Genomic DNA, 56,522 nt, shown 5'->3' with positions numbered 1-56,522 from the left:
AAGAGCCAGGATACTGGACAGGCCGCCGTAGACCCAATCCGCCCGGTGGGGGCGGAATTCCCGCGGCCTGGGGGGCGGGACGGGACCTAGCGGCCCTGCTCGTACTGGCGGAGCTGATCGAGGTCGATCATGCTCGTGTCGAACAGGCTGGTCTCGTCGAGCGCGGCGCCCGACTGCTGCTGCTGATGGTGCTGCGGCGGCTGCTGGGGCTGCGGAGGCACGTAGCCCGCGTTCGGGTCGTAGCCCTGGGCCTGGGCCTGCTGCTGCCAGGCGTAGGCGTCCTGCTGATAGCCGCCCTGCATGGCGTACGGGTCCTGCTGCTGCGGCACGTACGCCTGCTGCTCCTGCTGCGGTACGTAAGCCTGCTGCTGGTAGCCGTACGCGTCCTGCTGCTGATATCCCGCCGTGGCGGCGTAGTACGCGGCGTCGGCGGCCGCCTGATCGGGCTGGGCCACGGGCTGGGCGACCGCCGCCTGGGACTGGGCGAGGTCCGCCAGATAGTCGTCGTCGGTGGTCCGCAGGGCCATTCCGGCCTCGTCCTGGGCCGCCATATGGGCCCCGAGCTCATCGGCGGGCCGCGCCCCGAGCAGCTTCTGGCGGCCCCGGCCGACCGCCTCCAGGGTCTTGGAGAGGACCGCCGAGACGGCCCCCAGCTTGGTGTCCACGTATTCGTCGGCGCGCTGCCGCAGGGTCGCCGGGTCGGCGCTGCGCTCCGGGCCCTCGTCGGGCTGCTCGAAGCCGTCCTCGGCGCCGGGCGCGCGGCCGAGCAGCTTCTCCCGGCCGCGGCCCACCGAGCCGATGGTCTTGGTGAGCACGACCTCGAAGTTGGCCAGCTTGCTGTCCACGTAGTCGTCGGCCTCGGCCCGGATCTCCTCGGCCTCCCGGCGGGCCTCGGTGAGGATCCGGTCGGCCTCCTCCTGGGACTTCCGCACCATCTCCGTGTCCGAGATCAGCGAGGCGCCCTGGGCGTGCGCGGACTCGATGATCCGCCCGGCCTCCTGGCGGGCCTCCGCCACCATCTGGTCCCGGCCGCCGATCAGCTCCTGGGCGTGGGCCAGGGAGTCCGGGAGTGCCGCACGCACCTCTTCGAGCATGGCGAGCAGCTCGGCGCGGTTGATCACGCACGAGGCCGACATGGGCATGGACCGGGCGCCGCCGACGGTATCGACGATCTCGTCGAGCTTCTTCTGCACGTCCACTGTGGGTGCTCGCAGACTGTCTGGATGCGGATGGGAACGGAGAACGAACGGCACGACTGTACGGCGAGCGGACCGCTCCCGGACAGCCGCTGACGTCCCGTCAGCCGCTACTTCCGGCCGAGCCGCTCGGAGAGCGATTCCAGCACCACCGGAGGCACCAGGTGGGAGACGTCGCCGCCCCAGGCCGCGACCTCCTTGACCAGGCTGGAGGAGAGGAAGCTGTACGTGGGGTTGGTGGGCACGAACAGCGTCTCCACGCCGGAGAGGCCGTTGTTCATCTGGGCCATCTGCAGCTCGTAGTCGAAGTCGCTGACGGCTCGCAGCCCCTTGACGATCGCGGGGATGTCCCGCTGCTTGCAGAAGTCGACCAGAAGTCCATGGAACGCCTCTACCTTGACGTTCCCGTACTCCTCGGTGGTCTGGCGGAGGAAATCGATCCGCTCGTCCACCGTGAACAGGCCCTGCTTCGACTTGTTGATCATCACGGCGACGTGCACGACGTCATAGAGCTTGGAGGCACGGCCGATGATGTCGAGGTGTCCATTGGTGACGGGGTCGAACGACCCCGGACAGACTGCGCGGCGCAACGGAAGTTCCTCGCTCTCGGGTCCGGTCATGACGCGTTCTCGCACGTCGAGGCGGCGCGACCGTACCAAAGCGTGCCCTCGCCGTACCGACGGGCCCGTAGCCCCTCGAATCCGGCAGGCCACACGAACTCCCCACCTCGTGTGCTGCGCTCAACGGTGACCAGCGCGTCGGCCGCTAGCCAGCCATTCTCCAGGAGTGTGAGGAGGATCTCCCGGAGTTCGGCGTCGGTGACGGCGTAGGGCGGGTCCAGGAAAACGACGTCGTACGGGCCGGTGACGGGGGCCTGTCCGGTGATGGTCTGTTCGGCCTTGCCGGTGCGCAGCTCCGCGCCGGGCAGACCGAGCGCCCGGACGTTCTGACGGATCGTGCGGGCCGCCCGCGGGTCGGACTCGACCAGCAGCACATGGACGGCGCCGCGGGACAGCGCCTCCAGGCCGACCGCGCCGGAGCCGCCGTACAGGTCGAGGACGCGGGCCCCGTCCAGCGAGCCGAGCAGCGACTCCCAGGTGGAGAACAGGCCCTCGCGCGCCCGGTCCGAAGTGGGTCGGGTGCCGTTTCCCGGCGGCACGGCCAGGCGTCGGCCGCCGGCCGCTCCGGCGATCACGCGGGTCATGGGTGTTGGCAGTCCTTCGCGGTGGTCGGGGCTGCGGCGCACCGCGCCCGTCCGGGCGGGGCCGCCGCACCTCCACGATATGGCGTACGGCGGCGGGCGGTGGCCGCGCGCTCCGATCGCGGGGCCCGGCCCCGCTCTCGGCGCTCGTCCCGGGCCTTGTCCCAGCCCCTGTCCCAACCCTTGTCTCAGCCCTTGTCGAGGTACTCCTCGCGCTCCTTGTCCAGCAGGGCGTCCAGGGCGGTGCGCAGCTCCGGGTATCCGGTCAGCTCCGGGTCGTCGGCGACGATCGCGGCCGCCTCCTCCCGGGCCGCCGTGATGACTTCCTCGTCGTCGATGACGGCGAGGACCCGCAGCGAGGAGCGGACCCCGGACTGGGCCTGGCCGAGCACATCGCCCTCCCGGCGCTGCTCCAGGTCGATCCGGGACAGCTCGAAGCCGTCGAGCGTGGCCGCGACCGCGCCCAGCCGCGCCCGGGCCGGGCTGCCCTCGGGCATGTCGGTCACCAGCAGACACAGCCCGGCGGCCGAGCCACGGCCGACGCGGCCGCGCAGCTGGTGCAGCTGGGAGACGCCGAACCGGTCGGCGTCCATGATCACCATGGCGGTGGCGTTGGGGACGTTGACACCGACCTCGATGACGGTCGTGGCGACCAGGACGTCCACCTCGCCCGCGGCGAAGCGGCGCATCACGTCGTCCTTGGCCTCGGGCTGCATCCGCCCGTGCAGCACCTCCACCCGCAGACCGCTCAGCGGGCCCTTGATGAGCTGCTCGGCGACCTCGACGACGGCCAGCGGCGGGCGCTTCTCGGCCTCGTCCTCGGGAGACGGGCTCGCGGCGCCCTTGGGCGCGTCCCCCTCATCGCCGATGTCGTCCCCGATCCGCGGGCACACCACATACCCCTGGTGCCCGGCGGCCACCTCCTCGCGCACCCGCTCCCAGGCGCGGGTCAGAAAGTGCGGCTTGTCCTTGGCGGGCACCACATGGGAGGCGATCGGGGAGCGGCCCGAGGGCAGCTGGTCCAGGACGGAGGTCTCCAGGTCGCCGAAGACGGTCATGGCGACGGTGCGCGGGATCGGGGTGGCCGTCATCACCAGCAGATGCGGGGGCTGCTTGCCCTTGGAGCGCAGGGCGTCGCGCTGCTCGACCCCGAAGCGGTGCTGCTCATCGACGACCACCAGCCCCAGGTCGTGGAACTGGACCTTGTCCTCGATCAGGGCGTGGGTGCCGATCACGATCCCGGCCTCGCCGGTGACCAGGTCCAGCAGCGCCTGACGGCGGGCAGCGGCGCCCATGGAACCGGTGAGCAGCACCACTTTGGTGCCCTGCTCCGCGCCGCCGAGCATTCCTCCCTCGGCCAGCTCCCCCATCATCTCGGTGATCGAGCGGTGGTGCTGCTGGGCGAGCACCTCGGTGGGCGCGAGCATCGCCGCCTGTCCCCCGGCGTCCACGACGCCGAGCATCGCGCGCAGCGCGACCATGGTCTTGCCCGAGCCGACCTCGCCCTGGAGCAGCCGGTGCATGGGGTGGTCGGTGGCGAGGTCGGCGAAGATCTCCTCGCTGACCCGGCGCTGGCCGTCGGTGAGGGTGAAGGGCAGCCGGGCGTCGAAGGCGGTCAGCAGCCCGTCCGGGACGGGCTTGCGGGGCGCCGCGGGCAGTTGGGCGTCGGCCCGGCGGCGCCGGGCGAGCGCCACCTGGAGGACGAACGCCTCGTCCCACTTCAGGCGGTCCCGGGCCATCGCGATATCGGTCTTGGTGGCGGGTCGGTGGATCTTGCGCAGCGCCTCGGGGAGCGTGGCCAGCCCCCGGCCCTCGCGGAGGCTGTCGGGCAGCGGGTCGACGAGCCCGGCCAGCGCGGTCTCCTCGTGGCCGGCCGGGCCCAGCACGGTGTCGATGGCCTGCTGGATCTGCCAGGACTCCATCTGCTTGCACGCCGGGTAGAGCGGCAGCAGCTGATGGGCGAACGCCTCCACGGCCTCCGCGCCGCTCTCCGCGCCCAGCGCCTTGAACTCCGGGTGGGCCAGCTGCCGCTTGCGGTTGAAGACCGAGACCTTCCCGGCGAACATCGCGCGGGTGCCGGGCTGGAGCTCCGCCCGCGGCTTGTGCACACCCTTGCCGAAGAAGACGAGCTGGAGACGGCCGCTGCCGTCGGTGATGGTGACCTCCAGCCGGCGGCCCCGGCCGCCGTTGAACGTGTGCACCCGGGCGTCGGCGACCTGCGCCACCACGGTCACATGCTCGTCCAAGGGCAGATCGGACAGCCGGGTCAGCTCACCGCGCTCCGCGTACCGCCGCGGGTAGTGGTGCAGCAGATCGCCGACGGTGTGCAGGTCGAGATGGTCGGCCATCACCTTCGCGGTGTTGCCGCCCAGGACCTTCTTCAGTGGTTCATCCAGCACGGGCACTCGTCCATTGCACACCACGGGAGTGACAAAGCGGGTGACGAGCGGGGTGATTCAGCGGCCGGCCGCCGGTCTCATTCGATGCCTATGATCAGCGGCGCGGTGGGCTGACCGCCGTGGTAGACGACCGTGTCGACGGCGAAGTGCCCCTCGCGCACATGCCGCTCCAGCCGTTCGGCGACCTCGTCCGGGAGGCCCGCGCCGAGTACCAGCGTGACCATCTCGCCGCCCGAGGCCAGCATCCGGTCCAGCACCGTCTCGGCGGTCGCGGCCAGCTCCGAGCCGATCACCGCCACATCGCCGTCGATCATGCCCAGGACGTCCCCGGCCTGGCACACCCCGGCCATGGTCCAGGACTGGCGCTCGGCGACGGCCAGTTCGGCGTAGCGGGTGGCGCCCGCGGCCGAGGTCATGGCGACCACGTCCTCGTCGAAGCTGCGGCCGGGCTCGTGGACGGCTAGCGCGGCGATGCCCTGGACGGCGGAGCGGGTGGGGATCACCGCGACCCGTACGCCCTCGGCGCGGGCCTGGGCCGCGGCCGCGGCGGCCGTGTGGCGCAGCTCGGTGTCGTTCGGCAGCAGCACGACCTCCCGGGCGCCGGCCCGGCGGACCGCGTCGACCAGTTCACCGCTGCCGGGCGGTTCCCCGGGGCGGGTGGCGACCGCGGTCGCGCCCGCCTCGGCGCACAGCGCGGCCAGCCCGTCCCCGGGGACGACGGCGACCACGGCACGGCCCGTGCGCTCGGTGCACGGACCCCCCGTGGGGCCCTTGGCGCCGTGCTGATCCGGCAGGACGACGACCGGGCCCGGCCGGTCCGGACCGTCGGCACCCGCCTTACGGGCGGCGGCGCCGTCGAAGTGGGTGATCCGGATGCGGTACGGGCGCCCGGCCTGGATCCCCGCCTCCACGGCCGCCCCCGCGTCGTCCACATGGACGTGCACATTCCACAGGCCGTCGCCGCCGACGATCACCAAGGAGTCGCCGAGGGCGTCCAGCCGCTCCCTCAGGGCGGCCACGGCCATGTCGCCGGCCTCCAGGAGGTAGATCACCTCGAAGGCGGGCCCGCCGTCCGCGGCGCTGTCGGCGGGACAGCCGGCGGGGTCCTGCCCGTGCGTCCCGGCGGGCGCCACGGCGTCACGCGTCAGGCCGTCATCGCGGGTGCGGACGGGCGCGAGCGCCGCGGGAGCCTCGCCCGACAGGGCCTCGGCGAGCCCGCCCAGGACCGTCACCAAGCCGTAGCCGCCCGCGTCGACCACCCCCGCGCGGGCGAGGACGTCGAGCTGGCCGGGGGTGGCCTGGAGCGCCGTCCGGGCGCCCTCGTAGGCGGCGCGGGCCACGGTGGCCGCGTCGCCCGTGGCGCGCTCCGCGCCCTCCGCGGCGGCCACGGCGACCGTAAGGACGGTGCCTTCGACGGGGTGGGCGACGGCCAGGTAGGCGAGGTCGGCCGCGCGCCGCAGCGCCAGCCGCAGCCCGTCCGCCTCGTCTGCGCCCGGGCTCCCCTGCGCCGGGCCGTCGGCCAGGACGTCCGCCATGCCGCGCAGTAGCTGCGCCAGGATCGTGCCGGAGTTGCCCTGCGCGCCGATCAGGGCGCCATGGGCCATGGCGCGCACCACATCGGCGAGGGTGGGGCGGGAGGCGGCGGGCGAGGCGGCGTGGCCGTCGAAGGCGGCGTCGACGGCCCGCGCGGCGGACTCGACGGTCAGATACAGATTGGTGCCGGTGTCCCCGTCCGCGACCGGATAGACGTTGATCGCGTCGATGTCCGCGCGGGCCCGGCCCAGCGCGTCCAGCGCGAGCCCGCACCAGGTCCGTACCGCATCGGCGTCGAGCGTGTGCGGCACGTAACGTCCTCCTCGGAGGGTGCTGGGGCGGGGGCGGGCATCGCGTCACCGCAGGGTAGTCGCCGCCCTCGGCGGGTGCCGGGCCAGCCATGATAGTTTCGTTGTACGGGAGTGGCCGTTGTATGCTGCTCCGGTTGCCCGATGCGAATCGGGCCATTCCCCCCAGGCGCCGCCGATCTTCCACGATCCAGGCAACGTCCGGGGCTTCCGTTCAGTGTCCTGTCTCCTCGCGGGAAGCGAGGGTGACCCGTCTTTGGAGTAACCCGTGGCTGCCAACTGCGACGTCTGCGGCAAGGGGCCGGGCTTCGGCAACAACATCTCGCACTCGCACCGCCGCACCCGCCGTCGTTGGAACCCCAACATCCAGACGGTGCGCGCTGTGGTCGGTCGTACCCCGAAGCGGCTCAATGTCTGCACCTCGTGCATCAAGGCCGGCAAGGTTTCGCGCTAGTCGTCTAGTCGCACGGCCTCCCCGCGCAAGCGGGATCCGGTACGCCGAGGCCGGTCCACCATGGATGTGGACCGGCCTTTTCACGTGCCCTTACGCACGCACTGCGCCCGTCAGTCCCGCAACCACCCGTGGTCGACCGGGCCGATGCCCGCGCCCAGCGGGAAGCCCGCCGCGATGGCGCCCGTGACGTACTCCTTGGCCGCCGTGACGGCCTCAGGGACCTCGTATCCGCCCGCCAGATACGTGGCGATCGCCGCGGCGAGGGTGCATCCCGTGCCGTGCGTATGGCGGTTGTCGTGGCGGGGCGCCCGCAGCCAGTGCTCCTCGGTGCCGTCCGTGAGCAGATCCACCGCCTCGCCGCCGGGCAGATGGCCGCCCTTGATCAGCGCCCACCGCGGGCCGTGGCCCAGCACCGCCCCGGCCGCCCGGCGCTGATCGTCCTCCGACTCCACCCGGACGCCGGTGAGCTGAGCCACCTCGTCCAGGTTGGGCGTGGCGACGGTCGCGGTCGGCAGCAGCTTCGTACGGACCGCGTCGAGCGCCTCGGTGGCCAGCAGCGGGTCGCCGTGCTTGGAGACCCCGACCGGATCGACGACCACCGGCGCGGACAGATCCGCGAGCAGCGCGGCGACGGTCTCGACCAGTTCGGCGGTCGCCAGCATGCCGGTCTTGACCGCCTGGACGCCGATGTCGTCGGCCACACTGCGGAACTGGGCCCGTACGGCCTCGGCGGGCAGCTCCCAGGCGCCCTGGACACCCAGGGAGTTCTGCGCCGTCACCGCGGTGATCACGCTCATGCCGTGGGCGCCCAGGGCCAGCATGGTCTTCAGATCGGCCTGGATACCTGCACCGCCGCCGGAGTCCGATCCGGCGACGGTGAGGACGCGCACGGGCGCCGAGCCGTCATGGGAGGGGCGGGGGATACGAGGAGGCAGGACCATGGAGCCGAATCTACTCGCCGCCCCCGCGCCCCCGATGTCCCCCCTCGGCGCCCTTACCGCCGACGCGGCTCCCTACCAACGACTCGACGCCCTTACGGCGGACTCGACGCTCTTACCGCCGACTCGACGCCCCTATCCCCGACTCGGCGTCGCCCTTACCGTCACTCGGCACCCTTACTGTCGCCGAAGTGGTCCCAGCCCCCATGGGCCCAGGGGGCTCCGTCCACCGTCACCTGGGGCAGCGCCGAGGGGTTCAGCACCTCTCCGATCACCTTCCAGCGGGCCGGCAGCTTGGCGTCGGGCGGAAAGGTGGCCACGATCGCGTGGTCCTCTCCCCCGCTGAGCACCCACTGCAGCGGATCGACGCCCACCGCCTGACCGATGTCCGACATCTGCGAGGGGACGTCGATGTCCCCCGAGCGCAGATCGATACGGACCTTGCTGGCCTCCGCGATATGCCCGAGGTCGGCCACCAGTCCGTCGCTCACATCGGTCATGGCGGTCGCGCCGAGCCCGGCGGCGGCCGGACCGGCGTGGTACGGCGGCTCCGGCCGGCGGTGCGCCTCGACGAAGGCCCGCGGCGAGCGGAAGCCGCGTGAGAGCACCGCGTGTCCGGCCGCCGACCAGCCCAGCCATCCGGTGACGGCGACAACGTCGCCGGGCTGGGCACCGGATCGGGTGACCGGCTCATGGTTGCGCAGATCGCCCAGGGCGGTGATGGCCACGGTGATGGTGTCCCCGCGCACCACATCTCCGCCGACCACGGCCGCGCCCGCGACCTGGCATTCGTCGCGGATGCCGTCCATCAGCTCGGCAGGCCAGGTCACCGGCAGATCGGCGGGGACCACCAGGCCGAGCAGCAGCGCGGTCGGCACCGCGCCCATGGCCGCGATGTCGGCCAGGTTCTGGGCCGCGGCCTTACGGCCGACGTCATAGGCGGTGGACCAGTCCCTGCGGAAGTGCCTGCCTTCCAGCAGGACATCCGTACTGGCCACGACCCTCCGGTCGGGCGCGGCCACGACCGCGGCATCGTCACCGGGCCCCAACCTCACCGCCGGGGTGGTGGTGAGCCGGGAAGTGAGCTCTCTGATGAGCCCGAACTCCCCCAACTCGCCCACGGTGCCCTTCATCCCATCGCCCCTTCGTGCTCGTGGCCGCTTGCCCACCACGCCGCGCTCCCCGCGCGGGTCTCCCCGCGCCGCATGGCGACGCGGTACCGTGGCGTCCCTTCTCCCCACATGATCCTCGTAGCCGCCCTGGAGGTTCCGTGGTACAGGCGTACATCCTGATCCAAACCGAGGTCGGCAAGGCCTCGACCGTGGCCGACGTCATCGCCAAGCTCCCCGGGGTGATACAGGCGGAGGACGTCACGGGCCCTTACGACGTGATCGTCCGCGCCCAGGCCGACACGGTCGATGAGCTCGGCCGCATGGTGGTCGCGAAAGTCCAGCAAGTCGAAGGCATCACTCGTACTCTGACCTGCCCGGTCGTCCATCTCTAGCTCCCCCGTATGCTCGGCCGATGAATTGCGCACACCGTAGTCTCACCCGAAGGCTCGTTCCGCTCTCCGCCACCATGGCGCTGGCCCTGGTGCCGATGGCCGGTTGCTCCTTCATCGGGGATTCCGACGACAGCGTGGCGCTCGCGGTTCCCTCGCCGTCCGCGCAGGCTGCGGCGGTGTGCCGGGCGCTCCACAAGGAACTGCCCACCACCGTGAACGGGCTGAAGCGGGGCACCGCCGAGCCCGCCTCGGACTACACAGCCGTGTGGGGGGACCCCGCCGTGCAGCTGCGCTGCGGGGTCCCCCGGCCGGCGGCCATGGGGTCCAAGACCGAGTCGGCCGAGGTGAACGGCGTCGAGTGGCTGCCGGAGAAGCAAAAGGACGGCTACCGCTTCACCACCGTACTTCGCCGGGCGTATGTCGAGGTGACCGTGCCCGGGAAGTACGCCCCCGAGATCAACGCCCTGCTCGACCTCGCCAAGGCCGTCAAGAAGACGGTGCCCAAGGGCGTGGCCTAGGGGCCTGGGCCCTAGCGCAGCCCCGTCGAGCGGCGCAGCGCGGCCTGCAGCAGCCGGTCCACCAGCTCGGGGTAGCTCACGCCGCTCTCCTGCCACATGCGCGGGTACATCGAGATCGGGGTGAAGCCGGGCATGGTGTTGATCTCGTTGATCACGAACTCGCCGCTGTCCAGCAGGAAGAAGTCGGCCCGGACCAGCCCCTCGCAGGACGCCGCGTCGAAGGCGGCCACCGCGAGCTCCTGGACCCGCCGGGTCTGTTCCTCGGTGAGCGGCGCGGGCACGATGCCGGCCGCCGAGTCGATGTACTTCGCCTCGAAGTCGTAGAAGGCGTGGGAGGAGACCGGCGGGATCTCGGCGGGCAGGCTGGCGCGCGGCCCGTCCTCGTACTCCAGCACCCCGCATTCGATCTCGCGGCCGCGCAGCAGCGCCTCCACGATGACCTTCGGGTCGTGGCGCCGGGCCTCCTCGATGGCCTCGTCCAGGTCCGCCGGGTCCTCGACCTTGGTGATACCGATGGACGAGCCGGCCCGCGCGGGCTTCACGAAGAGCGGCCAGCCGTGCTCCGCGGCGAACTCCACGATCCGGCGGCGGGCGGCGGAAGGTTCCTGCTGCCACTCCCGGGGGCGGATCACCTCGTACGGGCCGACGGGCAGCCCGAAGGAGACGAACACCCGCTTCATGTACTCCTTGTCCATGCCCACGGCGGAGGCGAGCACCCCGGCGCCCACATACGGCACCCCGGACAGCTCCAGCAGCCCCTGGAGGGTGCCGTCCTCGCCGTACGGGCCGTGCAGCATGGGGAAGACGACATCGACGTCGCCCAGCGCCTTGGGCACCGACCCCGGCTCGCTGTAGACGACCTCGCGGTTCCCCGGGTCGACCGGGAGGACGACCGAACCCTCGCCGGACTCGGCGAGCCGTTCGACGCTGGGCAGCTCGCGGTTGGCGATGGCCATCCGCTCGGGCTCGTCGGCGGTCAGCGCCCAACGGCCGTCCGCGGTGATGCCGATCGGCAGCACGTCGTACTTCTCGCGGTCGATGGCGCGCAGCACGGCGCCCGCGGTGACCACCGAGATGGCGTGCTCGGAGCTGCGGCCGCCGAAGACGACGGCGACGCGCGGCTTGTGCCGCTCGCCTCCGGAAGAAGCCGGGACAGGGCCTGGGGAAGGGGTCTGGCTGCTCATATCGCGTTGAGGTTACCTTGCGGTCCGCGCGGCGTCAGTGCCGCTCGGCCTTGGCGCTGCGGGACATCAGCTCTTTGAGTGCGACAAGCGGCTGTTTGCCGTCGTGCACGATCTCGACGACGGTCTCGGTGATGGGCATGTCGACATCGAAGCGCCGGGCGAGATCCAGCACGGACTCGCACGACTTGACGCCCTCCGCGGTCTGCTTGGTGACCGCGATGGTCTCCTCCAGCGTCATCCCGCGCCCCAGGTTGGTGCCGAAGGTGTGGTTGCGGGAGAGCGGGGAGGAGCAGGTGGCGACGAGGTCGCCCATGCCCGCCAGGCCCGCGAAGGTGTGCGCGTCGGCGCCCATCGCCAGGCCCAGCCGGGTCGTTTCGGCGAGGCCGCGGGTGATGAGCGACGCCTTGGTGTTGTCGCCGAGCCCCATGCCGTCGGCGATGCCCACGGCCAGCGCGATGACGTTCTTCACCGCGCCGCCCAGCTCGCAGCCGACCACATCGGTGTTGGTGTACGGGCGGAAGTACGCGGTGTGGCAGGCGGTCTGGAGGCGGCGGGCCACGCTCTCGTCGGGGCAGGCCACCACGGAGGCGGCGGGCTGCCGGGCGGCGATCTCCTTGGCGAGGTTGGGCCCGGTGAGCACCGCGACGCGCTCGGCGGGCGCCTTGGCGACCTCCTGGACGACCTCGCTCATCCGCTTGGCCGTGCCGAGTTCGACGCCCTTCATCAGGGAGACCAGCACGGTGTCACCGGCCAGCAGCGGGGCCCATTCGGAGAGGTTGCCGCGCAGCGTCTGGGAGGGCACGGAGAAGACGGTGAACTCCGCGCCGGCCGCGGCCTCGGCCGGGTCGGTGGTGGCCCGCACGCCGTCGGGGAGCCGCACCCCGGGGAAGTAGTCGGGATTGGTGCGGCCGGTGTTGATGGCCTCGACGACACCGGGCCGGCGGCCCCACAGCGTCACCTCGCAGCCGGCGTCGGCGAGCACCATCGCGAAGGCGGTGCCCCAGGAGCCGGTGCCGAAGACGGCGCAGCGCGTCACTTGCTCTCCTCATCGGCCAGCGGGAGCGGCGGGCCGTCGGTGCTGGGCCTGGTGCTGGTGCTGGTGCTGGTGCTGGTGCTGGTGCTGGTGGGCCGATCGTGCCGGTGACCGGGAGCCGGCTCTCCGCGCACCTCGGAGAGGAGGTCGGTGATGGCGTCCATGATGACGTCGGTGGCCGCCCGGAGGACCTCCGCGGTGGGCTCCTGGCCGTAGAACCCGGACAGGTCCACCGGCGGGCCGGCGAGCACCTTGAGCGTCTTGCGCGGGAAGAGACGGACCCGCTTCTCCTTGGCGTACGGCGGCACGGCCTCGTTGGCGCCCCACTGGGCGACGGGGATGACGGGGGCCTTGGTGAGCAGCGCGACCCGCGCCGCGCCGGTCTTTCCGCGCATGGGCCACATGTCGGGGTCGCGGGTGAGGGTGCCCTCGGGGTAGAAGGCCACACACTCGCCCTTGTTGATGGCGTCCACGGCGGCCCGGAAGGCGTTGGCGGCGTCGGTGGACTCGCGGTAGACGGGGATCTGGCCGGTGCCGCGGAGCATGGTGCCCATGAAGCCGCCCCTGAAGAGGGCGGCCTTGGCGAGGAAGCGCGGCACCCTCCCGGTGTTGTACTGGAAGTGCGCGTAGGAGAGGGGGTCGAGATACGAGTTGTGATTGATCGCGGTGATAAATCCACCGTCGGCCGGAATGTGCTCCATTCCGTGCCAGTCCCGCTTGAACAGAACCACCAGCGGCGGTTTGCACAAGACCGCTGCCGTGCGGTACCAGAAGCCGATTCTGCGGCCGGACACTCGGAACATCCTCTCTTGGACCCTGCTGACCTGCTGGCTTGCTGTCGTCCCCTGCAGCCGCACAAGTGTCGCTCCAGGCACCCTGTCTGTCGAGAACACCGTAACCCCGCACGTCTTCGGCGAGCCGGGCAGCAGGTCAGAATGAGGCCCGTGGGAAGAAACGGAGCCCCTGTGACCTGGACCCTCGTGGTGCCGCTGAAGCCCTTGTCACGGGCGAAGACCAGGCTCTCCGACGCCGCGGGGGACGGCCTGCGGGCCTCGCTCGCGCTGGCGTTCGCTCAGGACACGGTGGACGCGGCGCTGGCGAGCCGCTGGGTGCGCGGGGTGACCGTCGTCACCGACGACCCGCTCGCCGGACGTGAGCTGTCCGCCCTCGGCGCCCGGATCCTGCCCGACTCCCCGGGGCGCGGGCTGAACGCGGCGCTGGCGCACGGCGCCCTCGCCGTCCGCGGGGAGCGCCCGGGGGCCGCCGTGGCGGCGATGAACGCCGATCTCCCGGCGCTGCGGACCGTGGAGCTCGACCTGGTGCTCGAGGCCGCGTCCGGCTTCACACGCGCCTTTCTGGCGGACGCCGCGGGGGTGGGCACCACGCTCCTCTCGGCGGCGCCCGGTGCCGATCTGGCGCCTGCCTTCGGGGGCCCCTCACGGGCCCGGCACCGGGCGTCGGGGGCGCGGGAGATCGAGCTGGCGGGGGTGGACTCGGTGCGGCGCGACGTGGACACGGCCGGGGATCTGCGCGCGGCGGTGGCCCTGGGCGTGGGCGCCCACACCAGGGCTAGGCTGGCGGACATGCAGGGAACCGCCTATACGTACGACCCCGAGACCCGCGCCGGCAGCGTGCTGCTCGACGACGGCACCCCGCTGCCGTTCGACACCGCGGCCTTCGACGCCGGGGGGCTGCGGATGCTGCGCCCGGGCCAGCGGGTGCGGATCGAGGTGGAGGGCGAGGGAGAACAGCGCCGGGTCGTCTTCGTCACGCTGCAGACGTTCTGAACGCCGCGGACAGCACCGCGGACAGCACCGCAGACAGCACCGCAGACAGCACCGCAGACAGCACCGCGGGCCGGGCTCCCTCGGGGAGCCCGGCCCGGCGCGTGAACAGTGCGGCGCCTGTGCGCCGCCGGCTAGCGCTTCCTGGCGGTGGTCTTCTTCGTGGTGGTCTTACGGGCGCTCGTCTTGCGCGCCGGGGCCTTCTTCGCGGCGGCCTTGGCGGGCGCCTTCTTGGCCGTCGTCTTCTTGGCGGTCGCCTTCTTGGCGGCGGCCTTGGCCGGGGCCTTCTTGGCGGTCGCCTTCTTGGCGGCGGCCTTCTTCGCAGGAGCCTTCTTGGCGGTCGCCTTCTTGGCCGCGGCCTTCTTCGCGGCGACCTGGAGGCTGCCCTTGGGAGCCTTCTTCACGGCGACCTCACCGCCGCGCGGGAGCTTCTTGGAGCCGCTCACCAGGTCCTTGAACCCCTGACCGGCACGGAAGCGGGGCACCGAGGTCTTCTTGACCCTCACGCGCTCCCCGGTCTGCGGGTTACGAGCGTACCGGGCGGGCCGTTCCACCTTCTCGAACGAACCAAATCCAGTGACTGAAACTCGCTCCCCGGCGACGACCGCCCGGACGATGGCGTCCAGAACTGCGTCGACGGCCTCGGCGGCCGACTGACGGCCGCCGACCTTGTCGGCAATCGCTTCTACGAGCTGCGCCTTGTTCACGTCTTCCCCTTCGGAGACATTGCCGGAATCAATGTGTTCAAGCCTTTTCGCACGTTAGGCAGATATATACCGCAAATCAAACACGAAACGGGCTAATCACCCTTGTGCCGCAACGCACTCGATCGTCACGGACTTCCGTCGGTGTCGGGATCTTGGGGGAAACGGCCCTCGTCGAGGTCGTTCATCAACCGCTCCAGACGCTTTGCCGCATCTGCGAGATCGTGTTTCGCCGCTGAGGTGATGACCAGCAGCTTCCGGGACAGCGCCATCCGTACGCCCTCCGGGACTTGCAGTGCGCGCACCCTTGCGTGCGCTTCCTTGAGCCGGTCGGCGACGATGCCGTAGAGCTCGAGTTGGCCGTCGCGTTCCATGCACTGATTGTGCCATCTGAGGCGAGTTGTCGCTTCACGGGGCCTCAACATGCCGATGCGCCGCCGGTCCGAGGACCGGCGGCGCATCTTGCCAAACCCGCTCTGTACAGGGAGAACCGGGGGGTCAGACCACCACCGTGCTCGGTTTGAAGGAGGGACGACGCGCCTCGTACGCGGCGATGGATTCGTCCTCCCTGAGGGTGAGACTGATGTCGTCCAGCCCCTCCAGGAGTCGCCACCGGGCATTCTCGTCAAGCTCAAAATCAGCCGTGATGCCCTCGGCTCGAACCTGGCGGTCGACGAGGTCCACGGTGACCTCCGCGGCGGGGTCCGCCTCGACCAGCTTCCACAGCCGGTCCACGGTCTCCTGCGGCAGGACGACGGTCAGCAGCCCGTTCTTGAGGGAGTTGCCGCGGAAGATGTCGGCGAAGCGGGACGAGATGACGGCCTTGAAGCCGTAGTTCTGCAGCGCCCATACCGCGTGCTCGCGCGAGGAGCCGGTGCCGAAGTCGGGACCGGCCACCAGCACCGTTCCGCCCTTGTACTCGGCCGCGTTGAGCACGAACTCCGGGTCCTTGCGCCAGGCCTCGAAGAGTCCGTCCTCGAAGCCGTCGCGGGTGACCTTCTTGAGCCAGTGCGCCGGGATGATCTGGTCCGTGTCCACGTTGCTGCGGCGCAGCGGAACGGCCCGGCCGGTGTGCGTGGTGAATGCTTCCATGACTGCTCAGGCCCCCACGGGAGTCGATACGGCCGCGTCGGACAGATCGGCGGGCGAGGCCAGATGGCCCAGCACCGCGGTGGCGGCGGCGACCTGCGGCGAGACCAGATGGGTCCGGCCGCCCTTGCCCTGCCGGCCCTCGAAGTTGCGGTTGGACGTGGACGCCGAGCGCTCACCGGGCGCGAGCTGGTCGGGGTTCATGCCCAGGCACATCGAACAGCCCGCGTGCCGCCACTCGGCGCCGGCGGCGGTGAACACCTTGTCCAGCCCCTCCTCGACGGCCTGCAGGGCGACCCGCACCGAGCCGGGGACCACCAACATCCGCACGCCGTCGGCCACCGAGCGGCCGGACAGCACCGAGGCGGCGGAGCGCAGGTCCTCGATGCGGCCGTTGGTGCAGGAACCGACGAAGACCGTGTCCACCGCGATGTCCCGCAGCGGCTGACCTGCCGTCAGACCCATGTACTCCAGGGCCTTCTCGGCGGCGAACTGCTCGCTGGCATCCCCGAAGGAGGCCGGGTCCGGGACCGACTCCGACAGCGGAGCGCCCTGGCCGGGGTTGGTGCCCCAGGTGACGAACGGGGCGAGTTCGGAGGCGTCGATGACGACCTCACGGTCGAAGACCGCGTCGTCGTCGCTGCGCAGGGTGCGCCAGTACGCGACGGCCGCGTCCCAGTCGTCATCCTGGGGGGCGTGCGGGCGGCCCTCCAGATAGGCGAAGGTCGTCTCGTCCGGGGCGATCATGCCCGCGCGGGCGCCCGCCTCGATGGACATGTTGCACACGGTCATCCGGGCCTCCATCGAGAGCTTCTCGATGGCGGAACCGCGGTACTCGAGCACATAGCCCTGGCCGCCGCCGGTGCCGATCTTGGCGATGATCGCCAGGATCAGGTCCTTGGCGGTGACGCTCTCGGGCAGCTCGCCCTCGACGGTGATCGCCATGGTCTTGAACGGCGCGAGCGGCAGCGTCTGGGTCGCCAGCACATGCTCGACCTGGCTGGTGCCGATGCCGAACGCGAGCGCGCCGAAGGCGCCGTGGGTCGAGGTGTGGCTGTCACCGCAGACCACGGTCGTACCGGGCTGGGTCAGTCCCAGCTGCGGTCCCACCACGTGGACGACGCCCTGCTCGACATCGCCGAGCGGGTGCAGCCGGACACCGAACTCCGCGCAGTTCTTGCGCAGCGTCTCCAACTGGGCGCGGGAGACGGGGTCCGCGATCGGCTTGTCGATGTCCAGGGTGGGGGTGTTGTGGTCCTCGGTCGCGAGGGTGAGATCGGTACGACGGACCGTGCGGCCGGCCTTGCGCAGGCCGTCGAACGCCTGCGGGCTGGTCACCTCGTGCAGCAGGTGCAGATCGATGAAGAGCAGGTCAGGCTCGCCTTCGGCGTGCCGGACGACATGGTCGTCCCAGACCTTCTCCGCGAGTGTCCGTCCCATCGCATTCCCTCCGGCCGGCGCCAGTGCCGGCCCAGCTTGTCTCGACTGCGTGCCCTGGTCTGCGGGCCCGCCATTTACAGAGTGGCGGGTCTACCCGGAAATTGAACTTGCGTTTCACACTGTGAGACGCGAGTATCGTTTCATGGACAACACTAGCGGCGTCGGCGTTCTCGACAAGGCGGCTCTGGTCCTGAGCGCCCTGGAGTCCGGCCCGGCCACCCTCGCCGGACTGGTCGGGGCGACCGGTCTCGCCCGCCCCACGGCACACCGGCTCGCGGTAGCACTCGAGCACCACCGGATGGTGGCACGTGACATGCAGGGACGCTTCATTCTGGGCCCCCGCCTGGCTGAACTGGCAGCGGCGGCGGGCGAGGACCGGCTGCTCGCCACGGCCGGTCCCGTGCTCACCCATCTCCGGGATGTGACCGGCGAGAGCGCGCAGCTCTACCGGCGCCAGGGGGACATGCGTATCTGTGTCGCCGCGGCCGAGCGGCTGTCCGGACTGCGGGACACCGTGCCGGTCGGCTCCACTCTCCCCATGAAGGCCGGCTCGGCCGCCCAGGTCCTGATGGCCTGGGAGGAGCCGGAGCGGCTGCACCGCGGACTGCAGGGGGCCCGCTTCACCGCCACGGCCCTGTCGGGCGTACGACGGCGGGGCTGGGCCCAGTCGATCGGCGAGCGGGAGCCCGGCGTGGCGTCCGTCTCCGCGCCCGTGCGCGGCCCGTCCAACCGCGTGGTCGCCGCCGTCTCGGTCTCCGGACCGATCGAGCGGCTGACCCGCCACCCGGGCCGGATGCACGCCCAGGCCGTCATCGACGCGGCGGCCCGCCTGACCGACGCCCTGCGTCGCGGCAACTGATCACGCCCCGTTACGCCCTCTTCAGGCTCAGCCGGTCGGCCGCGCGGTCACCGCGGCGGCCGACCGGGACGACCCCGGTGGCCTTGCCCAGGCCGAATGCCGGCATGTTGATGTAGACCGCCTCGTGCGCCCCGGCCGGTACGACATAGGTCTCGTGCCAGAAGCCGACCTTGCCCCGGCCCTCCCGCATCCGGCGGTTGAACGCCGCCCAGGCGGGACGGTGCTCCTTGTCCTGGGCCGACGCGTACTCCAGCAGCTTCTCGTGCGAGTCCCAGTACTGGACGACGTAGAACACCCGGGGCGGGCCGAACAGGAGCTGATAGCCCAGCATCCCGCTCCCCTTGTCCCGCGACAGCTCGCGGAGCATCCGCGGCATCGCCTTGAAGACCGGCAGCCAGCTGCGCAGCGCGCGGAAGCGGTTGATGCGCATGCCGATCAGGAAGACGGTGACCTCCCCCTCGGCCTCGGCGGTCATACGGCCGGCGAACAGCTCGGTACCCATGGTGATCCCCTTGTCCCCACGTCGGGATAGTCTTGGATAGCGGCGCTATCCATCACTTGGATAGTGCCACTCTCCAACGGAAGGTGCAACAGGGATGCGACTGGCGGAGCTCAGCGAGCGCAGCGGAGTGCCCACCGCGACGATCAAGTACTACCTGCGCGAGCGGCTGCTGCCGCCGGGAGAGCGGATCACCGCCACCAAGTCCGAGTACGGCGAGGAGCATCTGCGCCGACTGCGGCTGGTGCGCTCGCTGATCCAGGTCGGCCGGATGCCGGTGGCCACGGCGCGCGAGGTGCTGGAGGCCACCGAGGACGAGTCGCTCGGCCAGAACGCCCGGATGGGAGCCGCGGTCTGGGCACTGCCGCACGGCGCCGAGCCCGACGAGGACGATCCGCACGCGGCGCGGGCCAGGGAACAGGTGGACACCGTGCTGCGGCGGATGGACTGGTCCCACGGCCAGGAGCTGGGCGACACCTCCCCCGCCTACCGGATGCTGGTCGCGGCCATCGCCTCACTGGACCGCCTGGGATATCCCCATGACACCGAGCATCTGCTGGTGCACGCCCGGCTGGCGGGTGAACTGGCCGTCGCAGACCTGGACCTGGTGGAGACCTACGACACCCCGCCCGAGCGGATCGAGGCGGTGGTGGCACTGACGGTGCTCTATGAGCCGGTGCTGCTCAGCCTGCGGCGGCTCGCGCAAACCGAGGAATCCAGCCGCCGCTTCGAGGAGTGATCAGGGGCCAAGGGCACGAACGGGACACGGAAAATCCCCCCGCTGTCGCGGAGGGCTTTTCGCTGGTACCCCCGACCGGATTCGAACCGGCGCTACCGCCTTGAGAGGGCGGCGTGCTAGGCCGCTACACAACGGGGGCCTGAGTCAGCACATGTGCTGCGCTGGGCTACCAGGACTCGAACCTAGACTAAATGAACCAGAATCACTCGTGCTGCCAATTACACCATAGCCCATGGTATAGACCAGTACCCCCGACCGGATTCGAACCGGCGCTACCGCCTTGAGAGGGCGGCGTGCTAGGCCGCTACACAACGGGGGCCCTAGCGATCTCCGTCTTTCGAAGAGATCCGTACCCCCGACCGGATTCGAACCGGCGCTACTGCCTTGAGAGGGCAGCGTGCTAGGCCGCTACACAACGGGGGCTTGGTCCTGCTTTGCTCAAGAGATCCATCAGTCATTCGACGAATCTCTTGCTGGGGTACCAGGACTCGAACCTAGACTAAGTGAACCAGAATCACTCGTGCTGCCAATTACACCATACCCCACCAAAACGCCACCCCCGTAAGGGGTTTTGTTTGGCTTGCGCCTCGGCCCGGCCTCTCGGCCCGCCCGTCCGGCGCAGGAAGAACATTACCCGATGGTGGACGGGCCACCAAAACGAGTATCACCGCGAGTGGCGCCGCCTCACAGGCCCAGGCAGCGCCCCGCGTCCCTATCCGGCCAGCTTCGCCAGCGCCGCGTCCACACGGGCCAGCGTGCGCTCGCGGCCCAGGACCTCCAGGGACTCGAACAGCGGCAGCCCGACCGTGCGGCCGGTGACCGCGACCCGCAGCGGGGCCTGGGCCTTGCCCAGTTTGAGGCCGTGCTCCTCGCCGGCCGCGAGGACCGCGGCCTTCAAGGTCTCGGCGTCCCAGTCCGCCTCGGCGAGCCGGGTACGGACCGAGGCCAGCAGCGCGTCCGCGCCCGGCTTCATGGCCTTGGTCCAGGACGCCTCGTCCTGGGCCGGCTCGTCGAGGAAGAGGAAGTCCACGTTCGCGGTGATGTCGGACAGGACCGTCAGCCGGGTCTGGGCCAGCGGAGCCAGCGCCGCGAAGGCGGCCGCGTCGAAGGCGTCCGGGGACCACGGCGCGTGCGGGGCCTTCAGCCAGGGCTCGCACGCCTCGATGAACGCCTTCACATCCAGCAGCCGGATGTGGTCCGCGTTGATCGCCTCGGCCTTCTTGAGGTCGAAACGCGCCGGGTTGGCGTTCACCCCCGAGATGTCGAACGCCTCGACCATCTCCGCCGGCGAGAAGACGTCGCGGTCGGCCGAGAGCGACCAGCCCAGCAGGGAGAGGTAGTTGAGCAGTCCCTCGGGGAGGAAGCCGCGCTCCCGGTAGAGGTTCAGCGAGGACTGCGGATCGCGCTTGGAGAGCTTCTTGTTGCCCTCGCCCATGACATACGGGAGATGGCCGAAGGCGGGCACCGCACCGGAGCCCACACCGATCTCGGCGAGCGCCCGGTAGAGCCCGATCTGCCGCGGGGTGGAGGAGAGCAGGTCCTCGCCGCGCAGCACATGCGTGATCTCCATCAGCGCGTCGTCCACGGGGTTGACGAGCGTGTAGAGGGGCGCGCCGTTGGCCCGCACGATGCCGTAGTCCGAGACGTTCTCGGGGGTGAAGGTCAGCTCACCGCGCACCAGGTCGGTGAAGGTGATCGGCTCGTCCGGCATCCGGAAGCGCACGATCGAGACGCGCCCCTCCGCCTCGTACGCGGCGATCTGCTCGGCGGTCAGGGTGCGGCAGGTGCCGTCGTAGCCGGAGGGCCGGCCGGCCTTGCGGGCCGCCTCACGGCGCTCCTCCAGCTCCTCGGCGGTGCAGTAGCAGCGGTAGGCGTGGCCCGCCTCCAGCAGCTTGTCCGCGACCTCGCGGTAGAGGTCCATCCGCTGCGACTGGCGGTAGGGCGCGTGCGGACCGCCGACCTCGGGGCCCTCGTCCCAGTCGAAGCCCAGCCAGCGCATGGCGTCCAGGAGCTGTGTGTAGGACTCCTCGGAGTCGCGCGCGGCGTCGGTGTCCTCGATGCGGAACACCAGGGTGCCGCCGTGGTGACGGGCGAAGGCCCAGTTGAACAGGGCCGTGCGGACCAGGCCCACATGGGGGTTGCCGGTCGGCGAGGGACAGAAACGAACTCGCACGGGGGCGGAGGGGGATGCGCTAGCCACGCTTGATCACCTTGTTGGTGAGAGTGCCGATGCCTTCGATGGTGACGGCGACCTCGTCGCCGACGGAGAGCGGGCCGACGCCCGCCGGAGTGCCGGTGAGCACGACGTCGCCGGGGAGCAGCGTCATCGCCTCGGTGATGTGCACGATCAGATCCTCGATCGGGCGCACCATCTCGCTCGTCCGGCCGAGCTGACGCTGTTCGCCGTTGACGGTGCACATGATGCCGAGATCGGCGGCGCGCGTCAGGTCGATATCGGTCTCCACCCAGGGGCCCAGCGGACACGAGGTGTCGAAGCCCTTGGCCCGCGCCCACTGCTTCTCGCTCCGCTGGGCGTCGCGGGCCGTGATGTCGTTGCCGCAGGTGTAGCCGAGGATGACGTCCTTGACGCGCTCACGCGGAACCTCACGGCACATCCGTCCGATCACCACGGCCAGCTCGGCCTCGTAGTGCACCTCGGAGGAGAAGGAGGGATACGTGACGGGGTCGCCGGGGCCGATCACCGAGGTGGACGGCTTGAAGAAGACGACCGGGACGTCGGGGACCTCGTTGCCCAGCTCCGCCGCGTGCTCGGCGTAGTTGCGCCCGATTCCGACGACCTTGTTCGGCAGGACGGGCGGCAGCAGCCGGACCTTGCTCAGCGGGACCTTCTGGCCCGAGCGCTCGAATTCGGCGAAGGGGTGGCCCTTGATGATGTCGATGACGGGGCCGTCCTGATCGGACGGCTCACCCTCCACCACGCCGAAGGCGACGTTGCCGTCGATGGAGAATCTGGCGATGCGCACGGGAAGCCTTGGCTCCTTGACTGAACTCGCTGGAGACTGACGCTCCAGGCTATCGCTCCGCGTCCCGCGCGCCGCCGTCCCGCCTGCCGGGAGTGGTGGCGTCCGCCACAGCCCCGGGGAATCAGTGGCCCGGGGCCTCGGTCAGCACGGTGCGCTTGGGGTTCGCGGTCCGGTTCGGCAGATCGACGCGGTGCTCCGACTGCTCCTCGGGCGCGGCCGACAGGTCGTCGGCGTCCTTGATGTCCTGGGCGTCCCCCAGCTCTTGGACGTCCTCGAGATGGGCCAGGGTGGTGCGCCGCGGGTTGGCTATGGAGTGGAACATCATGGTCGTCTTCACTTGGTTTACGCCTCGATCTTGTCGTCCGTACCGGCTGTGTAAAGCGTCAGGCTAGAGGCGGCCTTGCCCATGGATTCGCAGGAAAAGTCACCGTCAGCATGTGATATTGCTCACGAACGATCAGGCAAAAGCCACATAGAAGACAGTTACGCAATCGCCCTAAACGGACATCGCATACCTGAACCCGACGTTCCGCTCTTGATCATCGCTAGCCGGACACTCGATTGCGACCTTCGGTTCGTCCACGAAAGTCCGTTATCGCCGACATGGCTTTCTACGTCCCGTAATAAAGTCCGCACTGAGCGTCACACGGATCACAGCCTTATCCATTGCCCTTGTTGCAGCATCCGGCACTGTGCTGGAATTCCCGGGACCGCCGCGGGAATCAGCCGGCGCGCACGGGGGCGCAGCGACAGAGGCGCCGAGCGGCGGGGGGCTCCTCTTGTCGACATGAAAGGAAGCGCGCCGGTCACTCACGACCGACAGGGGGGATCGCGGTCCCCCACGACTCGACACCGCTCCGCCGGTCTTCCGGAGGGGCGCCTGGTCCAGAGGTTGCGACGCTAGTGCAGGGACGTATCAAGAGGGATGGTATGGGGGCTCCCCAGGCCCGCCAGGGCCGAGGGGATGCTTCGGCGGACCCGGAGCCGCGTGGCGGGACCGACCGCGGCTCCTCGCCCCAGCGCGCCCAGGGGAGCAGCGGCAGGACTCTGGGTGATCAGAGCCCCGAGGCCGGTACGCAGAGCGCTACCCGGATCAGTGCGCCCGGTGGCGGCGGAGACGCGGAGCAGCCGGCCAAGCCGAAGACCTCCGGCCCCACCGGGTCCGGCAATCGCATGGCCCTGCGCAACTGGCGCATCAGCACCCGACTGGTCTCCCTGCTCACGCTCCCGGTGGTCGCGGCGACCACCCTGGGGGCGCTGCGCATCGAGGGCTCGCTGGACAACATCCAGCAGCTCGACCAGATGAAGCTGCTCACCAAGATGACGCAGCAGGCCACCCAACTGGCCAGCGCGCTCCAGGAGGAGCGCGACAAGTCGGCCGGTCCGCTGGCGGGCAAGGGCAACGACAAGGACGACCGGGTCGTCTCCACGCGTGAGGACACCAACCGCGCCATCACGGCCTTCCGCGAGGCCACCCACCAGATCGATCCCGGCGACCAGTCGCTGGCCGGTGTGCAGTCCACGCTCGTCAACATCGACCGTCAGCTCGGCAAGATCAACGAGGTCCGTGACACGGCCTATGACAACAGCCAGTACTACTCGCTGACGGTCCAGAACTACAACGAGCTGATCAACTCGCTGCTGCTGCTCTCCCAGGACATGGCGCAGGCGACCAGCAACCGCGCGATGATCAACAACACCCGCGCGCTCGCCACCTTCTCCTCGGCCAAGGAGTACGCCTCCATCCAGCGCGCGCTCATCAGCGCCGCGCTCGCCGACCCCAAGGGCGCCGACTTCTCCGCCAACGACCGCCGCTTCGCCAGGACCGCGGTGGACAAGGAGAACGAGGCGCTCGGCCGCTTCAAGCAGATCCGCCAGGGCAACTCCGAGGATCTGCTCGAACCGCTGGACAGCCGCCCCGACATCAAGGCGGCGACCATGTACGCCGACCGCGCGGTGCGCGACCCCGAGGGGCTGAAGGCGGAGAAGCGCACCGATCTGGACTGGTACGACCAGGACAGTATCAAGATCGAAGAGATGGGCAAGATCGAGGAGACGCTGCTCAGCGAGATGCAGCAGAAGGCTCGTGAGCTCCGCGACTCCGCCCAGCAGGACGCGATCCTCAACGGTGCGCTGATCCTCCTGGTCCTCGGCGTCTCCCTGGTCGGCGCCTTCGTCGTCGCCCGCTCCATGGTCCGCTCGCTGCGGCGCCTCCAGGACACCGCGCAGGAGGTCTCCCAGAAGCGGCTGCCCGAACTGGTCAAGCAGCTCTCCGAGTCCGATCCGCAGGATGTGGACACCTCCGTCGAGTCCGTCGGTGTGCACAGCCGGGACGAGATCGGAAAGGTGGCCGCGGCCTTCGACGACGTGCACCGCGAGGCGGTCCGGCTCGCCGCCGAGCAGGCGCTGCTGCGGGGCAACGTCAACGCGATGTTCACCAACCTCTCGCGCCGCAGCCAGGGCCTCATCCAGCGCCAGCTCTCGCTCATCTCCGAGCTGGAGAGCCGCGAGGCCGACCCGGACCAGCTCTCCTCGCTCTTCAAGCTGGACCACCTCGCCACTCGTATGCGCCGTAACGGCGAGAACCTCCTGGTCCTCGCGGGCGAGGAGCCCGGCCGCCGGTGGACCCGGCCGGTGCCGCTGGTGGACGTGCTCCGCGCGGCCGCCTCCGAGGTGGAGCAGTACGAGCGCATCGAGCTCAGCTCGGTCCCGGCGACCGAGGTCGCCGGCCGGGTCGTCAACGACCTCGTCCACCTGCTCGCCGAGCTGCTGGAGAACGCCACCTCCTTCTCCTCGCCGCAGACCAAGGTCAAGGTCACCGGTCATGCGCTGCCCGACGGGCGGGTGCTGGTCGAGATCCACGACACCGGTATCGGGCTCTCGCCCGAGGACCTGGCGGCGATCAACGAGCGGCTGGCCTCCCCGCCCACGGTCGATGTGTCGGTGTCCCGGCGCATGGGTCTGTTCGTGGTCGGCCGGCTGTCGCTGCGTCACGGCATCCGCATCCAGCTCCGGCCGTCCGACTCGGGCGGTACGACGGCGCTGGTCATGCTGCCGGTCGATGTCGCACAGGGCGGCCGGAAGCCGGCGCCGCAGGCCGCCGGCGGCAAGTCGGGCCAGGGTGCGCCGGCCGTCGGTGGCGGTCAGGGCAACGGCTCGGCGGGGCTGCTCGGCTCGGCGCCCTCACGGCGCCAGGTCCCGGGCTCGGGTTCGCGCACCGCGCTGCCGGGCAACAGCGGCAGCGGACTGCCGACCCGGCCGGTGGGCGCCGGTGCGGGCCCCGCGGGCGGCGCCCCGGCCGGCGGCACCAACTTCTTCGAGGGCGGGCGGCCTCCGGGCCCCCGGAGCAACGCCCCCGCGGGCCCCGGCGGCCCCGGTGGTCAGAGTGGTCCCGGTGGTCAGGGCGGCCCCAGTGGTCAGGGTGGCCCCGCCGCCCCCTCCGGACGTCCCCCGCTTCCGCAGCGCAGCGACGGCCCGACCGTCGCTCCGCCGACCGGCGCCCCGGCCCGTGCCGACGGGGGCGACCAGGGCGGCCGTCCGCAGCTCCCCACCCGCGGCCCCGCGCCCGAGCTTCCGGCCCCGTCCCAACCGGGCACTAGTTGGGGCGCGCGCGCCGCGGCCGGCGAGGACGACTGGCCGGGCACGCCGCGCGACGCGGTGGACACCCCGCGCGGGCATGAGGAGTACGACTCCACGGGCCAGTTCGCCCGTCCGGACCTCGGCGGCTCCGGGGACCGGCGCGACCCGTTCGGCAACCGCGGCCCCGGCGACACCGGTGAGCTGCCGCAGCTGAGCGACAGCCCCAACCTGTTCGAGCCGCGCCGCGGGGCCAATGGACCGCAGGGCGGCCAGGGACCGGCCGACACCGGCCAGTTCAACCGGCCCGACTACGGCCGCGGCCCCGGCGACACCGGCGAGTTCGCCCGTCCGGAGCTCGGCCAGGGCCCGGGTGACACCGGTGAGTACGCCCAGCCCCGGTTCGAGGACGCCGCCCCGCGCGGCGGACGCGGCCCCGGGGACACGGGCGAGTTCCCGCGTCCGAACATGGGCGACACCGGCGAGTACGCCCGCCCCGACATGGGTGGCACCGGTGAGTACCCGCTGCCCCAGGGCCCCCAGGGCCAGCCCGGTGGGCGCCCGAACGATCCGCTGCCGCCCGCCGGACCCGGCGACGGCCGTACCCCGATCTTCGACACCATCGAGTCGTCCTGGCATCTCAACCAGGCCGAGGACCCGGGCATACCGGGCCCCCAGGACGGTGGCCGGTCGTACCCGTCCGCGCCTTCCGCCCCCGAGCCCACCCCCGGTCGGCCCGCCTCCGCCGTACCGCCCCCCTCGGCCCACGAGCCGCTGCCGGCGGCCCAGGGCATGGGCGACTTCGCCGGTGCCCAGGGCACGGGCGACTTCGCCGGATCGGGCGCCGCGGCGGGCCCCGGCACCAGCGGGGCCGGGCTCAACGGCCGCAGCACGGGTTCCCACTGGCGTACGTCGCCCCACAATGACGAGCGCTGGCGCCGCGCCGAGCAGGTCCGCGAACCGGCGGCCGGCGGTATCACGTCGTCCGGGTTGCCACGGCGGGTGCCGCGCGCAAACCTCGTGGAGGGTGCCGCACACCAGCCGCAGCCCGACCAGGCCGGGCCGCAGGTGTCCCGCGCGCCCGATGATGTACGCGGCAGGCTGACCAACCTCCGCCGTGGAATTCAGCAGGGTCGCCGGGCCGGTACCGGACTCGGCGACAACCATGATCGCGGCATTGGCCCGACTTACCAGCAGGAGCGTTAGTTGAGCCCGATGAGCCAGGCGGCGCAGAATCTGAACTGGTTGATCACGAACTTCGTGGACAACACCCCGGGGGTGTCCCACACGGTCGTGGTCTCCGCCGACGGACTCCTTCTGGCGATGTCCGAAGGCTTCCCCCGTGACCGAGCCGATCAATTGGCGGCGGTGGCTTCCGGCCTGACCTCGCTCACCGCCGGGGCCTCCCGCATCTTCGAAGGCGGCATGGTCAACCAGACCGTCGTCGAAATGGAACGAGGCTTTCTCTTCATCATGTCCATCTCCGACGGCTCCTCCCTCGCCGTGCTCGCACACCCCGAGTGCGACATCGGCCTCGTCGGCTACGAGATGGCCCTGCTGGTCGACCGCGCGGGCAGCGTCCTCACCCCCGACCTGCGTGCCGAGCTGCAGGGCAGCCTGTTGAACTGATCCATCGACCATCCGACGCCTGTCCCCCCGGCCGCACGGCCGGCGGGCCCCCACCGGCACCGACCGACGGCACGCCCGTCACCTTGTTGTCCGACCGGAGGATCCATGACCCCGCCCCCCGCCTCGCCCGGCCCGTACGGCGGCCATCACCAATCGCCGTACGGGGGTGAAGGCGACCAGCCATTGGTGCGCCCGTATGCCATGACCGGTGGCCGGACCCGGCCGCGCTACCAGCTCGCCATCGAGGCGCTGGTCAGCACCACGGCCGACCCCGTGCATCTGCAGGGGCTGCTCCCCGAGCACCAGCGGATCTGCCATCTGTGCCAGGAGGTCAAGTCGGTCGCCGAGGTCTCGGCGCTGCTGAACATACCCCTGGGTGTGGCGCGGATCCTGGTGGCGGACCTGGCAGAGGCCGGCATGGTGGCGATCCACCAGCCCGGGGGCGGTTCGGAAGCGGGCGGTACCCCGGATGTGACACTGCTCGAAAGGGTGCTCAGTGGACTTCGCAAGCTCTAGCGGCGCTCCCCCCGCCCGCGCGACCACCTCGGCGAAGATCGTGGTGGCGGGCGGCTTCGGCGTGGGCAAGACCACGTTCGTCGGCGCGGTCTCGGAGATCAACCCGCTGCGCACCGAAGCCGTGATGACCTCCGCCTCGGCGGGGATCGACGATCTGAGCCATGTCCAGGACAAGACCACGACGACCGTGGCGATGGACTTCGGCCGCATCACGCTCGACGACGATCTCATCCTGTACCTGTTCGGCACGCCGGGTCAGGACCGCTTCTGGTTCATGTGGGACGACCTGGTGCGCGGCGCGATCGGCGCCGTGGTGCTGGTCGACACCCGCCGGCTCGCCGACTGCTTCCCCGCCGTCGACTACTTCGAGAACTCCGGGCTGCCCTTCGTCATCGCCCTCAACGGCTTCGAGGGCCAGCAGCCCTACAACCCCGAAGAGGTCCGCGAGGCTCTGCAGATCGGCCCGGACACTCCCATCATCACCACGGACGCGCGCCACCGCACCGAGGCCAAGAGCGCGCTCATCACCCTGGTCGAGCATGCGCTGATGGCCCGGCTCAAGTAGGGGACGCCGTCCGGGAGTTACCGGATATCGGACGGAGGACGGGCCGTGTCGAACGATACGGCCCGCTCGCCGTTGATAACGTTTCGACAGAGATATGACGCGGCTCCCGATACGGAGCGCGATCGTGCCGCTGCGTTGCGCACTCAAATAGTTCGGTATTCGACATATCTCAGCCATAACGCCCCTTTTTTCTCTGGTCCAGACAACGTACTGAGCGCTTTGCGCACTGTTTGGAAAGCACCTGCGGGGCGTGCTGGAATTCGCTGCACTGGGCAGTCAGGGCTCAGCTGGGAACGGCACAAATGGTGCCGATGCCGAGAGGTTGTTGGTCGAGTGAGGCGAAGCAAGCCGGACCCCGCGCAAGACGCGCGAGGGAACTTCACCCCGCCGCCGCGGTCAGGCACAGCGGCGTCGCCCGCCGAGGCACCGGATCCACCCAGTGGTGGCCGGATCTCCCCTCGGAACTGGCGGGTGCGCGGCCGGCTGTACGCGATCCTGCTCATCCCCGTGCTCGTCGCCCTGGTCTTCGGTGGCTTCCAGGTCGCCTCCTCCGTCTCCACCTGGAACGAGGCGCGGGACGCCGAGCGCACCGCCCAGGTCGTCCGGGCCGCCACCACCTACGCCCACGCCCTGGTCAACGAGCGCGACCTGAGCGCGGGCCCGCTGCTCAGCGGCACCAACGAGGCCACGGTGACCAAGGCGCGGGCCACCAGCGACGCGGCGAAGAAGGACTTCGACAAGGCCGTCGCCAATATGCCGCAGACGCCGACCATGAAGCGCCGTCTCAAAGCCTTCAGAGCCGCCGAACCGCAGCTCGCCGCCCTGCGCCGCAACGCCTACACCGACCGCCTGAACGGTGTGAAGACCGAAGAGGGCTATGTCGCCGTCGAGCACGGGCTCACCGAGTTCGCCAATGAACTGGGCCTGGGCACCGGCAATATCACGTCGTACGGCCGTACCGTCTACGCGGTATCCCTGGCCAAGGGCGCGGAGTCGCTTCAGCGCTCCATCGGCACCCATCTGCTGGTCAAGCCCGGTCCGTCCGCGACCGACCGCAAGACCCAGCTCACCGCCTTCACCTCGTACGTCTACCTCGAGGGCATCGCGCTCGGGGAATTCGAGGCGGCCGGCACACCGCAGGACGTGACCGGGCTCGAGGACACCCTCACGGCGGCCGAGAAGCGTGCGCAGGAGCAAATCGCCGAGGCGAAGCGGAAGGCCGAGGCGGACGGCAAGAAGTTCGTCGCGCCGCCCGGTATGGACCAGATGTTCAAGGCCATCGGCAGCGGCGCCTCGCCCACCGCGCTGGCCGGCCAGGGGGTCACCCCGGACGCCTGGTTCAACGCCTCCACGATCAAGTTCAACGCCTACCGGGACGTCGAGCAGGCCCTGGTGAACAGAGCCGTGGACGAGGCGGCGCAGATCTCCTCGGACGCCCGCCGCGATGCGATCGTGAACGGCGCGATCGTGGTGCTGGCACTGCTCGCCGCCTTCTTCGTGGCCGGCCGGATGGCCCGCTCGATGAGCCATTCGATGCGGCAACTGCGCAACGCCGCCTTCGACGTCGCCGAGAACCGGCTGCCCGCGGTGGTCGGCCAGCTCTCCCGCACCGACCCGGGACGGGTGGACACCAGGGTCAGCTCGATACCGATCAACACCAAGGACGAGATCGGCGAGGTGGCCCGCGCCTTCGACCAGGTGCACCGTGAGGCGATCCGGCTCGCGGCCGAGCAGGCGATGCTGCGCGGCGGCGTCAACGCGATCTTCACCAACCTTTCCAGTCGCAACCAGGGACTGATCGAGCGGCAGCTCACCCTGATCTCCGAACTGGAGAGCCGGGAGGCCGATCCGGACCAGCTGGAGCACCTCTTCCGGCTGGACCACCTGGCCACCCGTATGCGGCGCAACGGCGAGAACCTCCTGATCCTCGCGGGCGAGGAGCCCGGCCGGCGCTGGAACCAGCCGGTACCGCTGATCGATGTGCTGCGCGCCGCCTCCTCGGAGGTGGAGTCCTACGAGCGCATCGAGCTGGCCGGCGTCTCCGAGAGCGAGATCCACGGCACCGCCGTGACCGACCTGGTGCACCTCCTGGCCGAGCTGCTGGAGAACGCCACCACCTTCTCCTCCCCGCACACCAAGGTGCGGGTCACCTCGACCCGGCTGCCCGACGGCCGGGTGGTGGTGGAGATCCACGACAAGGGCATCGGCCTGACCGCCGAGGACTTCGCCGACATCAACCACAAGCTGGCCAATCCGCCGACGGTGGACGCCACGGTCTCCCAGCGCATGGGGCTCTTCGTGGTCGGCCGCCTCGCCGACCGGCACGGCATCCGGGTCCAGCTGCGCCCCTCCGGGGAGCAGGCGGGCACCACGTCGCTGGTGATGCTGCCCGAGGCGATCACCCACGGCGGTGGCGGCGAGGAGCTGCCCCAGGACGACTTCACGGTCTCCCGGATCGTTCCCGAGCCGCGGCCCGCCCCGGCCTTCGAGGACGTGAGCGAGCTGTCCTCGCGGACCGCCGCCGAGCTGGGTTTCGACGACTCCGCCTACGACCGGGACCAGGGACATCACCAGTTTCAGGGCCAGTACAGCGGAATGGGGGCCACCCCGTCCGAGCGGGATCCGCGGCCCGGCCAGGCGCCTGCCGAGCCGCTGGCGCAGTCGTCGTACCAGAATTCCGGCTATTCGCAACCGGAAGCGGATTACACAACTCAAACGGAACCCGAACAGCAGCCGTACATCGGCTACAACTCCCCCTCTCAACAGGGAGAGTGGGGCGATTCCGGATCTTTCGAGATGCCCTACGCGTCGCAGTTCGGGACCGAAGCGGAATCAGGACCCAGCGCTCCCGAAGTTTCTCGGGACCGCGTAGAGTTCCACCGTCCGGGCCCTTCCCCGAGCGGAATCCACTCGATGACCGACGCCGGGCTTCCGCGTCGTGACAGGCAGTGGCAGCCGTCCGAGGAAACAGGGACACAGGGGATGGTCGGGGACCCGGCGGCGCCCACGGCGCCGGAGCGACCCCGGCAGACACCCCAGCAGCAGGAGGACAGTGCCCCGTGGCAGTCGGAGAACGACCAGCGCTGGCACCGTGCCGAGCGGCTGCGCGACCCGAAGGCCGGTGGGGTCACAACGTCCGGCCTGCCCCGCCGGGTGCCCAAGGCCAATCTGGTCGAGGGCTCCGCGGAGCCGACCGGACAGGGCGGCCCCCAGGTCTCCCGTGCCCCGGAGGACATCCGCGGCAGGCTGAGCAACCTGCGCCGCGGCGTCCAGCGGGGGCGCAGCGCGGGATCCGGGACCCCCGGGCGTGACCAGCATGACCAACAGGGCTTCGGCCCCGGCAGCACCTACGATCAGGAGCGTTAGTGTGAGCCCGATGAGCCAGGCGGCGCAGAACCTGAACTGGTTGATCACCAACTTCGTGGACAACACCCCCGGGGTGTCCCACACCGTGGTGGTCTCCGCCGACGGACTCCTTCTGGCGATGTCCGAAGGCTTCCCCCGTGACCGAGCCGATCAACTGGCGGCGGTGGCCTCCGGCCTGACCTCGCTCACATCCGGAGCCTCCCGCATCTTCGAAGGCGGCGTGGTCAACCAGACCGTCGTCGAAATGGAACGAGGCTTCCTCTTCATCATGTCGATCTCCGACGGATCCTCCCTCGCCGTGCTCGCTCACCCCGAGTGCGACATCGGCCTCGTCGGCTACGAGATGGCCCTGCTGGTCGATCGCGCGGGCAATGTCCTCACCCCGGATCTCCGCGCGGAATTGCAGGGCAGTCTTCTCAACTAGCAAACATGGAGTGCGTTTCGCGCCACCGCGCCATAGGGTGCGGTGGCGCGACCGGCAAGACAGGCGAGTTGGAGGAGGACACGTGGCAACGCCCCCTAGCGGATATCCGTACGCCCACGGGCAGCCGTCCGAGCCGCGCGGAGAGGCCCCGATGAAGCGCTACAACTTCCCCTCCGCGCCCAGCCGTCAGGCCCGCTCTCCACACCAGCCGGAGCCGCAGCAGGAGCAGCAGCCCCCGCGGCGACAGCCGCAGCGGCCTCAGCAACAGCCGTACACGCCCTCCTACGCGCCTCCGGCGCCGCAGGAGGGGTCTTGGTACGACGCGCCGTCCGCGCCGCGTATCGAGCCCGTACAGCCGCCTGAGCGCCCCGCTCCGGAACCTTCCTCCCCCGCGGGCGGCACTCATAACCCTCTGGTGCGCCCGTACGCCATGACTGGGGGCCGGACCCGGCCCCGGTACCAGCTCGCCATCGAGGCGCTGGTGCACACCACGGCCGACCCCGCTCAGCTCCAGGGCCAACTGCCCGAGCACCAGCGGATCTGCCATCTGTGCCGCGAGATCAAGTCGGTCGCCGAGATCTCCGCACTGCTCGCCATTCCCCTCGGCGTGTCCCGGATCCTCGTAGCCGACCTGGCCGAGGCGGGGCTCGTCGCCATTCATCAGCCGGGCGGCGACGAGTCCGCCGGCGGTCAGCCTGACGTGACACTGCTCGAAAGGGTGCTCAGTGGACTTCGCAAGCTCTAGCGGTGCAGCCCGCTCCACCACCTCCGCGAAAATCGTGGTGGCGGGCGGCTTCGGCGTGGGCAAGACCACGTTCGTCGGCGCGGTCTCGGAGATCAACCCGCTGCGCACCGAAGCCGTGATGACCTCCGCCTCGGCGGGGATCGACGACTTGACCCACGCACCGGACAAGACCACCACGACGGTGGCGATGGACTTCGGCCGCATCACGCTGGACCAGGACCTGATCCTGTACCTGTTCGGCACGCCCGGCCAGGACCGCTTCTGGTTCATGTGGGACGACCTGGTCCGCGGTGCCATCGGCGCGGTCGTCCTGGTGGACACCCGCCGCCTCGCCGACTGCTTCCCCGCGGTCGACTACTTCGAGAACTCCGGCCTGCCCTTCGTCATCGCCCTCAACGGCTTCGACGGACACCAGCCGTACACCCCCGAAGAGGTCCGCGAGGCCCTGCAGATCGGCCCCGACGCGCCGATCATCATCACCGACGCCCGCCACCGCAGCGAGGCCAAGAGCGCGCTCATCACGCTGGTCGAGCACGCGTTGATGGCCCGGCTGCGGTAGCCGAGACCGGCGACAGAAGCCAAAATCCCCTGCTCTCCGAGGAGAACAGGGGATTTGTGCGTTCCTAGTCAATCCAGGGCGGCCGGCGCGGTCAGGGCGCTCGGCGCGGGGCCGGCGGCCTCCGGGCGGTGTGCGGCCGTCCGGAGGCGGCGGGGCCGCTCGCTCAGCCCTGCCAGCTGTGCGGCGCGCTGAACGCCGGGCGGCGCTCCAGACGGCGCCAGCGGGCGGCGCTGCGGCCCGGGCGGGTGGAGTCGGTGGTGCGGTAGGTGCCGGCGGCCGCGCGGGCGAGCAGCACCGCGGTGACCGCGGCGAGCTCCTCGGCGTCGGCGTGGCCCTTCTCGACCCGGACCAGGGTGGCCGCCGCCGCGGCGGCGGGATCGGCGATATCGCTCGGTGTGCTCACGGTTTGTCTCTTCTCCCTTGTCGCGCGGGTTTCGCGCGAGGACACGAACTCAGAGGCTACTGCGGCGGGTTGCCGTGCTTACGGGACGGCAGGTCGGCGTGCTTGTCGCGCAGCATCGCCAGCGACCGGATCAGGACCTCACGGGTGTCGGACGGGTCGATCACATCGTCCACCAGGCCCCGCTCGGCCGCGTAGTACGGGTGCATCAGCTCGGACTTGTACTCCTTGACCATGCGGGCGCGCATGGCCTCGGGGTCATCGGCGTCGGCGATCTGACGGCGGAAGATCACGTTGGCGGCGCCCTCGGCGCCCATCACCGCGATCTCGTTGGTGGGCCAGGCGTAGGTCAGGTCGGCACCGATGGACTGGGAGTCCATGACGATGTAGGCACCGCCGTACGCCTTGCGCAGGATGACGGAGATCCGCGGCACGGTGGCGTTGCAGTACGCGTACAGCATCTTGGCGCCGTGCCGGATGATCCCGCCGTGCTCCTGGTCCACACCGGGCAGGAAGCCGGGCACGTCGAGGAAGGTGACCAGCGGGATGTTGAAGGCGTCGCACATCTGGATGAAGCGCGCGGACTTCTCCGACGCCTCGATGTCCAGCACGCCGGCCAGCGACTGCGGCTGGTTGGCGATGATGCCGACCACCTGGCCGTCGAGCCGGGTCAGCGCGCAGATGATGTTGGTCGCCCAGCGCTCGTGGACCTCGAGGTACTCGCCGTCGTCGACGATCTCCTCGATGACCTTGCGCATGTCGTACGGCCGGTTGCCGTCGGCCGGGACGAGGTCCAGCAGCGAGTCGCCGCGCCGGGAGGCCGGGTCGTCGGACTCGACGGTCGGCGGGTTCTCCCGGTTGTTCTGCGGCAGCAGCGACAGGAGGTAGCGCACCTCCTCCAGGCACGTCTCCTCGTCGTCGTAGGCGAAGTGGCACACACCCGAGGTCTCGGCGTGCACATCCGCGCCGCCCAGTCCGTTCTGGCTGACCTTCTCGCCCGTCACCGCCTGGACCACATCGGGTCCGGTGATGAACATCTGAGAGGTCTCCCGGACCATGAAGACGAAGTCCGTCAGCGCCGGGGAGTAGGCCGCCCCGCCCGCGCACGGGCCCAGCATCACGCTGATCTGGGGGATGACGCCAGACGCCTTGGTGTTCCGCTGGAAGATGCCGCCGTATCCGGCGAGCGCCGAGACGCCCTCCTGGATACGGGCACCGGCGCCGTCGTTGAGGGACACCAGCGGCGCCCCGGCCGAGATGGCCATGTCCATGATCTTGTGGATCTTGGTCGCGTGGGCCTCCCCCAGCGCCCCGCCGAAGATCCGGAAGTCGTGTGCGTAGACGAACACCGTCCGTCCGTGGACGGTCCCCCAGCCGGTGACGACCCCGTCGGTGTAAGGCTTCTTCGCCTCCAGGCCGAACCCGGTCGCACGATGCCGCCGCAGCGGCTCCACTTCGTTGAAGGACCCCTCGTCAAGCAGCAGATCGATCCGCTCGCGAGCCGTCAGCTTCCCCTTGGCCTTCTGGGCCTCGGTCGCCCGCTCGCTCGGGCCGCGCCGAGCCTGCTCGCGAATCGCGTGCAGCTCGGCGACGCGCCCGCGAACGTCACTCGCCTCAGCAGGCGCACCTTCGAGATTGGTCATGCATTGACGGTACGTTCCCGGACCCCCGGAAACGCATGTCAATTCCCTACAACGTCAAGGGCGTTTTGGTGGGCAGGCGGAACAGAACTGGACAGCGGCTTTCCCACTACCTGGTGTCCTAAAGGACTATCGGCCCTGTCGGCATCCGACAAACCTCCAGGCGGCGACCGTGCGAGGGGCGGGCTCGACCACCCGGATGGGCGGCGACCGCCGGAGCGGCGCTACGGCCGGATCGGGGAACGGAGCACGTCGGCCGCGCTCCGCTCCCCGTACCTTACTCCGGCGGCGGCCGGCGCCACGCGCACCGGGCCCACGCGGCCATGAGGCCCAGGTCACTCCTGCGGGTCCACCCCGGCCCGCAGCAGCCCGTAGGCGTAGGCGTCGTCCAGGGCCTGCCAGGACGCGGCGATCACGTTCTCCCCGACGCCGACCGTCGACCACTCCCCCTGGCCGTCCGCGGTGGAGACCAGCACCCGGGTCGTGGACTCGGTGCCGTGCTTGCCTTCCAGGATGCGGACCTTGTAGTCCACCAGCTCCATCGTCGCCAGCTGCGGGTAGATCCGCTCCAGCCCCACCCGCAGCGCCCGGTCCAGGGCGTTGACCGGGCCGTTGCCCTCCGCCGTGGCGACGATGCGCTCGCCCTTGGCCCACAGCTTCACGGTGGCCTCGTTGGCGTGGGTGCCGTCCGGGCGGTCCTCGACGATCGCCCGCCAGGACTCGACCCGGAAGTAGCGGCGGGGGCGTCCGTCGACCTCCTGGCGCAGCAGCAGCTCGAAGGAGGCGTCGGCGGCCTCGTAGGTGTAGCCCGCGAGCTCGCGCTCCTTGACCCGCTCGACGATCCGGCCCACCAGGGCGCGGTCGTCGCCGAGGTCGATGCCCAGTTCCTTGCCCTTGAGCTCGATCGACGCCCGGCCGGCCATGTCGGAGACGAGCATCCGCATGGTGTTGCCGACCCGCTCGGGGTCGATGTGCTGGTACAGATCCGGGTCGACCTTGATCGCGGAGGCGTGCAGTCCGGCCTTGTGGGCGAAGGCGGATACGCCCACATAGGGCTGGTGAGTGGACGGCGTCAGATTGACGACCTCGGCGATCGCGTGCGAGATCCGGGTCATCTCCTCCAGGGCGCCCTCCGGCAGCACCCGGCGGCCGTACTTGAGCTCCAGGGCCGCGACGACCGGGAAGAGGTTGGCGTTGCCCACCCGCTCGCCGTAGCCGTTGGCCGTGCACTGGACGTGGGTGGCGCCCGCGTCCACGGCGGCGAGGGTGTTGGCGACCGCGCAGCCGGTGTCGTCCTGGGCGTGGATGCCCAGCCGGGCGCCGGTGTCGGCCAGCACGGTGCGGACCACCGCGTCGATCTGGCCGGGGAGCATGCCGCCGTTGGTGTCGCAGAGGATCACCACCTCGGCGCCCGCCTCGTGGGCGGCGGAGACGACCTGCTTGGCGTAGTCCGCGTTGGCGCGATAGCCGTCGAAGAAGTGCTCGCAGTCGAGGAAGACCCGGCGGCCCTGGGACCGCAGGTAGGCGACGGTCTCGCGGACCATCGCGAGGTTCTCCTCGAGCGTGGTGCGCAGGGCCAGCTCCACATGGCGGTCGTGGGACTTCGCCACCAGGGTGATCACCGGCGCCCCGGACTCCAGCAGCGCCTTGACCTGGCGGTCGTCCTCGGCGCGTGCCCCCGCCTTGCGGGTGGCGCCGAACGCCACGAGCTGGGCGTGCTGGAAGTCGATCTCGGCGCGGGCCCGGGCGAAGAACTCCGTGTCGCGCGGGTTGGCGCCGGGCCAGCCGCCCTCGATGAAGCCCACGCCGAAGTCGTCCAGGTGACGGGCGATGGTCAGCTTGTCCGCGACCGTCAGGTTGATGCCCTCGCGCTGCGCTCCGTCGCGCAGGGTGGTGTCGAAGACATGGAAGCCGTCGTCGGGCAGATCCTTCATGGTTGGTCTGGCTCCTGTCGGATGGATCTCGGTCTACCGGAATATCCGGTTCCGCGCCCTCCTATGGTCCCTCACGCTTCGCGTCCGGCGGGATGGTCCGGAAAACGAAAAGACCCCTCGCGGGTGCGAGAGGTCTGCGCGCGGGTCTGGGGCACGGTGGCCGCGCCGTACCGGGTCGTACGGGCGGTCACTGCGGACCGGCGCGCCTGCTGTCAATAATCATGACGAACGAGAGCACGGAGGCAGTCTGGCACATTCCGCCCCCGCGCTCTCATCCGTCTCATCATGCGAACCATCGGTGTCAACGGGGTGACACTCGCGATCAGCCCAGAGGTGACACCCGTGATCAGCCCAGGGGGTGCATCCAGCCATGCGGGTCCGGGGCGACGCCGGTCTGGATGTCCAGCAGCGCCTTGCGCAGCCGCATCGTCACCTCGCCCGGCTCACCGTCGGCCACCGTCCAGTTCGCCCGGGCGGACTTGACCGAGCCGACCGGGGTGATCACGGCCGCCGTACCGCAGGCGAAGACCTCGGTGAGGGTCCCGTCGGCGTTGCCCTGGCGCCAGTCGTCCACGGAGATCCGGCCCTCGGTGACCTCGTAGCCGAGGTCGGCGGCGATCCGCAGCAGCGAGGCGCGGGTGATCCCCGGCAGCAGTGAACCGGACAGCTCGGGGGTCACGATGCGGTCCCCGTACACGAAGTACAGGTTCATCCCGCCCATCTCCTCGATCCAGCGGCGCTCGATCGCGTCCAGCCAGACCACCTGGTCACAGCCCTGCTCGGCGGCCTGGGCCTGGGCGACGAGGGAGGCCGCGTAGTTGCCGCCCGCCTTGGCCGCGCCGGTGCCGCCGGGCGCGGCGCGGACGTACTCCTCCGAGAGCCAGACCGAGACCGGCTGCACCCCGCCGGGGAAGTAGGCCCCGGCGGGGGAGGCGATCACCACGAAGAGGTATTCGTTCGAGGGCCGGACACCCAGCCCGACCTCGGTGGCGAACATGAAGGGCCGCAGGTAGAGGGACTGCTCTCCGTGGCCCGGCACCCACTCCTTGTCCTGGGTGACCAGCGCGTCACACGCCTCGATGAAGGTCTGGACGGGAAGCTCGGGCATGGCGATGCGGCGCGCGGACGCCTGGAACCGCTCGGCGTTCTGCTCGGGGCGGAACGTGGCCACGGACCCGTCGGGGCGGCGGTACGCCTTGAGCCCCTCGAAGATGGTCTGGGCGTAGTGCAGCGTCATGTTCGCCGGATCGATCGAGAGCGGGGCGTACGGCACGAGCTGGGCCTCGTGCCAGCCGCGGCCCTCGGTCCACTTGATGGTCACCATGTGATCGGTGAAGTGGCGGCCGAATCCGGGGTTGGCCAGGATCTTCTCCCGCTCGGCGGCGGGGAGGGGGTGGGACGAGGGCTTGAGCTCGATCGTGGGCGTCGTCATGGCAGGTAGTCCTTCACCTTCGGTTGTGGCGGACCGCGCTCACACCATCCTGCCCGTGATCGGTACTAGGACGTCCAAGCTCTTCTTCACACAACGGCCCCACCGGGGATTATCTCCTAGGTGAGGCCGTGGAAGGAGCGTTGTGCAACGCGCGGCCCAGGTCGATGGTCGCACCCAGCCGCGCGGTGGCACAGGCTGGGGTCAGCCGGATACTCGGGCGGCGAGCGCGTCGCCGATCTCGTCGGTGGTGCGCGGCGCGGCCGCGTCCCGCCCGGCGAGGTCCTCGGCGACGGCTGCCTCGATACGGGCCGCCTCGTCCCCGTAGCCGAGGTGCGACAGGAGCAGGGCCACCGACAGGACGGTCGCCGTCGGGTCGGCCTTGCCGGTGCCCGCGATGTCCGGCGCGGAGCCGTGGACCGGCTCGAACATCGACGGGAAGGCGCCGGAGGGGTTGATGTTGCCGCTCGCGGCGAGCCCGATGCCGCCGGTGACGGCGGCGGCGAGGTCGGTGAGGATGTCACCGAAAAGGTTGTCGGTGACGATCACGTCGAACCGCTCCGGCTGGGTGACGAAGAAGATCGTCGCGGCGTCGACGTGCAGATAGTCGGTGGTGACCTCGGGGTACTCCTGGCCGACCCGGTCGAAGATGTTCTTCCACAGGTGGCCGGCGTGCACCAGGACATTGTTCTTGTGCACGAGGGTCAGCTTCTTGCGCGGCCGGGCGTCGGCCCGCTCGTAGGCGTCCCGGACCACGCGCTCGACACCGTAGGCGGTGTTGAGGCTGACCTCGGTGGCGACCTCGGCCGGGGTGCCGGTGCGCAGCGAGCCGCCGTTGCCCACGTACGGGCCCTCGGTGCCCTCGCGGACGACCACGAAGTCGATGTCGGGGCGGCCGGCCAGCGGGGTCGGGGTGTTCGGGAAGAGCTTCGACGGACGCAGGTTGACGTAGTGGTCGAAGGCGAAGCGCAGCTTGAGCAGCAGCCCGCGCTCGAGCACGCCCGAGGGCACCGACGGGTCGCCGATGGCGCCGAGCAGGATCGCGTCGTGGTTCTTCAGCGACTCCAGGTCCGCGTCCGGCAGGGTCTCGCCGGTGGCGTGCCAGTGCTGGGCGCCGAGGTCGTAACTCTGGGTCTCCAGCTTCACGTCCTGGGGAAGGGCGGCGGAGAGGACCTTCAGGCCCTGGGCCACGACTTCCTGGCCGATACCGTCACCGGGGATCACTGCGAGGCGAATGCTGCGAGACATACCGGGACCCTACCGCTCGTCCCATGGATTGACATAGCTGTTCCGCCATTCGGACATCCGCCGAGCGGCAATCACCCGTTCACCCCCTGTATGGTGCGCTGTTGACCGCCCGGGGGACATTCCGGTCCATGGACACACCACGGTTCGGCGTACCGGAGCGGCTCGCCCAGCGGATGACCATGGCGGAGCAGCATGAGTATCTGCGGGCCCGGCTCTCCCGGCGCCGAGTGCTGCGCGGGGGCGCCGCCACGGCGGGGACGGTCGCGGGCGCGGGGCTGCTGGGCGGGGCGGCGTGCGCCGCCGACGCAACGCCTGCGCCCGTCGCGAGCCCGAAGCCGGTGACCGCCACGGTGGACGGCGCGCTGGTCGCCCCGTTCGGCCGCCATCTGGCCTTCGGCGCCGATCCGCGGACGCAGATGCGGATCTCCTGGCAGGTGCCGTTCGCCGTGCGCAAGCCGTATGTGCGGATCGGCACGAGCCCGCTGGAGCTCACGCGCAAGGTCGAGGCCGAGGTCCGCTCTCTGCACACCCCGTCGCTGAGCGACAAGCTGCCCGCGGTCGACCAGTTCTATCTGCACGCCGCGGTGGACGGTCTGCGCCCTGGGACCACCTATTACTACGGCGTCGGTCATGCGGACCGCGACCCGGCCGAGCCGCGGCACTTCTCGTCCGTGGGCACCTTCCGCACCGCGCCGGAGCGGAAGGGGAAGTTCGTTTTCACCGCCTTCGGCGACCAGGGGGTGAGCTATGACGCGCTCGCCAACGACCAGTTGATCCTTGGCCAGAACCCGTCGTTCCATCTGCACGCCGGGGACCTGTGCTACGCGGACACCACGGGCCACGGGAAGAAGACCGACCTGTACGACGCCCGGGTCTGGGACTCCTTCCTCGCCCAGACCGACTCGGTCGCGGCGAGCGTGCCGTGGATGGTGACGACCGGCAACCACGACATGGAGGCGTGGTACTCCCCCGACGGCTACGGCGGCCAGCTCGCCCGCTGGTCCCTGCCGGACAACGGCCCGGATCCGCGCAAGGCGCCCGGGGTCTATTCGTTCGTCTACGGGAACGTGGGCGTGGTCGCTCTGGACGCCAATGACGTCTCGTACGAGATCACCCCCAACAAGGGGTACACCGACGGTGCGCAGACCCGCTGGCTGGACCGGCGCCTGGGGCAGCTTCGCAAGCGGCCCGGCATCGACTTCCTGGTGGTCTTCTTCCACCACTGCGCCTACTCCACGACCAGCGCCCACGCCTCGGACGGCGGGGTGCGCGACACCTGGGTGCCGCTGCTGGAGAAGCACCAGGTGGACCTGGTCATCAACGGCCACAACCACGTCTATGAGCGGACCGACGCGATCCGGGGCGGCAAGGTCGCCCGCCGGGTCCCCATCGAGGGAAGCGCCGACGCGGTGCGCGACGGGATCGTCTATGTGACGGCGGGCGGGGCGGGCGCGAAGCTCTACGAGTTCCCGGTGCCCGACAGCTACGAGGGGCACGTCAAGGACCTCGACGAGGTGAAGACCTACCACTGGACGAAGGACGGGGAGAAGAACCGGGACAGCGCGGACTGGTCCCGCGTCCGCTACACCGGCTTCTCCTTCCTCGCCGTGGAGGTGGAGCCGGGCCCCCGCCCCAGGCTCACGGTCACGGCCCTGGCGGAGTCGGGCGAGCGAGTGGACCGCTTCGAGGTCACCCGGCCCCGGCGTCAGTGACCGGTGGCACCGCCGTTGTCACGGCGGTCGAGGGCGCGCTGCAATGCGGCGGCCGCCTTCTTGCGGTCGGTGTCGTCGGTCTTGCGGCGGATCCTGCGGACAGTCGTCTCGGCCATGATCACATCTCCTCTGCTGAATCCCGGTGGACCGGGAGGAAGGAAAGCTCCCCGAGAAGGTGGCTGCCGGAAGGGGCGGGGGCCTGGGTGCGGCAGGGGTCACCTGCGCCTGTGCACCGGCCGCGGCCGCCATCGCTGGATGCAGCGAGACGTTCGGCTTCCACAAAAGTAAGGCAGCGGAGCGTCAGTGTCTGCACAATTAGTCGGACGTCCTACTATCTGAGACGCGAACAGGGTGACATCGGCCACTGACCCAGGGTGATCACGTAGCGGCACCGCACCGATAGTCGAGGCCGACCCCCGTCCGACCTCGACCACGGCGGCCGATCGCAGGTCGTCGTGGGCGATTCCGCGCTTGGTTACCCACGTAAACTGCGGTAAATAGTGCCTACTTGACTGCTTGACGCTAGCACCGCCGCGCGTCGGGCGTCCACAGATTTCCCCCTACGCGCCCCCGGACAGCACGCCGCCCCCGGACAGCACTGAAGCGGTCCGGGGGCGGGGTCGCGGAGCGGGCGGGCCCGGCCCGTCCGCGCGGGCGGTCAGCCCATGTGCGGGTAGCGGTAGTCGGTCGGCGGGACCAGGGTCTCCTTGATGGAGCGGGTGGAGCTCCAGCGCATCAGGTTCTGCTTGGCGCCCGCCTTGTCGTTGGTGCCGGACGCGCGGCCACCGCCGAAGGGCTGCTGGCCGACGACGGCACCGGTCGGCTTGTCGTTGATGTAGAAGTTGCCGGCCGCGAAGCGCAGCGCCTCACAGGTGGCGGCGGCAGCGGCGCGGTCCTGGGCGATGACGGCGCCGGTCAGCCCGTACGGGGCGGCCGACTCCATCTGCTGGAGCATCGCGTCGTACTCGTCGTCCTCGTAGACGAACACCCCGAGGATGGGGCCGAAGTACTCGTCCTTGAAGATCTCGTTCTCCGGGTCGGTGGAGGCCAGCACGGTCGGGCGGACGAACCAGCCCTCGCCGTCGTCGTAGGTGCCGCCCGCGACGACCTCGACCGTCGGGTCGGACGCCGCCCGGTCGATCGCGGCCTTGTTCTTGGCGAAGGCGCGCTCGTCGATGACCGCGCCCATGAAGTTGCCGAGGTCGGTGACATCGCCCATGGTCAGCCCGTTGACCTCGGTGGCGAACTCCTCCTTGAGGCCGTTCTCCCACAGGGAACGCGGCACATAGGCACGGGAGGCCGCGGAGCACTTCTGGCCCTGGAACTCGAAGGCGCCACGGGTCATCGCCGTCCTGAGCACCGCCGGGTCGGCGGACGGGTGGGCGACGATGAAGTCCTTGCCGCCGGTCTCACCGACCAGCCGCGGATAGGTCTTGTAGTTCTCGATGTTGTTGCCGACCGTCTTCCACAGGTACTGGAAGGTCCGGGTGGAACCGGTGAAGTGGATGCCCGCGAGGTCCGGGTGGGCCAGGGCCACCTCGGAGACGTCCTTGCCGTCGCCCGTGACCAGGTTGATCACGCCCTTGGGCAGCCCGGCCTCCTCCAGAACCTCCATCAGCAGCACGGCGGCGTGCGTCTGGGTCGGGGACGGCTTCCACACCACCACATTGCCCATCAGGGCGGGGGCGGTGGGGAGGTTGCCCGCGATGGCGGTGAAGTTGAAGGGGGTGATCGCGTAGACGAACCCCTCCAGCGGCCGGTGGTCGCTGCGGTTCCAGACCCCGGGCGAGTTGGCCACCGGCTGCTCGGCCAGGATCTGGCGCGCGAAGTGGACGTTGAACCGCCAGAAGTCGATCAGCTCACAGGGGGTGTCGATCTCGGCCTGCTGGGCGGTCTTCGACTGACCCAGCATGGTGGAGGCGGCGAGCGTCTCCCGCCAGGGGCCGGAGAGCAGATCGGCGGCCTTGAGGATGACCGCGGCACGGTCGTCGAAGCTGAGCGCGCGCCACGCCGGGGCCGCGGCCAGGGCGGCGTCGATCGCGTCCTGCGCGTCCTGCTGGGTGGCGTTGGCGTAGGTGCCCAGGCGGACGGAGTGCTTATGCGGCTGGACGACGTCGAAGCGCGTCCCCGCTCCCATCCGCTTCTCGCCGCCGATGGTCATCGGCAGGTCGATGGGGTTCTCGCCGAGCTCCTTGAGCTTGGTCTCGAGGCGGGCACGCTCCGGGGTGCCGGGCGCGTAAGTGTGCACCGGCTCGTTCACCGGCACGGGGACCTGGGTGACGGCGTCCATGATGGCCGTTGTCTCCTTCGATCGTCGGGTTGCGAGGTCTGCGATGCCGGGAGCGGTCAGCGACGGCCGACCAGCGAGCGCAGGAAGAATGTGAGGTTGGCGGGGCGCTCCGCGAGGCGGCGCATGAAGTACCCATACCAGTCTGTGCCATACGGGACGTAAACCCGCATACGGTGACCTTCCGCCACCAGCCGCTCCTGCTCGGCCACGCGGATCCCGTACAGCATCTGGAACTCGTACTCGTCCAGCTTGCGCCCGCGCCGGCGCGCCAGATCCTGGGCGATGGCGACCATGCGCGGATCGTGCGAGCCGATCATGGGATAGCCCTCACCGGCCATCAAGATCTTCAGACAGCGCACATAGGAGCGGTCCACCTCGCGCTTGTCCTGGTAGGCGACGCTCGCCGGCTCGTTGTACGCGCCCTTCACCAGCCGCACCCGGGAGCCTTCCCCGGCCAGCGCCCGGCAGTCGTCCTCGGTCCGGAAGAGATAGGACTGGAGGACCGCGCCGGTCTGCGGGAAGCGGGTGCGCAGCTCGCCGAGGATGGCGAGGGTGGAGTCCACCGTGGTGTGGTCCTCCATGTCGAGCGTGACCGTCGTGCCCGCCGCGGCGGCCGCCTCCACGACCGGGGTCACATTGGCCAGCGCCAGATCGTGGCCCCCGGGCAGCGCCTGTCCGAAGGCGGAGAGCTTCACGGACATCTCCGCGCGCCCGGCGAGCCCCTCGGCGGCCAGCGCCTCGGTCAGCGCCAGATAGGCGTCACGGCTGCGCAGCGCCTCGACCCGGTCGGTCACGTCCTCGCCCAGATGGTCCAGGGTGACGTCCAGGCCGCGGGCGGTCAGGGACCGCACTGAGCCCAGGGACTCGGTAAGCCGCTCCCCGGCGATGAAACGGTCCACCATCGGGCGGGTGACCGGCGCGGCCGAGACGAGACGGCGGATGGCGGCACTGCGCGAAGCGGCGAGCAGCACGGGTCCCAGCACGGGGCACCTCCACGATGACGGCCGACGAACGGCATTAACAACTCACCGTGAAACCTAAGGATGGCCCGGATCCCGGACCATCGACAGCTGTCACGCATCCGTGGCCGGGATCTCAGACATCTGTATGAGAATGTGAGGGGTGAAACCGGGAAGAGGCGGGACCCATGCGCGACGACTACCAGCAGCTGGTGGACGAGATCACGGCGGTGCTCCGGGCACCCGCGACCCTGGAGAACCGCGACTTCGCACTGATCGCATTCGGCGCCCAGGACAGTGAGGACCGCGATGACACGGAGGAGCCCGCGCTGGACCCGGTCCGCACCCGCTCGATCCTCCAGCGCCGCTCGACGGCGGCGGTGCGGGCCTGGTTCGAGGCGTTCGGGATCGCACGGGCGCAGGCGCCGCTGCGCATTCCGCCCGACCCGGCGGCCGGGGTGTTCATGGGCCGTATCTGCCTGCCCGTCCGGCACCGCGGAGTGGTGCACGGCTATGTCTGGCTACTGGACGACGGCCACCTCTCCGATCTGGAGCTGGGCGGCCCCACCGGCGCGCCGGACCCCCGGCTGGCCCGCGCGATGGAGACCGCGGACCGCATCGGGGCGCTGCTGGCGGCCGAGGCGCGGGCCGGGGAGGAGCTCGGCGAGCTGCTGCGCGATGTGCTGACCGGGCCGCCGGCCGGCCGGGACGCCGCCCGCGCCGGGCTGCGGACCGCGCTGCGCGGAGCGGGCGACGGGCCGCTGGCGCTGGTGGCGGTGGTGCCGTGGACACCGGGGACCGGCGAGGACGCGGACCATCCCGGGCTCCCCCACCTCCCCGGCATCGTGGCCGCGTGCGCGCTGCCCGGGACCGCGGCGGCCGGGGCGGGGCTGGCGACGCTGGTCCGGCTGCGCGCGGCCACCGCACTGGACCCGGCCCGTACGACGGCCGAACAGCTACTGCGCTCCCCCCGGGCCACCACGGGCTCCCCGAACGGGGTACCGGCCAGGGCGGCCGCGGGGGTCAGCTCTCCCCGGCGCGGGCTGGAGGAGTTGCCCGCCGCCTGGCAGGAGGCCCTGGCCGCCGCGCGGGCGGCCCACGCCGATAGGCGCCTGGGGCCGGTCGCGGAGTGGTCCGCCATCGGCCCGTACCGTCTGCTGGCCGCGCTGCCCTCGCTGCAGCCCGACGCCGCCGTACGCCCGCTGCTGGAGCCCGCCCACGCCGAACTCGCCCGCACCGCCGAGACCTTCCTCGACTGCGCGGGCCAGGCCGGGCGCACCGCCGCGCGACTGGGCATCCACCGGCAGACGCTCTACTACCGCCTGTCCCGGGTGCGGCAGCTGACCGGTCTCGACCTGGACGCGGGCGAGGACCGGCTGCTGCTCCACATGACCCTCAAGGCCGCCCGTCTCGGGGCGCCGCGGCGCTGAGCCCCTAGCCCGGAGGTCAGCCCGCGGGGGCCGCGGGGGCGTCGGGAGCCGGGAGTGCGTCGGGGGCCGCGGGGGCGTCGCCGATGATCCGCCGCATCGCCTCGACGAGGTCGTGGGCGCTGGGCATGAGGTCGGGGTCGATGGCCATCTGGACGATCATGCCGCTCACCAGGGTCATATAGAACGAGCCCATGACCCGCGAGGTCTCCTCGTCGACGTCGCGCTCGTCGATGCCGTGGATCAGCCCCACCAGCCCCTGGCGTCCCTCCGGTTGAGCCCGGCCGAAGGCCGCCCGCAGCTCGGGATCGTGTCGAACCTGCAAGGTGGCCTCCAACTGGGACTGCCACATCGCCTGGTGCTTGCCGAACAGTTCGAGCACCCGGGTCCAGCGGGTCTCGAACCGCTCCCGCAGCTCGGTGTCCTGGCCGTCGCCCGCCGGGTCGTCCGCCTCCAGGGACCGCTGGACGTCATCGGCCCAGTCGCCCATCGCCGCGAAGAGCGCCTCCCGCATCAGGGCGTCCTTCGAGCCGTAGTGGTAGCCGATGGAGGCCAGGTTGGCACCCGAGGCGGCCACGATGTCCCGCGCCGTCGTACGGGACCAGCCCTTCTCCTCGATGCAGCGCTTGGCACCGGCCAGCAGATCCTCTCGATGTCCCATGGCACCAGGGTATCCCGATCCCATACGACCGTCCTAGACGCTCGTTTTACACGGTCGTACTAGACACTTGTTTAAGACGCTCGTATATTCACCGCCATGACCTCGACCTCGATCTCGACCTCCACCGGCCCGCGCGCCGGGCGCAAGGAATGGACCGCCTTCGTGGTCCTGATGCTTCCGCTCCTCCTGGTCTCCATGGATGTGTCGGTGCTGTACTTCGCGGTGCCGGCCATCAGCCGGGAGCTGCACCCCAGTTCCACCCAGCAGCTATGGATCTTCGATATCTACGCCTTCGCCCTCGCCGGGCTGCTCATCACCATGGGAGCGCTGGGCGACCGCGTCGGACGGCGGAAGCTGCTGCTGTTCGGGGCCGCGGCCTTCGGCGCCGCGTCCGTCGCGGCGGCGTACGCGCAGAGCGCCGAGATGCTCATCGCCGCACGGGCGGTGCTCGGGATCGGCGGCGCGACGCTGATGCCGTCGACGATGGCGCTGATCCGTAATCTCTTCCTCGACGAGAAGCAGCGGGCCACGGCGATCGCGTTCTGGTCGTCGGCCATGGCGGGCGGTATCGCGCTGGGCTCGGTGCTGAGCGGGGTGATGATCGAGCACTTCTGGTGGGGCTCGGTCTTCCTGATCAACGTTCCGGCGATGGTGCTGCTGCTGGCGCTGGTGCCGCTCCTGGTACCGGAGTTCAAGGACCCGAAGCCCGGGGCGTTCGATCTGCCGAGCGTGCCGCTGTCGTTGGCCGCCGTGCTTCCGGTGATCTACGGACTGAAGAAGACGGCCGCCGACAACGGCGTCAGCCCGATCCCGCTGCTGTCCATCCTGGCCGGTCTCGCCATCGGCGCCGTCTTCATACGGCGTCAGCGCACCCGCCGCGACGCCATGATCAGCCCCGAGTTGTTCCACCACCGCGGCTTCGGCCCGTCGATCGCGCTCAATGCGCTGGCCACCTTCGCCACGATGGGCTCGGCCTACTTCACCACCCAGTATCTGCAGTCGGTGCTCGGCAAGGGCCCGCTGGAGGCGGCGCTGTGGAGCCTGGCCCCGGCCGTCTGCGTCGGCGTCGCCGGACCGGCGGCGGCCGCGGTGGTCCAGCGCGGCGCCGACCGGGCCCAGGTGATCGGCGCCGGCTTCGTGACCGGGGCCATCGGCTACGGGATTCTGGCCCTGGCCGGCACGGACGCGCTGTGGACGGTGCTGATCGGCGCCGCCGTCCTGGCCAGCGGGATCGTCATGGTGATGTCGCTGGTCACCGACATGGCGATCGGCACCGTCCCACCGGAGCGGGCCGGTTCTGCGGCCGCGCTGCTGGAGACGGGCCAGGAGTTCGGCGGGGCGATGGGCATGGCGGTGCTGGGCAGCGTCGGCGCCGCCGTCTACCGGAGCGACGTCAAGGACTCGCTGGGTGGCGGGCTGCCCAGCGGCGCGCTCGACCAGGTGCACGAGACGCTGGGCGCCGCCGTCGCGGTGGCGGGAAAGCTGAAGGGGCGGGCCGGGGAGCAGATGCTGGACACGGCGCGCGAGGCGTTCACCCACGGGATGCGGATCGCGTGCGGCGCCGGGGCGGTAGTCCTGGTGGCGGCCGCGGTGCTGGCCCTGGTGACGCTGCGCCGGGTCGGGGCCCCGGGGCCCGCGGCCGGGGATGCGGACACGGCCGGGGAGGTGCCCTCGACCGGCGCGGACGGGACGGCGGACCACGGCGAGACGGTGAGCGAGGCGGCGGCGCCGGGTCGCTGAGCCGTGCCACACCGGAGGGGACCTCATCGACGTGGGGCCCCCTCCGGCGTTATACGCGGGGCGAGTTGGCCGTTACGTGCGTCACGTCACAGCCGGACGCGTCGAATCCGTATCGAACTCGACGGCAACCATCTCCCACCCGGCGGCAACCGGAGGACGGCGGCCGGACGACACGGCAGCCCGAGGGCTGAGCAGCCCCACGCGAGAGGAGTGACGCACCGTGCGCATCACCAGAGCGTTAGCGGCGGCCGGGCTCGCCGTCGCCTTCCTGATCGGCGCGGCCCACACACCGCGGGCCGTCGCGGGCGAACTGCCGGGCGCCACCAGGTTCTTCAACGACCCCGACTCGCTCGTCAACAAGTGGGTCGCCGCCAATCCGGGCGACTCCCGGCAGCCGCGCATCGCCTCGCGGATCGCCAGTCAGCCCCAGGCCCTGTGGTTCTCCCGGTACTCCCCCGCCACCGTCACCGCGGACGTCCGCAAGGTCACCTCCGCCGCCTCCGCCAAGGGCCAGACGCCTGTCCTGGTGTCGTATCAGATCCCCAACCGCGACTGCGGCGGGGCCTCGGCGGGCGGCGCGCCCGACCTCGCGAGCTATGACGCATGGGTGCGCGCCTTCGCCGCCGGGCTGGGCAGCGGACCCGCGATCGTCATCCTCGAACCCGACTCGATCGCGCTCATCAGTTGCCTCTCCCCCTCCGAACTGAGCGGCCGCTATGCCTCACTGGCCCGTGCGGCGACCGCCATCCACGGCGCGAACCCCAACGCCCGGGTGTACTTCGACGCCGGGCACTCGGCCTGGAACAGCGCCGCCGTCCAGGCGTCGCGGCTTCGCTCGGCCGGGGTGCTGACCAGCGGCGACGGCGTCTACAGCAATGTCTCCAACTTCCGCCGCACCGCCGACGAGGTGGCCTTCACCAAGAGCGTGCTCGCCCAGCTCGGCACCTCCTCGGGGCTCACCGCCGTCATCGACACCAGCCGCAACGGCAACGGCCCCGCCCCCGACAACACCTGGTGCGACCCCCACGGCCGCAAAGTCGGCGAGAACCCGACGGCGAACACCGGCGACCCGGCCATCGACGCCTATCTGTGGATCAAGCCGCCGGGCGAACTGGACGGCTGCGCGGGCGCGGCGGGCACCTTCTCACCGGACTACGCATACGAACTGGCGGGCTGAGCGCACGCGACCCCGGTCACAGGTGGTCGATCTCGGTGAGGTCGATGTCAATGGTGAACGGGACCGGAAGCTTGAGTCGCTCGTGGTAGATGCCGGTGGGCACGTACGTACGCGTCACCGTGTTGAGCTCGAAAACCTGGACGACCGGGCGACGGCCCTCACCGTGCTCGACCAGCCAGAAGTGCGGAATCCCGGCCTCGGCGTAGAGCTGCGGCTTGCGCTTGCGGTCACGTGACTCCGACTCCGGCGAGACGACCTCCACCACGAGCGCGGCGTCGGCCGCCTGGAAGCCCGTTTCATGCGCCTCGGTGGTCACCGCCTCGGCGCGCAGGATCGCGATATCGGGCTCGGGGCGGTTGCGCTTGTCGACGGCAATGGTCATCTCGCGACAGACCCGGAGCGACTCGGGCACCGATGCCCGGAGCCCCTTCTCCAGCAAGTACATGGCCAGCGAATGAAAATACTTCTGCGGGCTCACGAAGACGAGGCTCCCGTCGATCAGCTCAGTGTGCGGCGGGAGCTCCGGCATGCGGTCAAGATCATCTGCAGTGAATCCGCCCGGGGGCGGAAAAGCCCAGGCCGGAAGCGGTTCAGCAGTCATGGTTCCTCCCATGGACGGGATTCTGGCCGCGTAACCAAGGGTAGCGGCCAGGAACGCCGGGGTCGCCACTCACACAGGTGAGCGGCGACCCCGGCATTGACGCGGGCCGACTACGCGCCCAGCCCGCGCAGAAACACCTCGAGCCCCCCGAAGAACTCCCGCTCCACCCCCACACTCCGCGCCTGGCGCGCCGTTTCGGCCATGTACGGGAACGCGTCGGACGGCAGCTCGGCGATGGCGACCGTGCCCGCGCCGGACAGCGGCCCGAGGTGTTCGAGCTGGATCGCCCCGATCACATAGCCGAGCAGGGCGCGCAGCGCGACGACCCGCCGTTCGCCGTCCAGGCCCGCCTCGGTGAGGATCGCCAGTGCCGTCTCCGACCAGCGCAGTCCGCTGGGGGAACGGTGCCGGTGGGTGAGGGTCAGCGGGAGGACCGCGGGGTGGGCGATGATCGTGTCGCGCAGCCGCCCGACCATGATCCGGAGCCGTTCGTCCCAGGGGGCCCCGGGCTCCGGCGGCGTGGTGTCGACGGCACTGAGGACGCGCTCGACCACCAGCCCTTCGAGCTCCTCGCGATCATCGACATAGCGATAGAGCGCCATCGTGCTCATCCCGAGTTCCTTGGCGACGGCACGCATCGAGAGCCCGGCGAGCCCCTCGCGGTCGAGAACGGCGAGGGCGGCCGAGGCGAGCTGATCGGGGGTGAGGGAGCGGGGACGTGGCATGGCGGTTGACAGCGTACGGCATACGCCTACGCTGGTAAGCGTATGCCGTACGCCTACGAAAGGGGGCTCCCATGGAGCCCGGTTCCGTCGTCGCAGCCCGTACCCTCACCCCCGTGACCGGCCCGGACGTCGCCGTCCCCGACTCCGGCCGGCTGATCCACCTTCAGTTCCGGCGCTTCGCCGGATGCCCCGTCTGCAATCTCCATCTGCGGTCGATCGTGCGGCGCCATCAGGAGATCGAGGCGGCCGGAGTCCGGGAGGTGGTGGTCTTCCACTCGCCCGCCGAGGAGTTGCGGGAGCATACGGACGAGCTGCCGTTCGCCGTCGTCGCCGACCCCGGGAAGCGGCTGTACCGGGAGTTCGGGGTGGAGCAGGCGCCCAGGGCCCTGCTCAGCCCGCGCGCCTGGGGGCCGATCGCGCGGGCCCTGCTGACCGGCACGTGGGCGGTCATCCGTGGCCGGGAGAAGCTCCCCGCGCCCAGCCAGCCCGGAGGCAGGCTGGGGCTGCCCGCGGACTTCCTGATCGGCGGGGACGGCCGCGTCATCGCCGCCAAGCACGGCGAACACGCCTATGACCAGTGGTCGGTGGACGAGCTGCTGGCGCTGGCCGCCCGCGCCCCGCGCCCCGACCCGGCCCCCTGATGCACCAGCGCCGAAGGCCCTCCGCTCCGGCGGTGGAGCGAAGGGCCCGCAGGACATGAGGCGCCGTCAGCCCATATGCGCGGGCAGCGGGGTGGCGCCTTCGGCACCCGGCTCCCGTACGGGGCGCGGGGTGTTCATCAGCAGCGCGATGACCACCGCGGCGCCCACGAGAATCGAGGAGGAGACGACGAAGGCGTGCGAGAAGCCCTCCACCAGACCCGCCTTGGCGGTCCGCGGTGTCATCCGCCCGGCGTGCGAGGCCATGTAGTCGGAGGTCACGCTGGTGGCGATGGTGTTGAGCATCGCCGTGCCGATCGAACCGCCGATCTGCTGGGCGGTGTTGACGGTGGCGGAGGCGACCCCCGCGTCCCCCTCCCCCACCCCATGGGTCGCGTAGTTCATCGAGGGCGCCATCACCAGGCCCATGCCGAAGCCGACCAGGAGCTCGGCGGGCAGCACCCCCGCGGCGTACGAGCTGTCGACGTCCAGGGGCACCAGCAGCGCGACACCGGTGGCGGCGATCAGCAGACCGGGCGCCACCAGCAGGCGCGGCGGCACCTTGGGGATGAGGCGGGAGGCCACGCCGCCCGCGCCGACCAGCACCGCCCCGGTCATCGGCAGGAACGCCACACCGGTGAGCAGCGCCGAGTACCCCTTGACGAGCTGCATGTAGTACGTGAGGAAGAGGAACATCGCGAACATGCCGACCACCGAGAGGCCGACCGCCAGATAGGCGCTGCCACGGGTGCGGTCCGCCACCACGCGCGGCGGCAGCAGCGGCCGCGCCACGCTCCGCTCCACCAGGACGAAGGCGAGGAGCAGCACCGCGCCCAGGATGAGCAGCCCGGTCACCAGCCGGGAGTCCCAGCCCTCGGACTCGGCCTCGCTGCATCCGTAGACCACGGCCACCAGCCCGCACACCGCCAGCAGCACACCGGGGATGTCGAAGCGGGCCCGGCCCTCGGCGCGGGTGTCGGTGGGCAGTACGGACCAGCTCACGGCGGCGACGACGGCGATCGGCACATTGACGTACAGGCACCAGCGCCAGTCGAGGTACTCGGTCAGCAGTCCGCCGACGACCAGCCCGATCGCACCGCCGCCCGCCGCGATCGCGCCGAAGATGCCGAACGCCTTGGCACGCTCACGGGGCTCGGTGAAGTTCACCGCGAGCAGCGACAGCGCCGAGGGGGCGAGCAGCGCGGCGAACGCGCCCTGCAGCGCGCGGGCCGAGAGCAGCATCTCGAACCCGGACGCGGCGCCGCCGAGCGCGGAGGCCCCGGCGAACCCCAGCAGGCCGATGAGGAAGGTGCGCTTACGGCCGGTGTAGTCCGCGATCCGGCCGCCGAGCAGCAGCAGACTGCCGAACGCCAGGGTGTAGGCGGTGATGACCCACTGCCGGTCGCCGTCGGAGATGCCGAGGTCCTTCTGGGCCGACGGCAGGGCGATGTTCACGATGGTGATGTCGAGGACGATCATCAGCTGGGCCAGGCCGATGAAGACGAGTGCGAGCCAGCGCCGGGGGTTCGCCTCGGGCGGCGTCTTTGAGGGCTGGGACATGACCATGCCTTTCTGGTCTTGCGGAAGGCGAGCGGAGCGGGAGATCAGTCGGCGTCGGAGTGGGCGGAGTCGTCGGCGCGGGCTTCGGAGCGGGCGGCGCGGGCTTCTCGGGCGTCGCGGGCTTCGCGGGCGTCGTCGATCACTCGCTGCCGGAGGCGTTTGAACGCCGCGGCGTCGACGGCCGGGCCGCCGAGCGGGGTGGTGGGCCGCGGGGAGCCGGTGGGGCGCAACCCGTCGATATAGACATCCAGTTGGCGATGGGCGAGGGCGTCATCGTCGGCGAACCGGCCACCGCCGGGCAGCGGCCGCGACAGCCGCATGATCATCATCGTGATGTCGCCGAAGACGACATCGAGCCGGATCAGCCCCTCGGCCTGGGCGCGCAGAAGCAGCGCGTCGATCGGGTCGACGACATCGCCGGGGACGCCGTCGAGGATCTCGTCGACGGTGAAACGGCCCAGCAGCGCGGGCATCACCGAGCCGATCTTGAGATCGAGGGCGGCGTGCATGAAGCGGCGCAGGGCGAGCTGGGCGTCGTCCTCCTCGGCGGCGGCCCGGCTCCCGGCCTCGACCAGTGCGGTCAGCACCTCGATGGCGACCCCTCGATGCAGATCGTCGCGGTGCGGAAAGCGGCGGTAGAGGGTCGCGATGCCGACCCCGGCGCGCCGGGCTATCTCATCCAGCGGGGCATCGGGCCCCTGATCGGCGAAGACCTCGCGGGCCGCGCGCAGGATCTGCTCCCGGTTGCGCCGCGCGTCGGCGCGCATGGGCGGGACGTCGGCAAGGGCGTCGGCGTCGGTCTCTGCGGACACGGGGCTCTCCTGACAGCGCATACGAAAGCTATGTGGAGAAATTTTCTCCACATAGCGATGAGCGTAGCGAGCCGACCCGCATTATTCAACACGTGATGAAAAAGATCTGGAACCCCTCCGGCACGCCCTGCCGCCCGGGGCGCACAACGAATCCGGGCCCGGCCCCCGCCGAAGCGGGGACCGGGCCCGGATGGGTGACTGCCTACGCGGCTCAGACCAGATTGACCGAGCGGGCCGAGGAGGCGCCGATCTCCTCGGCGATCTCGGTGAGCACGGGCTGCGGAATGGTGTCGTCCACCGTGAGCGCCACCAGCGCGGCACCGCCCGCCGCCGCCCGCGAGACCTGCATCCCGGCGATGTTGATACCCGCCTCGCCGAGGAGACGGCCGAGCGTGCCGACCACACCCGGGCGGTCGGTGTAGCGGAGGAAGGCCATGTGGTCGGCGAGCGCCAGATCCACGTCGTACTCCCCGACCGCGACGATCTTCTGCTGGTGCTTGTGACCGGCCAGCGTGCCGGAGATCGAGACCTCCTCGCCGTCCGACAGGGTGCCGCGCACGGTCACCACATTGCGGTGCTCGCTCGACTCCGAGCTGGTGGTCAGCCGCACCTCGACACCGCGCTCCTGCGCGAACAGCGGGGCGTTCACATACGACACGGTCTCGTCGACGATGTCTTCGAAGACACCCTTGAGCGCCGACAGCTCCAGCACCTTGACGTCGTGCTGGGTGATCTCGCCGTACACCTCGACATCGAGGCGGACCGCGACCTCGCCCGCGAGCGCGGTGAAGATCCGCCCCAGCTTCTCGGCCAGCGGCAGCCCGGGGCGGACATCCTCGGCGATGACGCCACCCTGGACGTTCACCGCGTCCGGGACCAGCTCGCCGGCCAGCGCCAGCCGCACCGAGCGGGCGACCGCGATGCCCGCCTTCTCCTGGGCCTCACCGGTGGAGGCGCCCAGATGCGGGGTGACCACCACATTGTCGAACTCGAACAGCGGGGACTCGGTGCACGGCTCCTGGGAGAAGACGTCCAGCCCGGCCCCGGCCACCCGGCCCTCCTTGAGGGCGGCGGCCAGCGCGACCTCGTCCACGATCCCGCCGCGCGCGGCGTTGACGATCCGGAGCTCCGGCTTGACCTTGTGCAGCGCCTCGTCGCCGATCAGGCCGACCGTCTCGGGGGTCTTGGGAAGGTGGACGGTGATGAAGTCGGAGACCTCGAGCAGCTCGTCCAGCGAGAGCAGCTTCACGCCCATCTGGGCGGCCCGCGCGGGCTGCACATACGGGTCGTACGCCACGACCTTCATGCCGAAGGCGGACATCCGCTGGGCCACCAGAACGCCGATGCGGCCGAGGCCGACGACGCCGAGGGTCTTCTCGCTCAGCTCCACACCCGTGTACTTGCTGCGCTTCCACTCGCCGTTCTTCAGCGCGGCACTGGCCTGCGGGATGTTGCGGGCCGTGGCCACCAGCAGACCGCAGGCGAGCTCGGCGGCGGTGACGATGTTGGACGTCGGCGCGTTGACGACCATGACGCCGGCCTTGGTGGCGGCCGAGACGTCCACATTGTCCAGGCCGACGCCCGCGCGAGCGACCACCTTCAGCTTCTTCGCCACGGCGATGGCCTCGGCGTCGACCTTGGTCGCGCTGCGGACGAGGATCGCGTCCACACCGGCGATGGCGGGAAGGAGCTCGGCTCGGTCCGCCCCGTTGCAGTGCCGGATCTCGAAGTCCGGGCCCAGGGCGTCGACCGTCGCCGGAGAGAGCTCTTCGGCGATGAGTACGACAGGTTTACCAGTGGAAGCAGTGCTCACGTGGTCTTCA

Annotated in this window: 50 protein-coding genes, 5 tRNA genes and 1 pseudogene; 19 read left to right on the top strand and 37 right to left on the bottom strand. The window is 70.6% G+C overall.

Annotated elements, in window-relative coordinates; genetic code table 11:
- Positions 1–86: 86 nt before the first annotated feature.
- From J5X86_RS17420 to J5X86_RS17400, 5 genes are all read right to left on the bottom strand, one after another.
- On the bottom strand, positions 87–1,199 hold the full coding sequence (locus tag J5X86_RS17420) for a cell division initiation protein (protein WP_208517703.1): 1,113 nt from the start codon (positions 1,197–1,199) through the stop codon (positions 87–89).
- Positions 1,200–1,306: 107 nt separating this feature from the next.
- Positions 1,307–1,816 (bottom strand): pantetheine-phosphate adenylyltransferase, encoded by a 510-nt coding sequence (coaD, locus tag J5X86_RS17415; protein ID WP_078643959.1) that lies wholly within the window; start codon positions 1,814–1,816, stop codon positions 1,307–1,309.
- The gene (gene rsmD / locus J5X86_RS17410; protein WP_208517702.1) at positions 1,813–2,400 is read right to left on the bottom strand and encodes a 16S rRNA (guanine(966)-N(2))-methyltransferase RsmD; all 588 of its coding nucleotides are present in this window, start codon (positions 2,398–2,400) and stop codon (positions 1,813–1,815) included. Before rsmD ends, coaD begins: the two co-directional genes overlap by 4 nt.
- Positions 2,401–2,585: 185 nt before the next feature.
- Positions 2,586–4,745, bottom strand: a complete 2,160-nt coding sequence (recG, locus tag J5X86_RS17405) for an ATP-dependent DNA helicase RecG (RefSeq protein WP_243980671.1) — start codon at positions 4,743–4,745, stop codon at positions 2,586–2,588.
- A 128-nt stretch (positions 4,746–4,873) separates the two neighbouring features.
- On the bottom strand, positions 4,874–6,640 hold the full coding sequence (locus J5X86_RS17400; RefSeq protein ID WP_208517700.1) for a DAK2 domain-containing protein: 1,767 nt from the start codon (positions 6,638–6,640) through the stop codon (positions 4,874–4,876).
- Positions 6,641–6,905: 265 nt separating this feature from the next.
- Between J5X86_RS17400 and rpmB the strand changes: the two genes are divergently transcribed.
- A complete protein-coding gene (gene rpmB / locus J5X86_RS17395; protein WP_009714771.1) occupies positions 6,906–7,091 on the top strand; it encodes a 50S ribosomal protein L28 in 186 nt (61 codons plus the stop codon).
- A gap of 110 nt (positions 7,092–7,201) precedes the next feature.
- Here the strand turns inward: rpmB and thiD are convergent, their stop codons facing one another.
- Complete coding sequence (thiD, locus tag J5X86_RS17390) at positions 7,202–8,032, bottom strand: bifunctional hydroxymethylpyrimidine kinase/phosphomethylpyrimidine kinase (protein ID WP_208517699.1); 831 nt, start codon at positions 8,030–8,032, stop codon at positions 7,202–7,204.
- Between the two features lie 161 nt (positions 8,033–8,193).
- Positions 8,194–9,162: a thiamine-phosphate kinase gene (locus J5X86_RS17385; protein ID WP_208517698.1), complete on the bottom strand. Its 969-nt coding sequence runs from the start codon at positions 9,160–9,162 to the stop codon at positions 8,194–8,196.
- A 137-nt stretch (positions 9,163–9,299) separates the two neighbouring features.
- Between J5X86_RS17385 and J5X86_RS17380 the strand changes: the two genes are divergently transcribed.
- Positions 9,300–9,533 (top strand): Lrp/AsnC family transcriptional regulator, encoded by a 234-nt coding sequence (locus tag J5X86_RS17380; RefSeq protein ID WP_014055158.1) that lies wholly within the window; start codon positions 9,300–9,302, stop codon positions 9,531–9,533.
- A 20-nt stretch (positions 9,534–9,553) separates the two neighbouring features.
- On the top strand, positions 9,554–10,051 hold the full coding sequence (locus J5X86_RS17375; protein ID WP_243980575.1) for a DUF3515 domain-containing protein: 498 nt from the start codon (positions 9,554–9,556) through the stop codon (positions 10,049–10,051).
- An 11-nt stretch (positions 10,052–10,062) separates the two neighbouring features.
- On the opposite strand, the gene J5X86_RS17370 is transcribed toward J5X86_RS17375, so the two are convergent.
- From J5X86_RS17370 to J5X86_RS17360, 3 genes are read right to left on the bottom strand one after another with little or no spacing between them, the layout of a single operon-like run.
- Positions 10,063–11,235, bottom strand: a complete 1,173-nt coding sequence (locus J5X86_RS17370) for a D-alanine--D-alanine ligase family protein (RefSeq protein ID WP_078643947.1) — start codon at positions 11,233–11,235, stop codon at positions 10,063–10,065.
- A 34-nt stretch (positions 11,236–11,269) separates the two neighbouring features.
- Entirely contained in the window at positions 11,270–12,271 is a 1,002-nt protein-coding gene (locus tag J5X86_RS17365; RefSeq protein ID WP_208517697.1) for an NAD(P)H-dependent glycerol-3-phosphate dehydrogenase, read from the bottom strand.
- Entirely contained in the window at positions 12,268–13,062 is a 795-nt protein-coding gene (locus tag J5X86_RS17360; RefSeq protein WP_308124592.1) for a lysophospholipid acyltransferase family protein, read from the bottom strand. The genes J5X86_RS17365 and J5X86_RS17360 overlap by 4 nt, the downstream gene beginning before the upstream one ends.
- A gap of 171 nt (positions 13,063–13,233) precedes the next feature.
- On the opposite strand from J5X86_RS17360, the pseudogene cofC reads away from it, so the two are divergent.
- A pseudogene (cofC, locus tag J5X86_RS17355) lies at positions 13,234–13,848 on the top strand (2-phospho-L-lactate guanylyltransferase); the annotation flags it as partial.
- 338 nt (positions 13,849–14,186) lie between these two features.
- Here the strand turns inward: cofC and J5X86_RS17350 are convergent.
- From J5X86_RS17350 to leuC, 4 genes are all read right to left on the bottom strand, one after another.
- On the bottom strand, positions 14,187–14,759 hold the full coding sequence (locus J5X86_RS17350) for an HU family DNA-binding protein (RefSeq protein ID WP_208517694.1): 573 nt from the start codon (positions 14,757–14,759) through the stop codon (positions 14,187–14,189).
- A gap of 125 nt (positions 14,760–14,884) precedes the next feature.
- A complete protein-coding gene (locus tag J5X86_RS17345) occupies positions 14,885–15,130 on the bottom strand; it encodes a hypothetical protein (protein ID WP_014055151.1) in 246 nt (81 codons plus the stop codon).
- Between the two features lie 124 nt (positions 15,131–15,254).
- A complete protein-coding gene (leuD, locus tag J5X86_RS17340; protein ID WP_208517693.1) occupies positions 15,255–15,848 on the bottom strand; it encodes a 3-isopropylmalate dehydratase small subunit in 594 nt (197 codons plus the stop codon).
- A 6-nt stretch (positions 15,849–15,854) separates the two neighbouring features.
- Entirely contained in the window at positions 15,855–17,285 is a 1,431-nt protein-coding gene (gene leuC / locus J5X86_RS17335) for a 3-isopropylmalate dehydratase large subunit (RefSeq protein ID WP_208517692.1), read from the bottom strand.
- A gap of 142 nt (positions 17,286–17,427) precedes the next feature.
- Here leuC and ndgR point away from each other — a divergent pair, with 142 nt between their 5' ends.
- Entirely contained in the window at positions 17,428–18,144 is a 717-nt protein-coding gene (ndgR, locus tag J5X86_RS17330) for an IclR family transcriptional regulator NdgR (protein ID WP_030834082.1), read from the top strand.
- Positions 18,145–18,154: 10 nt separating this feature from the next.
- Here the strand turns inward: ndgR and J5X86_RS17325 are convergent, their stop codons facing one another.
- The gene (locus J5X86_RS17325) at positions 18,155–18,646 is read right to left on the bottom strand and encodes a DUF4188 domain-containing protein (protein WP_208517691.1); all 492 of its coding nucleotides are present in this window, start codon (positions 18,644–18,646) and stop codon (positions 18,155–18,157) included.
- Between the two features lie 94 nt (positions 18,647–18,740).
- Here J5X86_RS17325 and J5X86_RS17320 point away from each other — a divergent pair, with 94 nt between their 5' ends.
- Positions 18,741–19,382 carry a MerR family transcriptional regulator gene (locus J5X86_RS17320; protein WP_208517690.1) on the top strand — a complete coding sequence of 214 codons (642 nt, stop codon included), beginning with the start codon at positions 18,741–18,743 and terminating at the stop codon, positions 19,380–19,382.
- Positions 19,383–19,445: 63 nt separating this feature from the next.
- Here the strand turns inward: J5X86_RS17320 and J5X86_RS17315 are convergent.
- The 8 genes from J5X86_RS17315 to J5X86_RS17280 all read right to left on the bottom strand — a co-directional run bounded on the left by J5X86_RS17315 (position 19,446) and on the right by J5X86_RS17280 (position 22,703).
- Positions 19,446–19,521: transfer RNA gene (locus J5X86_RS17315), tRNA-Glu, on the bottom strand.
- A gap of 22 nt (positions 19,522–19,543) precedes the next feature.
- A tRNA-Gln gene (locus J5X86_RS17310) sits at positions 19,544–19,615 on the bottom strand.
- A gap of 13 nt (positions 19,616–19,628) precedes the next feature.
- Positions 19,629–19,701 (bottom strand) — tRNA-Glu (locus J5X86_RS17305).
- A gap of 31 nt (positions 19,702–19,732) precedes the next feature.
- Positions 19,733–19,805 (bottom strand) — tRNA-Glu (locus tag J5X86_RS17300).
- A 50-nt stretch (positions 19,806–19,855) separates the two neighbouring features.
- Positions 19,856–19,927 (bottom strand) — tRNA-Gln (locus J5X86_RS17295).
- A 167-nt stretch (positions 19,928–20,094) separates the two neighbouring features.
- Positions 20,095–21,582 (bottom strand): glutamate--tRNA ligase, encoded by a 1,488-nt coding sequence (gltX, locus tag J5X86_RS17290; RefSeq protein WP_208517689.1) that lies wholly within the window; start codon positions 21,580–21,582, stop codon positions 20,095–20,097.
- Positions 21,575–22,366 (bottom strand): fumarylacetoacetate hydrolase family protein, encoded by a 792-nt coding sequence (locus tag J5X86_RS17285; protein WP_078643934.1) that lies wholly within the window; start codon positions 22,364–22,366, stop codon positions 21,575–21,577. Before J5X86_RS17285 ends, gltX begins: the two co-directional genes overlap by 8 nt.
- A gap of 121 nt (positions 22,367–22,487) precedes the next feature.
- Complete coding sequence (locus tag J5X86_RS17280; protein ID WP_208517688.1) at positions 22,488–22,703, bottom strand: hypothetical protein; 216 nt, start codon at positions 22,701–22,703, stop codon at positions 22,488–22,490.
- 593 nt (positions 22,704–23,296) lie between these two features.
- On the opposite strand from J5X86_RS17280, the gene J5X86_RS17275 reads away from it, so the two are divergent.
- The 8 genes from J5X86_RS17275 (at position 23,297) to J5X86_RS17240 (ending at position 33,746) form a co-directional block, all read left to right on the top strand.
- A complete protein-coding gene (locus J5X86_RS17275; RefSeq protein ID WP_208517687.1) occupies positions 23,297–27,148 on the top strand; it encodes a nitrate- and nitrite sensing domain-containing protein in 3,852 nt (1,283 codons plus the stop codon).
- Entirely contained in the window at positions 27,149–27,571 is a 423-nt protein-coding gene (locus J5X86_RS17270; protein ID WP_078643930.1) for a roadblock/LC7 domain-containing protein, read from the top strand.
- 105 nt (positions 27,572–27,676) lie between these two features.
- Positions 27,677–28,087 carry a DUF742 domain-containing protein gene (locus J5X86_RS17265; protein ID WP_014055140.1) on the top strand — a complete coding sequence of 137 codons (411 nt, stop codon included), beginning with the start codon at positions 27,677–27,679 and terminating at the stop codon, positions 28,085–28,087.
- Positions 28,068–28,652 carry an ATP/GTP-binding protein gene (locus J5X86_RS17260; RefSeq protein WP_078643928.1) on the top strand — a complete coding sequence of 195 codons (585 nt, stop codon included), beginning with the start codon at positions 28,068–28,070 and terminating at the stop codon, positions 28,650–28,652. The genes J5X86_RS17265 and J5X86_RS17260 overlap by 20 nt, the downstream gene beginning before the upstream one ends.
- A gap of 333 nt (positions 28,653–28,985) precedes the next feature.
- A complete protein-coding gene (locus J5X86_RS17255) occupies positions 28,986–32,018 on the top strand; it encodes a nitrate- and nitrite sensing domain-containing protein (RefSeq protein WP_208517686.1) in 3,033 nt (1,010 codons plus the stop codon).
- 10 nt (positions 32,019–32,028) lie between these two features.
- Positions 32,029–32,442 (top strand): roadblock/LC7 domain-containing protein, encoded by a 414-nt coding sequence (locus J5X86_RS17250; RefSeq protein WP_020868201.1) that lies wholly within the window; start codon positions 32,029–32,031, stop codon positions 32,440–32,442.
- 82 nt (positions 32,443–32,524) lie between these two features.
- Positions 32,525–33,187 carry a DUF742 domain-containing protein gene (locus J5X86_RS17245; RefSeq protein WP_208517685.1) on the top strand — a complete coding sequence of 221 codons (663 nt, stop codon included), beginning with the start codon at positions 32,525–32,527 and terminating at the stop codon, positions 33,185–33,187.
- Positions 33,168–33,746, top strand: a complete 579-nt coding sequence (locus J5X86_RS17240; RefSeq protein ID WP_078610434.1) for an ATP/GTP-binding protein — start codon at positions 33,168–33,170, stop codon at positions 33,744–33,746. Before J5X86_RS17245 ends, J5X86_RS17240 begins: the two co-directional genes overlap by 20 nt.
- Before the next feature lie 163 nt (positions 33,747–33,909).
- On the opposite strand, the gene J5X86_RS17235 is transcribed toward J5X86_RS17240, so the two are convergent.
- The 5 genes from J5X86_RS17235 to J5X86_RS17215 all read right to left on the bottom strand — a co-directional run bounded on the left by J5X86_RS17235 (position 33,910) and on the right by J5X86_RS17215 (position 40,397).
- Positions 33,910–34,149 carry an acyl-CoA carboxylase subunit epsilon gene (locus J5X86_RS17235; protein WP_208517684.1) on the bottom strand — a complete coding sequence of 80 codons (240 nt, stop codon included), beginning with the start codon at positions 34,147–34,149 and terminating at the stop codon, positions 33,910–33,912.
- Positions 34,150–34,205: 56 nt separating this feature from the next.
- The gene (locus tag J5X86_RS17230; RefSeq protein ID WP_078643922.1) at positions 34,206–35,789 is read right to left on the bottom strand and encodes an acyl-CoA carboxylase subunit beta; all 1,584 of its coding nucleotides are present in this window, start codon (positions 35,787–35,789) and stop codon (positions 34,206–34,208) included.
- Between the two features lie 332 nt (positions 35,790–36,121).
- Entirely contained in the window at positions 36,122–37,720 is a 1,599-nt protein-coding gene (gene cimA, locus J5X86_RS17225) for a citramalate synthase (protein ID WP_208517683.1), read from the bottom strand.
- Positions 37,721–38,066: 346 nt separating this feature from the next.
- On the bottom strand, positions 38,067–39,152 hold the full coding sequence (locus J5X86_RS17220) for a branched-chain amino acid aminotransferase (RefSeq protein ID WP_208517682.1): 1,086 nt from the start codon (positions 39,150–39,152) through the stop codon (positions 38,067–38,069).
- Positions 39,153–39,353: 201 nt separating this feature from the next.
- The gene (locus J5X86_RS17215) at positions 39,354–40,397 is read right to left on the bottom strand and encodes a 3-isopropylmalate dehydrogenase (protein ID WP_208517681.1); all 1,044 of its coding nucleotides are present in this window, start codon (positions 40,395–40,397) and stop codon (positions 39,354–39,356) included.
- A gap of 128 nt (positions 40,398–40,525) precedes the next feature.
- Here J5X86_RS17215 and J5X86_RS17210 point away from each other — a divergent pair, with 128 nt between their 5' ends.
- Positions 40,526–42,109 (top strand): metallophosphoesterase family protein, encoded by a 1,584-nt coding sequence (locus J5X86_RS17210; RefSeq protein ID WP_208517680.1) that lies wholly within the window; start codon positions 40,526–40,528, stop codon positions 42,107–42,109.
- On the opposite strand, the gene J5X86_RS51970 is transcribed toward J5X86_RS17210, so the two are convergent.
- From J5X86_RS51970 to J5X86_RS17200, 3 genes are all read right to left on the bottom strand, one after another.
- A complete protein-coding gene (locus J5X86_RS51970; protein WP_087684456.1) occupies positions 42,103–42,225 on the bottom strand; it encodes a hypothetical protein in 123 nt (40 codons plus the stop codon). The two genes, J5X86_RS17210 and J5X86_RS51970, sit on opposite strands and share 7 nt — an antisense overlap.
- 542 nt (positions 42,226–42,767) lie before the next feature.
- The gene (gene pruA / locus J5X86_RS17205) at positions 42,768–44,399 is read right to left on the bottom strand and encodes an L-glutamate gamma-semialdehyde dehydrogenase (protein ID WP_208517679.1); all 1,632 of its coding nucleotides are present in this window, start codon (positions 44,397–44,399) and stop codon (positions 42,768–42,770) included.
- 56 nt (positions 44,400–44,455) lie between these two features.
- Positions 44,456–45,382, bottom strand: a complete 927-nt coding sequence (locus J5X86_RS17200) for a proline dehydrogenase family protein (protein ID WP_208517678.1) — start codon at positions 45,380–45,382, stop codon at positions 44,456–44,458.
- 164 nt (positions 45,383–45,546) lie between these two features.
- Here J5X86_RS17200 and J5X86_RS17195 point away from each other — a divergent pair, with 164 nt between their 5' ends.
- Positions 45,547–46,788: a CdaR family transcriptional regulator gene (locus J5X86_RS17195; RefSeq protein ID WP_208517677.1), complete on the top strand. Its 1,242-nt coding sequence runs from the start codon at positions 45,547–45,549 to the stop codon at positions 46,786–46,788.
- A gap of 16 nt (positions 46,789–46,804) precedes the next feature.
- Here the strand turns inward: J5X86_RS17195 and J5X86_RS17190 are convergent, their stop codons facing one another.
- Positions 46,805–47,446: a TetR/AcrR family transcriptional regulator gene (locus J5X86_RS17190; RefSeq protein WP_208517676.1), complete on the bottom strand. Its 642-nt coding sequence runs from the start codon at positions 47,444–47,446 to the stop codon at positions 46,805–46,807.
- A 96-nt stretch (positions 47,447–47,542) separates the two neighbouring features.
- Here J5X86_RS17190 and J5X86_RS17185 point away from each other — a divergent pair, with 96 nt between their 5' ends.
- Together J5X86_RS17185 and J5X86_RS17180 are read left to right on the top strand one after the other, a co-directional pair.
- A complete protein-coding gene (locus tag J5X86_RS17185; protein WP_208517675.1) occupies positions 47,543–49,186 on the top strand; it encodes an MFS transporter in 1,644 nt (547 codons plus the stop codon).
- A gap of 220 nt (positions 49,187–49,406) precedes the next feature.
- On the top strand, positions 49,407–50,363 hold the full coding sequence (locus tag J5X86_RS17180) for a glycoside hydrolase family 6 protein (protein WP_208517674.1): 957 nt from the start codon (positions 49,407–49,409) through the stop codon (positions 50,361–50,363).
- A 16-nt stretch (positions 50,364–50,379) separates the two neighbouring features.
- Here the strand turns inward: J5X86_RS17180 and J5X86_RS17175 are convergent, their stop codons facing one another.
- Both J5X86_RS17175 and J5X86_RS17170 read right to left on the bottom strand, forming a co-directional pair.
- Entirely contained in the window at positions 50,380–50,964 is a 585-nt protein-coding gene (locus tag J5X86_RS17175; protein ID WP_208517789.1) for a Uma2 family endonuclease, read from the bottom strand.
- A gap of 110 nt (positions 50,965–51,074) precedes the next feature.
- Positions 51,075–51,689, bottom strand: a complete 615-nt coding sequence (locus J5X86_RS17170; RefSeq protein WP_208517673.1) for a TetR/AcrR family transcriptional regulator — start codon at positions 51,687–51,689, stop codon at positions 51,075–51,077.
- A gap of 71 nt (positions 51,690–51,760) precedes the next feature.
- On the opposite strand from J5X86_RS17170, the gene J5X86_RS17165 reads away from it, so the two are divergent.
- Positions 51,761–52,330 (top strand): peroxiredoxin-like family protein, encoded by a 570-nt coding sequence (locus J5X86_RS17165; RefSeq protein WP_208517672.1) that lies wholly within the window; start codon positions 51,761–51,763, stop codon positions 52,328–52,330.
- Between the two features lie 66 nt (positions 52,331–52,396).
- Here the strand turns inward: J5X86_RS17165 and J5X86_RS17160 are convergent, their stop codons facing one another.
- From J5X86_RS17160 to serA, 3 genes are all read right to left on the bottom strand, one after another.
- On the bottom strand, positions 52,397–53,887 hold the full coding sequence (locus J5X86_RS17160; protein WP_208517671.1) for an MFS transporter: 1,491 nt from the start codon (positions 53,885–53,887) through the stop codon (positions 52,397–52,399).
- Positions 53,888–53,931: 44 nt separating this feature from the next.
- Positions 53,932–54,699 (bottom strand): TetR/AcrR family transcriptional regulator, encoded by a 768-nt coding sequence (locus J5X86_RS17155; protein WP_208517670.1) that lies wholly within the window; start codon positions 54,697–54,699, stop codon positions 53,932–53,934.
- Positions 54,700–54,910: 211 nt separating this feature from the next.
- On the bottom strand, positions 54,911–56,512 hold the full coding sequence (gene serA, locus J5X86_RS17150) for a phosphoglycerate dehydrogenase (RefSeq protein WP_208517669.1): 1,602 nt from the start codon (positions 56,510–56,512) through the stop codon (positions 54,911–54,913).
- Positions 56,513–56,522 lie beyond the last annotated feature (10 nt).

The sequence above is a fragment of the Streptomyces sp. NEAU-YJ-81 genome, from assembly GCF_017592595.1.
In the GTDB taxonomy this organism is placed as follows: Bacteria; Actinomycetota; Actinomycetes; order Streptomycetales; family Streptomycetaceae; genus Streptomyces; species Streptomyces hygroscopicus_B.
This window is presented reverse-complemented; position numbering and strand designations above follow the sequence as displayed.

What these genes read in the sequence shown, in the direction of transcription:
- J5X86_RS17375 (WP_243980575.1), top strand. Translation starts at nt 9,554, where the DNA reads ATGAATTGCGCACACCGTAGTCTCACCCGAAGGCTCGTTCCGCTCTCC.
- ndgR (WP_030834082.1), top strand. Translation starts at nt 17,428, where the DNA reads ATGGACAACACTAGCGGCGTCGGCGTTCTCGACAAGGCGGCTCTGGTC.
- J5X86_RS17275 (WP_208517687.1), top strand. Translation starts at nt 23,297, where the DNA reads ATGGGGGCTCCCCAGGCCCGCCAGGGCCGAGGGGATGCTTCGGCGGAC.
- J5X86_RS17170 (WP_208517673.1), bottom strand. Translation starts at nt 51,689, where the DNA reads ATGCCACGTCCCCGCTCCCTCACCCCCGATCAGCTCGCCTCGGCCGCC.
- J5X86_RS17325 (WP_208517691.1), bottom strand. Translation starts at nt 18,646, where the DNA reads ATGGGTACCGAGCTGTTCGCCGGCCGTATGACCGCCGAGGCCGAGGGG.
- J5X86_RS17250 (WP_020868201.1), top strand. Translation starts at nt 32,029, where the DNA reads ATGAGCCAGGCGGCGCAGAACCTGAACTGGTTGATCACCAACTTCGTG.
- coaD (WP_078643959.1), bottom strand. Translation starts at nt 1,816, where the DNA reads ATGACCGGACCCGAGAGCGAGGAACTTCCGTTGCGCCGCGCAGTCTGT.
- rsmD (WP_208517702.1), bottom strand. Translation starts at nt 2,400, where the DNA reads ATGACCCGCGTGATCGCCGGAGCGGCCGGCGGCCGACGCCTGGCCGTG.
- J5X86_RS17265 (WP_014055140.1), top strand. Translation starts at nt 27,677, where the DNA reads ATGACCCCGCCCCCCGCCTCGCCCGGCCCGTACGGCGGCCATCACCAA.
- leuC (WP_208517692.1), bottom strand. Translation starts at nt 17,285, where the DNA reads ATGGGACGGACACTCGCGGAGAAGGTCTGGGACGACCATGTCGTCCGG.
- J5X86_RS17175 (WP_208517789.1), bottom strand. Translation starts at nt 50,964, where the DNA reads ATGACTGCTGAACCGCTTCCGGCCTGGGCTTTTCCGCCCCCGGGCGGA.
- J5X86_RS17230 (WP_078643922.1), bottom strand. Translation starts at nt 35,789, where the DNA reads ATGACCAATCTCGAAGGTGCGCCTGCTGAGGCGAGTGACGTTCGCGGG.
- J5X86_RS17185 (WP_208517675.1), top strand. Translation starts at nt 47,543, where the DNA reads ATGACCTCGACCTCGATCTCGACCTCCACCGGCCCGCGCGCCGGGCGC.
- J5X86_RS17220 (WP_208517682.1), bottom strand. Translation starts at nt 39,152, where the DNA reads ATGACGACGCCCACGATCGAGCTCAAGCCCTCGTCCCACCCCCTCCCC.
- J5X86_RS17160 (WP_208517671.1), bottom strand. Translation starts at nt 53,887, where the DNA reads ATGTCCCAGCCCTCAAAGACGCCGCCCGAGGCGAACCCCCGGCGCTGG.
- cimA (WP_208517683.1), bottom strand. Translation starts at nt 37,720, where the DNA reads ATGAAGGATCTGCCCGACGACGGCTTCCATGTCTTCGACACCACCCTG.
- J5X86_RS17215 (WP_208517681.1), bottom strand. Translation starts at nt 40,397, where the DNA reads ATGTCTCGCAGCATTCGCCTCGCAGTGATCCCCGGTGACGGTATCGGC.
- thiD (WP_208517699.1), bottom strand. Translation starts at nt 8,032, where the DNA reads ATGGTCCTGCCTCCTCGTATCCCCCGCCCCTCCCATGACGGCTCGGCG.
- J5X86_RS17385 (WP_208517698.1), bottom strand. Translation starts at nt 9,162, where the DNA reads ATGAAGGGCACCGTGGGCGAGTTGGGGGAGTTCGGGCTCATCAGAGAG.
- J5X86_RS17165 (WP_208517672.1), top strand. Translation starts at nt 51,761, where the DNA reads ATGGAGCCCGGTTCCGTCGTCGCAGCCCGTACCCTCACCCCCGTGACC.
- J5X86_RS51970 (WP_087684456.1), bottom strand. Translation starts at nt 42,225, where the DNA reads ATGGCCGAGACGACTGTCCGCAGGATCCGCCGCAAGACCGACGACACC.
- J5X86_RS17370 (WP_078643947.1), bottom strand. Translation starts at nt 11,235, where the DNA reads ATGAGCAGCCAGACCCCTTCCCCAGGCCCTGTCCCGGCTTCTTCCGGA.
- J5X86_RS17345 (WP_014055151.1), bottom strand. Translation starts at nt 15,130, where the DNA reads ATGGAACGCGACGGCCAACTCGAGCTCTACGGCATCGTCGCCGACCGG.
- J5X86_RS17195 (WP_208517677.1), top strand. Translation starts at nt 45,547, where the DNA reads ATGCGCGACGACTACCAGCAGCTGGTGGACGAGATCACGGCGGTGCTC.
- pruA (WP_208517679.1), bottom strand. Translation starts at nt 44,399, where the DNA reads ATGGACGCCGTCACCCAGGTCCCCGTGCCGGTGAACGAGCCGGTGCAC.
- leuD (WP_208517693.1), bottom strand. Translation starts at nt 15,848, where the DNA reads ATGGAAGCATTCACCACGCACACCGGCCGGGCCGTTCCGCTGCGCCGC.
- J5X86_RS17190 (WP_208517676.1), bottom strand. Translation starts at nt 47,446, where the DNA reads ATGGGACATCGAGAGGATCTGCTGGCCGGTGCCAAGCGCTGCATCGAG.
- J5X86_RS17210 (WP_208517680.1), top strand. Translation starts at nt 40,526, where the DNA reads ATGGACACACCACGGTTCGGCGTACCGGAGCGGCTCGCCCAGCGGATG.
- J5X86_RS17320 (WP_208517690.1), top strand. Translation starts at nt 18,741, where the DNA reads ATGCGACTGGCGGAGCTCAGCGAGCGCAGCGGAGTGCCCACCGCGACG.
- recG (WP_243980671.1), bottom strand. Translation starts at nt 4,745, where the DNA reads ATGGCCGACCATCTCGACCTGCACACCGTCGGCGATCTGCTGCACCAC.